The sequence below is a fragment of the Rhodobacter capsulatus genome, assembly GCF_003254295.1.
Taxonomy (GTDB): domain Bacteria; phylum Pseudomonadota; class Alphaproteobacteria; order Rhodobacterales; family Rhodobacteraceae; genus Rhodobacter; species Rhodobacter capsulatus.
This window is the reverse complement of record NZ_QKZO01000004.1, coordinates 287,622-341,206: the sequence shown is the minus strand read 5'-3', so window position 1 is coordinate 341,206 and position 53,585 is coordinate 287,622. Positions and strand designations below refer to the sequence as shown.

59 protein-coding genes and 1 pseudogene (2 of these 60 cut by a window edge) are annotated in these 53,585 nt (G+C 67.0%); 23 read left to right on the top strand and 37 right to left on the bottom strand.

The window, feature by feature from the left end; all coding sequences use genetic code 11:
- Window positions 1-732, bottom strand: the beginning of a protein-coding gene (locus LY44_RS08130; RefSeq protein ID WP_055213366.1) for an acyl-CoA carboxylase subunit beta. 801 nt of this gene lie to the left of the window's left edge; only the first 732 of its 1,533 coding nucleotides appear in the window; the start codon lies at window positions 730-732; its stop codon lies off the left edge, out of view.
- A gap of 176 nt (window positions 733-908) precedes the next feature.
- Between LY44_RS08130 and LY44_RS08125 the strand changes: the two genes are divergently transcribed.
- Both LY44_RS08125 and LY44_RS08115 read left to right on the top strand, forming a co-directional pair.
- The gene (locus LY44_RS08125) at window positions 909-1,259 is read left to right on the top strand and encodes a DMT family protein (protein WP_013066649.1); all 351 of its coding nucleotides are present in this window, start codon (window positions 909-911) and stop codon (window positions 1,257-1,259) included.
- A 290-nt stretch (window positions 1,260-1,549) separates the two neighbouring features.
- Window positions 1,550-2,734, top strand: coding sequence for a multidrug effflux MFS transporter (locus tag LY44_RS08115; RefSeq protein ID WP_055213368.1), 1,185 nt, complete (start codon window positions 1,550-1,552; stop codon window positions 2,732-2,734).
- Here LY44_RS08115 and LY44_RS08110 read toward each other — a convergent pair.
- Window positions 2,728-3,288, bottom strand: coding sequence for a hypothetical protein (locus LY44_RS08110; RefSeq protein WP_055213369.1), 561 nt, complete (start codon window positions 3,286-3,288; stop codon window positions 2,728-2,730). The genes LY44_RS08115 and LY44_RS08110 overlap by 7 nt on opposite strands.
- A 113-nt stretch (window positions 3,289-3,401) precedes the next feature.
- Between LY44_RS08110 and LY44_RS08105 the strand changes: the two genes are divergently transcribed.
- Window positions 3,402-4,799 (top strand): helix-turn-helix domain-containing protein, encoded by a 1,398-nt coding sequence (locus LY44_RS08105; protein ID WP_055213370.1) that lies wholly within the window; start codon window positions 3,402-3,404, stop codon window positions 4,797-4,799.
- 75 nt (window positions 4,800-4,874) lie between these two features.
- Here the strand turns inward: LY44_RS08105 and LY44_RS08100 are convergent, their stop codons facing one another.
- From LY44_RS08100 to betI, 6 genes are all read right to left on the bottom strand, one after another.
- Window positions 4,875-5,114: a YdcH family protein gene (locus LY44_RS08100; RefSeq protein ID WP_055213372.1), complete on the bottom strand. Its 240-nt coding sequence runs from the start codon at window positions 5,112-5,114 to the stop codon at window positions 4,875-4,877.
- A gap of 76 nt (window positions 5,115-5,190) precedes the next feature.
- The gene (locus tag LY44_RS08095; protein WP_055213373.1) at window positions 5,191-5,745 is read right to left on the bottom strand and encodes a DUF1003 domain-containing protein; all 555 of its coding nucleotides are present in this window, start codon (window positions 5,743-5,745) and stop codon (window positions 5,191-5,193) included.
- An 80-nt stretch (window positions 5,746-5,825) separates the two neighbouring features.
- Entirely contained in the window at window positions 5,826-6,461 is a 636-nt protein-coding gene (locus tag LY44_RS08090; protein ID WP_055213374.1) for a thermonuclease family protein, read from the bottom strand.
- A gap of 53 nt (window positions 6,462-6,514) precedes the next feature.
- Entirely contained in the window at window positions 6,515-8,170 is a 1,656-nt protein-coding gene (gene betA / locus LY44_RS08085) for a choline dehydrogenase (RefSeq protein WP_055213375.1), read from the bottom strand.
- Window positions 8,171-8,251: 81 nt separating this feature from the next.
- Entirely contained in the window at window positions 8,252-9,703 is a 1,452-nt protein-coding gene (gene betB / locus LY44_RS08080; RefSeq protein WP_055256478.1) for a betaine-aldehyde dehydrogenase, read from the bottom strand.
- The gene (gene betI, locus LY44_RS08075; RefSeq protein WP_055213378.1) at window positions 9,700-10,284 is read right to left on the bottom strand and encodes a transcriptional regulator BetI; all 585 of its coding nucleotides are present in this window, start codon (window positions 10,282-10,284) and stop codon (window positions 9,700-9,702) included. Before betI ends, betB begins: the two co-directional genes overlap by 4 nt.
- Before the next feature lie 116 nt (window positions 10,285-10,400).
- Between betI and choX the strand changes: the two genes are divergently transcribed.
- The 3 genes from choX to choV all read left to right on the top strand — a co-directional run bounded on the left by choX (window position 10,401) and on the right by choV (window position 13,491).
- Window positions 10,401-11,327 (top strand): choline ABC transporter substrate-binding protein, encoded by a 927-nt coding sequence (gene choX, locus LY44_RS08070; protein ID WP_055213380.1) that lies wholly within the window; start codon window positions 10,401-10,403, stop codon window positions 11,325-11,327.
- A 74-nt stretch (window positions 11,328-11,401) separates the two neighbouring features.
- Entirely contained in the window at window positions 11,402-12,433 is a 1,032-nt protein-coding gene (choW, locus tag LY44_RS08065) for a choline ABC transporter permease subunit (RefSeq protein WP_223230734.1), read from the top strand.
- On the top strand, window positions 12,430-13,491 hold the full coding sequence (choV, locus tag LY44_RS08060; RefSeq protein ID WP_055213382.1) for a choline ABC transporter ATP-binding protein: 1,062 nt from the start codon (window positions 12,430-12,432) through the stop codon (window positions 13,489-13,491). Before choW ends, choV begins: the two co-directional genes overlap by 4 nt.
- A 65-nt stretch (window positions 13,492-13,556) precedes the next feature.
- Here the strand turns inward: choV and LY44_RS08055 are convergent.
- A pseudogene (locus LY44_RS08055) lies at window positions 13,557-14,445 on the bottom strand (DMT family transporter).
- On the opposite strand from LY44_RS08055, the gene LY44_RS17895 reads away from it, so the two are divergent.
- From LY44_RS17895 to LY44_RS08020, 8 genes are all read left to right on the top strand, one after another.
- Window positions 14,357-14,566 carry a hypothetical protein gene (locus LY44_RS17895; RefSeq protein ID WP_162491422.1) on the top strand — a complete coding sequence of 70 codons (210 nt, stop codon included), beginning with the start codon at window positions 14,357-14,359 and terminating at the stop codon, window positions 14,564-14,566. The pseudogene LY44_RS08055 and the gene LY44_RS17895 sit on opposite strands and share 89 nt — an antisense overlap.
- 95 nt (window positions 14,567-14,661) lie before the next feature.
- Window positions 14,662-15,093 carry a hypothetical protein gene (locus tag LY44_RS08050; RefSeq protein ID WP_055213384.1) on the top strand — a complete coding sequence of 144 codons (432 nt, stop codon included), beginning with the start codon at window positions 14,662-14,664 and terminating at the stop codon, window positions 15,091-15,093.
- Between the two features lie 96 nt (window positions 15,094-15,189).
- Window positions 15,190-15,837 carry a nitrous oxide reductase accessory protein NosL gene (locus LY44_RS08045; RefSeq protein ID WP_055213385.1) on the top strand — a complete coding sequence of 216 codons (648 nt, stop codon included), beginning with the start codon at window positions 15,190-15,192 and terminating at the stop codon, window positions 15,835-15,837.
- 55 nt (window positions 15,838-15,892) lie between these two features.
- Window positions 15,893-16,414 (top strand): nitrous oxide reductase accessory protein NosL, encoded by a 522-nt coding sequence (locus LY44_RS08040; protein WP_055213587.1) that lies wholly within the window; start codon window positions 15,893-15,895, stop codon window positions 16,412-16,414.
- Window positions 16,411-16,740, top strand: coding sequence for a hypothetical protein (locus tag LY44_RS08035; RefSeq protein WP_055213387.1), 330 nt, complete (start codon window positions 16,411-16,413; stop codon window positions 16,738-16,740). Before LY44_RS08040 ends, LY44_RS08035 begins: the two co-directional genes overlap by 4 nt.
- A complete protein-coding gene (locus LY44_RS08030) occupies window positions 16,737-17,876 on the top strand; it encodes an ABC transporter permease (protein ID WP_055213389.1) in 1,140 nt (379 codons plus the stop codon). Before LY44_RS08035 ends, LY44_RS08030 begins: the two co-directional genes overlap by 4 nt.
- On the top strand, window positions 17,873-18,550 hold the full coding sequence (locus LY44_RS08025) for an ABC transporter ATP-binding protein (RefSeq protein ID WP_055213391.1): 678 nt from the start codon (window positions 17,873-17,875) through the stop codon (window positions 18,548-18,550). Before LY44_RS08030 ends, LY44_RS08025 begins: the two co-directional genes overlap by 4 nt.
- Window positions 18,547-19,545: a hypothetical protein gene (locus tag LY44_RS08020; RefSeq protein ID WP_055213393.1), complete on the top strand. Its 999-nt coding sequence runs from the start codon at window positions 18,547-18,549 to the stop codon at window positions 19,543-19,545. The genes LY44_RS08025 and LY44_RS08020 overlap by 4 nt, the downstream gene beginning before the upstream one ends.
- Before the next feature lie 284 nt (window positions 19,546-19,829).
- Here LY44_RS08020 and LY44_RS08015 read toward each other — a convergent pair whose 3' ends face one another.
- From LY44_RS08015 to LY44_RS08000, 4 genes are all read right to left on the bottom strand, one after another.
- Window positions 19,830-20,570 (bottom strand): YebC/PmpR family DNA-binding transcriptional regulator, encoded by a 741-nt coding sequence (locus LY44_RS08015; RefSeq protein WP_055213395.1) that lies wholly within the window; start codon window positions 20,568-20,570, stop codon window positions 19,830-19,832.
- A 98-nt stretch (window positions 20,571-20,668) separates the two neighbouring features.
- Window positions 20,669-21,061 carry a hypothetical protein gene (locus LY44_RS08010; protein ID WP_055213397.1) on the bottom strand — a complete coding sequence of 131 codons (393 nt, stop codon included), beginning with the start codon at window positions 21,059-21,061 and terminating at the stop codon, window positions 20,669-20,671.
- Between the two features lie 7 nt (window positions 21,062-21,068).
- Window positions 21,069-22,856 (bottom strand): SLC13 family permease, encoded by a 1,788-nt coding sequence (locus LY44_RS08005; RefSeq protein ID WP_055213399.1) that lies wholly within the window; start codon window positions 22,854-22,856, stop codon window positions 21,069-21,071.
- Between the two features lie 131 nt (window positions 22,857-22,987).
- Window positions 22,988-23,803 (bottom strand): TIGR00282 family metallophosphoesterase, encoded by an 816-nt coding sequence (locus tag LY44_RS08000; protein ID WP_055213401.1) that lies wholly within the window; start codon window positions 23,801-23,803, stop codon window positions 22,988-22,990.
- A gap of 313 nt (window positions 23,804-24,116) precedes the next feature.
- Between LY44_RS08000 and LY44_RS07995 the strand changes: the two genes are divergently transcribed.
- Window positions 24,117-24,716, top strand: coding sequence for a CHAP domain-containing protein (locus LY44_RS07995; protein WP_055213403.1), 600 nt, complete (start codon window positions 24,117-24,119; stop codon window positions 24,714-24,716).
- A 65-nt stretch (window positions 24,717-24,781) separates the two neighbouring features.
- Here the strand turns inward: LY44_RS07995 and LY44_RS07990 are convergent, their stop codons facing one another.
- From LY44_RS07990 to mgtE, 3 genes are read right to left on the bottom strand one after another with little or no spacing between them, the layout of a single operon-like run.
- The gene (locus LY44_RS07990) at window positions 24,782-25,126 is read right to left on the bottom strand and encodes a zinc ribbon domain-containing protein YjdM (protein ID WP_055213405.1); all 345 of its coding nucleotides are present in this window, start codon (window positions 25,124-25,126) and stop codon (window positions 24,782-24,784) included.
- A 46-nt stretch (window positions 25,127-25,172) separates the two neighbouring features.
- Entirely contained in the window at window positions 25,173-25,760 is a 588-nt protein-coding gene (locus LY44_RS07985) for a 5-formyltetrahydrofolate cyclo-ligase (RefSeq protein WP_055213407.1), read from the bottom strand.
- Window positions 25,757-27,139 carry a magnesium transporter gene (gene mgtE, locus LY44_RS07980; protein WP_055213409.1) on the bottom strand — a complete coding sequence of 461 codons (1,383 nt, stop codon included), beginning with the start codon at window positions 27,137-27,139 and terminating at the stop codon, window positions 25,757-25,759. Before mgtE ends, LY44_RS07985 begins: the two co-directional genes overlap by 4 nt.
- A 128-nt stretch (window positions 27,140-27,267) precedes the next feature.
- Between mgtE and guaD the strand changes: the two genes are divergently transcribed.
- Window positions 27,268-28,551 carry a guanine deaminase gene (gene guaD, locus LY44_RS07975; protein ID WP_223230733.1) on the top strand — a complete coding sequence of 428 codons (1,284 nt, stop codon included), beginning with the start codon at window positions 27,268-27,270 and terminating at the stop codon, window positions 28,549-28,551.
- 89 nt (window positions 28,552-28,640) lie between these two features.
- On the opposite strand, the gene LY44_RS07970 is transcribed toward guaD, so the two are convergent.
- From LY44_RS07970 to LY44_RS07960, 3 genes are all read right to left on the bottom strand, one after another.
- Complete coding sequence (locus LY44_RS07970; RefSeq protein ID WP_055213413.1) at window positions 28,641-29,978, bottom strand: 8-oxoguanine deaminase; 1,338 nt, start codon at window positions 29,976-29,978, stop codon at window positions 28,641-28,643.
- 102 nt (window positions 29,979-30,080) lie between these two features.
- Window positions 30,081-30,902, bottom strand: a complete 822-nt coding sequence (locus LY44_RS07965) for an inositol monophosphatase family protein (protein ID WP_055213415.1) — start codon at window positions 30,900-30,902, stop codon at window positions 30,081-30,083.
- A gap of 72 nt (window positions 30,903-30,974) precedes the next feature.
- Complete coding sequence (locus LY44_RS07960) at window positions 30,975-31,337, bottom strand: helix-turn-helix domain-containing protein (protein WP_055213417.1); 363 nt, start codon at window positions 31,335-31,337, stop codon at window positions 30,975-30,977.
- Between the two features lie 345 nt (window positions 31,338-31,682).
- Here LY44_RS07960 and LY44_RS07955 point away from each other — a divergent pair, with 345 nt between their 5' ends.
- Together LY44_RS07955 and LY44_RS07950 are read left to right on the top strand one after the other, a co-directional pair.
- Entirely contained in the window at window positions 31,683-32,642 is a 960-nt protein-coding gene (locus LY44_RS07955; protein WP_055213419.1) for an NADPH:quinone oxidoreductase family protein, read from the top strand.
- 120 nt (window positions 32,643-32,762) lie between these two features.
- Window positions 32,763-33,479, top strand: coding sequence for a Bax inhibitor-1/YccA family protein (locus LY44_RS07950; protein ID WP_055213421.1), 717 nt, complete (start codon window positions 32,763-32,765; stop codon window positions 33,477-33,479).
- An 83-nt stretch (window positions 33,480-33,562) separates the two neighbouring features.
- Here LY44_RS07950 and fghA read toward each other — a convergent pair whose 3' ends face one another.
- The 4 genes from fghA to LY44_RS07930 are packed head-to-tail and all read right to left on the bottom strand — an operon-like array spanning window position 33,563 to window position 36,761.
- A complete protein-coding gene (fghA, locus tag LY44_RS07945) occupies window positions 33,563-34,393 on the bottom strand; it encodes an S-formylglutathione hydrolase (protein ID WP_055213423.1) in 831 nt (276 codons plus the stop codon).
- 7 nt (window positions 34,394-34,400) lie between these two features.
- Complete coding sequence (locus tag LY44_RS07940; protein ID WP_055213425.1) at window positions 34,401-35,510, bottom strand: S-(hydroxymethyl)glutathione dehydrogenase/class III alcohol dehydrogenase; 1,110 nt, start codon at window positions 35,508-35,510, stop codon at window positions 34,401-34,403.
- Window positions 35,511-35,528: 18 nt separating this feature from the next.
- Entirely contained in the window at window positions 35,529-35,795 is a 267-nt protein-coding gene (locus tag LY44_RS07935) for a metal/formaldehyde-sensitive transcriptional repressor (protein WP_013066612.1), read from the bottom strand.
- Window positions 35,796-35,837: 42 nt separating this feature from the next.
- Entirely contained in the window at window positions 35,838-36,761 is a 924-nt protein-coding gene (locus LY44_RS07930; protein WP_055213427.1) for a LysR family transcriptional regulator ArgP, read from the bottom strand.
- A 71-nt stretch (window positions 36,762-36,832) separates the two neighbouring features.
- On the opposite strand from LY44_RS07930, the gene LY44_RS07925 reads away from it, so the two are divergent.
- Complete coding sequence (locus LY44_RS07925; protein WP_055213429.1) at window positions 36,833-37,462, top strand: LysE/ArgO family amino acid transporter; 630 nt, start codon at window positions 36,833-36,835, stop codon at window positions 37,460-37,462.
- A 57-nt stretch (window positions 37,463-37,519) separates the two neighbouring features.
- Here the strand turns inward: LY44_RS07925 and LY44_RS18425 are convergent, their stop codons facing one another.
- From LY44_RS18425 to rplM, 3 genes are all read right to left on the bottom strand, one after another.
- A complete protein-coding gene (locus LY44_RS18425) occupies window positions 37,520-38,593 on the bottom strand; it encodes a calcium-binding protein (protein WP_081024533.1) in 1,074 nt (357 codons plus the stop codon).
- Window positions 38,594-38,708: 115 nt separating this feature from the next.
- Complete coding sequence (gene rpsI / locus LY44_RS07915; protein WP_055213433.1) at window positions 38,709-39,197, bottom strand: 30S ribosomal protein S9; 489 nt, start codon at window positions 39,195-39,197, stop codon at window positions 38,709-38,711.
- Between the two features lie 2 nt (window positions 39,198-39,199).
- A complete protein-coding gene (gene rplM / locus LY44_RS07910) occupies window positions 39,200-39,664 on the bottom strand; it encodes a 50S ribosomal protein L13 (RefSeq protein ID WP_013066607.1) in 465 nt (154 codons plus the stop codon).
- 239 nt (window positions 39,665-39,903) lie between these two features.
- On the opposite strand from rplM, the gene LY44_RS07905 reads away from it, so the two are divergent.
- Window positions 39,904-41,391 (top strand): SLC13 family permease, encoded by a 1,488-nt coding sequence (locus LY44_RS07905; RefSeq protein ID WP_081024534.1) that lies wholly within the window; start codon window positions 39,904-39,906, stop codon window positions 41,389-41,391.
- On the opposite strand, the gene LY44_RS07900 is transcribed toward LY44_RS07905, so the two are convergent.
- Window positions 41,370-41,786: a PaaI family thioesterase gene (locus LY44_RS07900; protein WP_055213436.1), complete on the bottom strand. Its 417-nt coding sequence runs from the start codon at window positions 41,784-41,786 to the stop codon at window positions 41,370-41,372. The two genes, LY44_RS07905 and LY44_RS07900, sit on opposite strands and share 22 nt — an antisense overlap.
- A gap of 54 nt (window positions 41,787-41,840) precedes the next feature.
- Here LY44_RS07900 and LY44_RS07895 point away from each other — a divergent pair, with 54 nt between their 5' ends.
- On the top strand, window positions 41,841-42,626 hold the full coding sequence (locus tag LY44_RS07895; RefSeq protein ID WP_055213438.1) for an enoyl-CoA hydratase: 786 nt from the start codon (window positions 41,841-41,843) through the stop codon (window positions 42,624-42,626).
- A gap of 5 nt (window positions 42,627-42,631) precedes the next feature.
- Here LY44_RS07895 and LY44_RS07890 read toward each other — a convergent pair whose 3' ends face one another.
- Genes LY44_RS07890 through argS form a run of 6 tightly spaced genes read right to left on the bottom strand, consistent with a single transcriptional unit; the run spans window position 42,632 to window position 48,082 of the window.
- Window positions 42,632-42,841: a hypothetical protein gene (locus LY44_RS07890; protein WP_055213440.1), complete on the bottom strand. Its 210-nt coding sequence runs from the start codon at window positions 42,839-42,841 to the stop codon at window positions 42,632-42,634.
- A gap of 1 nt (window position 42,842) precedes the next feature.
- Window positions 42,843-43,484: an SMC-Scp complex subunit ScpB gene (gene scpB / locus LY44_RS07885; protein ID WP_055213442.1), complete on the bottom strand. Its 642-nt coding sequence runs from the start codon at window positions 43,482-43,484 to the stop codon at window positions 42,843-42,845.
- Window positions 43,481-44,284 (bottom strand): segregation and condensation protein A, encoded by an 804-nt coding sequence (locus tag LY44_RS07880; RefSeq protein ID WP_055213444.1) that lies wholly within the window; start codon window positions 44,282-44,284, stop codon window positions 43,481-43,483. Before LY44_RS07880 ends, scpB begins: the two co-directional genes overlap by 4 nt.
- A complete protein-coding gene (locus LY44_RS07875; RefSeq protein ID WP_055213445.1) occupies window positions 44,277-45,293 on the bottom strand; it encodes a glycoside hydrolase family 3 N-terminal domain-containing protein in 1,017 nt (338 codons plus the stop codon). The genes LY44_RS07880 and LY44_RS07875 overlap by 8 nt, the downstream gene beginning before the upstream one ends.
- Window positions 45,269-46,282 carry an SPOR domain-containing protein gene (locus LY44_RS07870; protein ID WP_055213447.1) on the bottom strand — a complete coding sequence of 338 codons (1,014 nt, stop codon included), beginning with the start codon at window positions 46,280-46,282 and terminating at the stop codon, window positions 45,269-45,271. The genes LY44_RS07875 and LY44_RS07870 overlap by 25 nt, the downstream gene beginning before the upstream one ends.
- Window positions 46,283-46,336: 54 nt before the next feature.
- A complete protein-coding gene (gene argS, locus LY44_RS07865; RefSeq protein WP_055213448.1) occupies window positions 46,337-48,082 on the bottom strand; it encodes an arginine--tRNA ligase in 1,746 nt (581 codons plus the stop codon).
- A 126-nt stretch (window positions 48,083-48,208) separates the two neighbouring features.
- Between argS and LY44_RS07860 the strand changes: the two genes are divergently transcribed.
- Window positions 48,209-49,018, top strand: coding sequence for a hypothetical protein (locus LY44_RS07860; RefSeq protein ID WP_055213450.1), 810 nt, complete (start codon window positions 48,209-48,211; stop codon window positions 49,016-49,018).
- Between the two features lie 121 nt (window positions 49,019-49,139).
- Complete coding sequence (locus tag LY44_RS07855; RefSeq protein WP_055213452.1) at window positions 49,140-50,771, top strand: DEAD/DEAH box helicase; 1,632 nt, start codon at window positions 49,140-49,142, stop codon at window positions 50,769-50,771.
- A gap of 51 nt (window positions 50,772-50,822) precedes the next feature.
- Here LY44_RS07855 and LY44_RS07850 read toward each other — a convergent pair whose 3' ends face one another.
- The 4 genes in view from LY44_RS07850 to nikC are tightly spaced (each overlapping or abutting the next) and all read right to left on the bottom strand, a layout consistent with a single transcriptional unit that may run on beyond the window.
- On the bottom strand, window positions 50,823-51,881 hold the full coding sequence (locus tag LY44_RS07850; RefSeq protein WP_055213454.1) for a dipeptidase: 1,059 nt from the start codon (window positions 51,879-51,881) through the stop codon (window positions 50,823-50,825).
- The gene (locus LY44_RS07845; RefSeq protein ID WP_055213456.1) at window positions 51,878-52,657 is read right to left on the bottom strand and encodes an ABC transporter ATP-binding protein; all 780 of its coding nucleotides are present in this window, start codon (window positions 52,655-52,657) and stop codon (window positions 51,878-51,880) included. Before LY44_RS07845 ends, LY44_RS07850 begins: the two co-directional genes overlap by 4 nt.
- A complete protein-coding gene (locus tag LY44_RS07840) occupies window positions 52,650-53,483 on the bottom strand; it encodes an ABC transporter ATP-binding protein (RefSeq protein ID WP_055213458.1) in 834 nt (277 codons plus the stop codon). The genes LY44_RS07845 and LY44_RS07840 overlap by 8 nt, the downstream gene beginning before the upstream one ends.
- On the bottom strand, window positions 53,480-53,585 hold the 3' end of the coding sequence (gene nikC / locus LY44_RS07835; RefSeq protein WP_055213460.1) for a nickel transporter permease. Its footprint extends 800 nt past the window's final position; the window shows 106 of its 906 coding nt (coding positions 801-906); the start codon falls outside the window, past its right edge; the stop codon is at window positions 53,480-53,482. Before nikC ends, LY44_RS07840 begins: the two co-directional genes overlap by 4 nt.

The window sequence follows — 53,585 nt, the reverse complement described above, 5'->3', positions numbered from 1 at the left end:
GAAGTCGATCAGGCGGCGGGTTTCCGCGATGGCTTCCACGTCGTTCTCATAGGCGCCGTCCGCGACCGAGGATTTTTTCGTGTGGGTCGAAGCGCCGCCCAGTTCCTCGGCGGTGACGATCTCGTTCGTCACGGTTTTGACCACGTCGGGGCCGGTCACGAACATGTAGGAGCTGTCCTTCACCATGAAGATGAAGTCGGTCATCGCGGGCGAATAGACCGCGCCCCCGGCACAGGGCCCCATGATCAGGCTGATCTGCGGCACCACGCCCGAGGCCATGATGTTGCGTTGGAACACCTCGGCATAACCGGCGAGCGAGGCGACGCCCTCCTGGATCCGCGCGCCGCCCGAATCGTTCATCCCGATCACCGGGGCGCCGTTCTGCATCGCCATGTCCATGATCTTGCAGATCTTCTCGGCATGGGTTTCAGAGAGCGAACCGCCGAAGACGGTGAAATCCTGGCTGAACACATAGACCATGCGGCCGTTCACCGTGCCCCAGCCGGTGACGACGCCATCGCCCGAGATATGCTCCGCTTCCATGCCGAAATCGACGCAGCGATGCGCCTTGAACATGTCGAATTCCTCGAACGAGCCCTCGTCCAGAAGCAGTTCGATGCGTTCGCGCGCCGTCAGCTTGCCCTTCTTGTGCTGGGCCTCGATGCGCCGCTCGCCGCCGCCAAGCCGCGCCGCCGCACGCCGGCTTTCCAGCTCGCTCAGGATGTCTTTCATGGGGTCCCCTCCGAGAATTTCCGCGCAACCTATCGGAGCGAAAGATTGTTACCAAGCGGATTCGGGAAAATTTGCAAATAATTCTCAGGCCACCAATTGCGAATTGCGATATTGCAAATAGACTGGAGTCGACGGACCCGGCGCGCTAGGAGGGCACAGCCGTTTCGGAGCCGATCATGACCCTGCCCGCGCCCCTCGTCACCTTTCTTTTGCTGACCGCCTCGAATGTCTTCATGACCTTCGCCTGGTACGGGCATCTGCGCTTCAAATCGGCGCCGATGCTGGTGGCGATCGGGATTTCCTGGGGCATCGCGTTTTTCGAATATTGCCTGATGGTGCCCGCCAACCGCATCGGCTACGGCACGATGTCGGCGGCGCAACTGAAAGTGATGCAGGAGGTGATCTCGCTCACCGTCTTTGTCGGCTTCAACACCTGGTGGCTGGGCGAGCCGCCGACCTGGCGGACCCTGGGCGGATTCGCCCTGATCATCGCCGGGGCGGCGCTGATCTTTTCGAACAAGGGCTGAGGGGTTTGACCGAGGCCATCGCCGAGGTCCCCCGGAACGGCGGCCCCAAGACGACCGAGGGCCCAAAGGCCCTCGGGCAGCGCCCGCCCCGCCCCTGGCGGGCGCTTCTCGCCCGCCGGGGCAGGCGCCGCCCTCTGTCGCACCCAGATCAGGCGGTCTTGCAAAATGCGGAATCGCAACGGGCGGGGAAACGCGGATCGCGTTTCCTGTTCCGCCCGACCCGCCCCGATCTTGTGACGCATACATTTTACCCGATGGACAAAATGACGCGCGCGGCCTAGCGGCCTCGCATGGCTTTCCTGAACCGCAACACGCCCCCGCATATCGTCACCCTCGTGCTCGCCACCGGCGTGGCGGCGCTCAGCCTCAACATCTTCCTGCCCTCGCTGCCCGGGATGGCGCGGCATTTCGGCGTCGATTACGGGCTGATGCAGCTGGCGGTTTCCGCCTATCTGGCGGCTTCCGCCGTCGCGCAATTCGTCATCGGGCCGATTTCCGACCGCTACGGCCGCCGCCCGGTGCTGCTTTGGGTGGTGGCGATCTTCACCCTCGCCTCGGTCGTGGCGCTGTTTGCGCCCAATGCCGAGGCCTTCCTGGCCGCGCGCTTCGTGCAGGCGGTCGTCGCCACCGCCTTCGTGCTGGCCCGCGCCGCCGTGCGCGACATGGTGCCCGGCCCCGGTGCCGCCTCGATGATCGGCTATGTCACCATGGGGATGTCGCTGGTGCCGATGATCGGGCCTGCGGTGGGCGGGGTGCTGGACGGGCTTTTCGGCTGGCAGGCGAACCTGGCCGTGCTGGCCGCCTCCGGGGCGCTTCTCTTCGCGCTGGTCTGGGCCGACATGGGCGAGACCGTCTCGGGTGGCGGGCTTGGCTTTGGAGCGCAGATGCGGGCCTATCCGATCCTGCTGCGCTCGCCCCGGTTCTGGGGCTATGCGCTGTCGGCCGCCGCCTCCGCCGGGCTGTTCTACGCCTATCTGGGCGGCGCGGCGCTGGTGGGCGAGCAGGCCTTTGGCCTGTCCCCGGTCGAGGTCGGCTATTTCTTCGCCCTGCCGTCCCTTGGCTATCTGATCGGCAACTGGATCTCGGGGCGGTTTTCGCTGCATCTAGGCATGGATCGGATGGTGCTTTGGGGCACGACCCTCGCCACCGCCGCCATCGCCGTGGCGCTGATCGCCAAGGCCGCGGGCGTGCTGGGCCCGATCACCTTTTTCACCATCGTCGGCGTGACCGGGATCGGCAACGGCCTCAGCCTGCCCTCGGCCAATGCCGGGCTGATGTCGGTGCGGGCCGATCTGGCGGGCACCGCCTCGGGGCTTGGGGCAACGATGACGATCGGCACCGGTGCGGTTCTGGCCAGCCTGACCGCGACCTTCCTTGGCGCCGAGGTCGAGGTGGCCCGGCTTCTGTGGGTGATGTTCGGCTCTTCGGCGCTCTCGGTCGCGGCGATCCTTTGGGTGATGCGGCGGCCTCAATAGCCATAGGCGGGCGATGTCGCGACGGTGTTGCCCCGCGCGATCGCCTCGCGCTCGATCGGGATCAGATTGCCCGGCAAGACCAGCACCTCGGTCAGCGTGCGGCGCAGCATCGGCCCCGCCCCCAGCCGCTCGTATTGCGCCACATGCACCAGCTCATGCGCCAAAAGCCAGTCGGGCACCGGCTGCTGCGTCACGGTGATGCCGTAGCCCGTCGTCAGCCCCCAGGCGCGCTCGACCCGGAACAGCCGCGCCAGCGCCGGGTCGGCCATCGGCGGGATCTTCGGCAGCGCCAGAAGCCGCACCTTTTCCGGCTGTTGCACACCAACCCTGCGGGCGATCTCCTGCTCGGCCGGGCTCAGCCCCCGCCCCTCGGCCAGCGCCCGGGCATCGCGCGCCCGTTCCTCGGCGCGCAAGGCGGGCAGCAACCGGGCGATCTGCGCCGCCAGCGCCGGGTCGGGCGCCGCGATCCGCGCCGCCTCGGCCGCGGTGATGTCGGGCGGCACCGGGGCGCAGCCAAGCAAAGCCAGCACGATCACCCCCCGCAAAACGCGCATATCCCCTCCGACACGGCCCGACACCAGCTAAGACGCTTTGTCGCCGCGATGCAACCTCCCCTTGCACCCACCCTTTGCAAAGGATACGAGACCTTTGCAAAGCGGAGGACGCCATGGCCACGCAGAAACTTTATGCCGGTGTGAAGCTGCGCGAGACCCGGGCGCGTCTGGGTCTGACGCAAAAGGCCTTTGCCGACCGGCTCGGCGTCTCGCTGCCCTATCTGAACCAGATGGAGAACAACCATCGTCCGGTTTCGGCGGCGGTGGTGCTGGCGCTGGCGGGCGAGTTCGGGCTCGATGTGACCGAGCTTTCGGCGGGCGATGCGGAACGGCTGGTCTCCGACATGCGCGAGGCGATGGCGGATCCGGTCTTTGCCGATGGCGGCACGCCGCCACTCGCCGATCTGCGGCTGGCGGCCTCGAATGCCCCCGCGCTGGCGCGGGCGTTTCTGGAACTGCACCGCGCCTACAGACAGGCGCATGAACGGCTGGCCTCGCTCGACGAGGCTCTGGGCCGCGAAGGCGCGCAGACGGTGGTTTCGCCCTGGGAAGAGGTCCGCGACTTCTTTCACTATTGCGACAATTACATCGACGCCGTCGATCGCGCCGCCGAGCGGTTTTCCTGCCCGGATGGCAAGAGGTTGGACCCGATCACAAGGGCCACCGACGCCCTGCGCGCCCGTGGCGTCGACGTGCAGTTTTCGAACATTTCCGAGCTGCGCGCCCGCGAGGGCGACCGCATCCTGATCTCCGCCCATGCCAGCCGCTCGACGCAGGCGTTTCAACTGCTGCATCAGGTCGCGCTGATCACCCAGAACGAGCTTCTGGAAGCCACGCTCGATCTGGCGCGGTTTCAATCCGAGACCTCGCGGGCGATCGCGAAAATCGGTCTGGCGAATTACTTCGCGGGCGCCGCGCTGCTTCCCTATCGCGCCTTTCTGGATGCAGCGCAGGAAACCCGCCACGATCTGGAGCGGCTCGCCGATGCTTTCGGCGCCAGCATCGAGCAGGTGGCGCATCGGCTCTCGACGCTGCAACGCCCGGGCGCCAAGGGCATCCCCTTCTTCTTCGTCCGCGTCGATCAGGCCGGCACGATCACCAAGCGCCATTCCGCGACGCGGCTGCAATTCGCCCGCTTCGGCGGCGCCTGCCCGCTGTGGAACGTGCATCAGGCCTTTGAAACGCCGACGAAATTCCTGCGCCAACTGGCCGAGACGCCGGATGGGGTGCGCTATCTGTGCCTCGCCCGCGACGTGTCGAAAACCGGCGGCAGCTTCACCGCCCCGGTGCGGCGCTATGCGATCTGTCTGGGCTGCGAGGTCAGCCATGCCCGCGGTCTGGTCTATGCCGACGACATGGAACTGGGCAATCCGCGCGCCTATCAGCCGATCGGGATTTCCTGCCGGATCTGCGAGCGCAAGGACTGCCACCAGCGCTCGGTGCCGCCGCTGGAACGGCGGCTGCGCGTCGATCCGAACCGCCGCGGCATGCTGCCCTACGACATCGCCTGAGCCGCCCCCGACCTGCCCCGCAAACATCGAAAAGCCCCGGAAAACCGAGGCTTGTCGATCAGTCTGTGGAGGTCGTCAGGAATGGTGCAGCATATGGGCGATTTCGTCCTTGATATGCGCGCGTTGCTTGCGCAGATCCACTTCGGCGAAATGTTCGACCGGTTCGACATTGGTTTCGGCCCGGTGAACCTTGTCGTTCACCGCGTCGTATTCTTCCAGAAGCCTGGCAAAATGGGCGTTGGAGACCTTCAAAGCATGCAGCTTTTCCATCTCGAACGGGAATTCCTCGGACAGGGTATGCGGGGTGTTCGACATGGGGCTTTTCCTTTTTGATCTTCATTTCTCACGACTCAAGCCTAGCCCCGAAGCGCTTGCGCCACCTTGACCCGTGTCAAGTCGCCGCCCGGTCCGCGCCCTTCTCGGCCCCCACCGCCGCCGCAATCGCGTCAAGCTGCGCGTCCAGCGCCGCGAACCGCCCCTCCAGCGCCACCATCCGCAAGTCATCCAGCTTTTCATGCAGCCGCATGATCTCGATTTCCGCCTTCAGGTTCACCTCGTAATCATGCGCGGCCGCCAGCCGGTCCTTTTCCGCCTGCCGGTTCTGGCTCATCATGATCACGGGGGCCTGCACCGCCGCCAGCATCGACAGGATCAGGTTCAGGAAAACAAAGGGATAGGGGTCGACGGCGGTGACCAGAATCACCGTGTTCAGCGCCACCCAGCCCAGCAGGACCAGCGCGAAAATCCCGATGAAGGCCCAGGATCCGCCAAAGGCCGCGACCCGGTCGGCGACACGCGCGCCCAGACCGGCCTCGGGCTGGCTCAGATCGCGCGCCACCGTGCCATGTTCGGCGACATGGCGCAGCACGCGCCGGTCGCGTTCGTTCAACTCCTCGAATTTCTTGCACAAAAGCCGTTCGGAAAGGATGCGAAGCTTGGCGTCCATATGTCTCCCCTGCCGTTTTGGCGATGCTGCGACGGGGCGGGCCGGATGTCCACCGACGAGCACGTGAGAGGGGGGCGCGATCAGCTGCCCATCGGCCGCCAGCCCGCCGCCAGCGCCTCGGCCTCGGTGCAAAACCAGCGCTCGCCCTTTGTCGGGTCGATCCGGGTGCGGTCGTAATCACGCGAACCGGGCAGATGGAAGATCTGCCCCTTTTTCGAGATGTTGCCCTTGATCCGGCAGGCCCCGGGCGGGTTTTGCACCGGGCCGCGCCGCGCCGCCTCGGGCGCCAGATGCGGCCCGGCCCAGATGCCGCGACGCGACGCGCGCGCCTGCGTCTCCTCGGGAATGTAGTCGCGGGCATATTTGCGGTAGGCCTCGGCCATCCCCTCGGCCACCAGCACCGCGTTCAGATCGCGCCCGCCCGCGCTGCAGACCGCCAGAAGCCGGTCGTAGCGGTCACGATCCCCGCCCGCGCAGCGCACGGTGCCCGCGGCCAGCACGGCAAGCCGATCCCGCGCCGCCTGCCCGCAGGGCCAGTCCTGCCCCTGCGCATCCTTGCACAGCTGATCATGTTCTGGCGCGTCGATCCCGAACAAACGCACCTTTTGCGCGCCGATCGCCAGCGTATCGCCATCGACCACCCGCGCCCGCCCCTGCAGCATTTCGGCCTGCGCCGGCAGCGCCAGCACAAGCCCGATCAGAACCCACTTCACCACGCGCGGACGTTAGCAGAACGTAACGCGAACGCAAGCCCGCGTGCCGGTCATGCTTACCGCTGTGACCTGCGCCAGTTCGGGTTGATCCAGGGCGCCGCATTCTCGGCGGGCAGACGGCGGCCCAGGATATGGTCGGCCACCTTCTCGCCGGTCATGATCGAGGGGCCGTTCAGGTTGCCGTTCGTCACCCGCGGGAAGATCGAGCTGTCGGCGACGCGCAGCCCCTCGACCCCGATCACCCGCGCATCCGGGTCGACCACCGCCATCGGATCATCGGCCCGCCCCATCCGCGAAGTGCCGCAGGGGTGATAGGCGCTTTCGGCGTGATCGCGGATGAAGGCGTCGATTTCGGCATCGCTTTGCACCGCGGCGCCGGGCTGGATCTCGTGCTTCACATGCTGCGCCATCGGCGCCTGGGCGAAAATCTCGCGCGTCAGACGCACGACCTTGCGGAACTCCTCCCAATCGTCGGGATGCGACATGTAGTTGAAGCGGATCTCCGGGTTTTCGCGCGGGTCCGAAGACCGCAGCCGCACCGTGCCGCGCGATTTCGACCGCATCGGCCCGGTGTGGACCTGAAAGCCATGCCCCTCGGCGGCGGCCTTGCCGTCATAGCGCACGGCGATCGGCAGGAAGTGATACTGGATGTCGGGATATTCCACGCCCTTGTCGGAGCGGATGAAACCGCAGGCCTCGAACTGGTTTGACGCGCCAAGCCCCCGCTTGGTCAGCACCCATTGCGCGCCGACCGTCAGCTTGCCCCAAAGGTTCCAGTATTTATACAGCGTCACCGGTTCCTTCGACGCGAATTGCATATAGATTTCAAGGTGATCTTGCAGGTTCGAGCCCACGCCGGGGCGATGCGCCAGAACCTCGATCCCCTGCGCTTGCAGATGCGCGCCATCGCCGATGCCCGAGAGCATCAAAAGCTTCGGCGTATTGAGCGCCGAGGCCGCCAGCACCACCTCGGCCTTGGCCTTCAGAACCTTGATCTCGCCGCCCTTTTCATATTCGACGCCGACGGCGCGGCCATTCTCGATCACCACCTTGCGGGCCAGACCGCGGACGATCTTCAGCCGCCCGGTCTTGATCGCGGGCCGCAGATAGGCCGAGGCCACCGACCAGCGCCGCCCCTGCCAGATCGTCGCCTCCATCGGGCCGAAGCCCTCCTGCTGTTCGCCGTTGTAATCCATCGTCACCGGATAGCCCGCCGCCGCGCCCGCCTCGATGAAATGCTGGAAAAGCGGGTTCTTGCGGGGCCCGCGCGTCACATGCAGCGGGCCTTTCGATCCGCGCCAGGTCGCGTCGGCGCCGTCATGGCCGCCGTGCCAATGTTCCTGCCGCTTGAAATAGGGCAGCACATCGGCATAGCCCCAGCCCGCCGCGCCCTGCTCGGCCCAATGGTCGAAATCGCAGGCGTGGCCCCGCACATAAACCATGCCGTTGATCGAGGACGACCCCCCGATCACCTTGCCGCGCGGCGTCACCAGACGGCGGTTGCCCAGGAACGGCTCGGGTTCGGTGCCCATGCCCCAGTCATAGCGCCCCATGTTCATCGGGTAGGACAGCGCCGCCGGCATCTCGATGAAGGGGCCCCAGTCGGTGCCGCCGAATTCGATGATCGCCACCCGATGCCCGGCCTCGGCCAGCCGATAGCCCAAGGCCGAGCCGCCCGAGCCTGCCCCAACGATCACATAATCCGCATCCATCGCGCGACCCTCTGCCTGAACCCTGTTTCATCTTGCCCGAAATACCTCGGGGGTCCGGGGGCAGAGCCCCCGGCCTGTTTCTCAATAGGGGCTCTCGACCGGCCCCATGCCGACATAGACCGCCTTCACCTGGGTATAATGCTCGATCGCGGCCTTGGAATTTTCCCGCCCGACGCCCGAGGCTTTCACCGCGCCAAAGGGCATCTCCACGGGCGTCAGGTTATAGGCGTTGATCCAGCACGTCCCCGCCTGCAGCTGCGCGATGACCCGATGCCCGCGCGCCAGATCGGCGGTGAAGACCCCGGCGGCCAGACCGAAGTCGGTGCCATTCGCCCGCGCGATCACCTCCTCCTCGGTCTCGAAATCGAGCACCGCCATGACCGGACCAAAGACCTCCTCGCGCGCCAGCGTCATCGTGTCGGTGACATCGGCAAAGACCGTCGGTTGCACGAACAACGCCCCTTCGTTGCCCGCCTGCCCGCCACAGACCAGCCGCGCGCCCTCGGCCTTGGCCGTGGCGATATAGCCCAGCACCTTGGCATGCTGCGCCGCGCTGACAAGCGGGCCGAATTGCGTGGCTTCGTCCAGCGGATCGCCCGCCTTGATCAACGCCGTGCGCTCGGCCAGCCGGGTCAGGAAGCGCTCCTTGATCGATCTGTGCACGAAGACCCGCGTGCCGTTCGAGCAGACCTGCCCCGAGGAATAGAAGTTGCCCAGCATCGCCGCGCCGATCGCGCTTTCCAGATCGGCATCTTCAAAGACGATCAGCGGCGATTTGCCCCCCAGCTCCATCGTCACATGTTTCATCCCCGCGCCCGCCGCCGCATAGACCCGCGCGCCGGTCGTGACCGAGCCGGTCAGCGAAACCTTGGCCACCCGCGAATCAGTGGTCAGCGCGGCGCCCACCGCGCCGCGGCCCTGCACGACGTTGAAAACCCCCGCGGGCATCCCCGCCTGAATGAAGATCTCGGCCAGCTGCAGCGCCCCAAGGGGGGTGAGTTCCGAGGGCTTGAACACCATCGCATTGCCGGTCGAAAGCGCCGGGGCCGCCTTCCAGCAGGCGATCTGGCTGGGGTAATTCCACGCCCCGATGCCGACGCAGACCCCCAACGGCTCGCGAATCGTATAGGCGAAATCACCGCCCAGGGGGATCGTCTCGCCGGTCAGCGTCGGCGCGAGCCCGGCGAAATATTCCAGACTGTCCGCGCCCGAGGGCCAGTCGGCGACCAGCGTTTCCTGAAGCGGCTTGCCGGTGTCGAGGGTTTCCAGAAGCGCCAGCTCCGCCCCGCGGTCGCGAATCAGATCGGCGGCGCGGCGCAGGATCCGCGCGCGCTCAATGGGCTTCAGCGCGCCCCAGGCGCGTTGCGCCGCGACAGCCCCCGCAAGGGCCGCCTCGATCACCGCGGGCGTCGCCGCGTGAAGCACCGCAATCACCTCGCCGGTGCCGGGAAAGATCACCTCGATCGTCTCGCCCGCGGCATCTTCAAGCCATGCGCCATTGACGAAATGGCTGGCCTTCGGTTGCGCCCTCATGACCGCACCTCCAGTTCCCGGTTCAGATATTCATACACGATCTCAAGCGCATAAGCGCGATCCGGCGCATGTTCGGCCAAGGCCGCCCGGATGTAGACGCCGTCGATCATCGCCCCCAGACCGCGCGCCACCGCCTCGGCCCGCGGCCCCACCAGCGGGCGCAGCTCATGCTGCAGGTTCGAGCGCAACCGGCGCTGATAGACCCGCAAAAGCCGCATCGCCTCGCGGTTCGTCTGCGCCAGCACGTAGAAATTCAGCCAGGCCGAGATCGCCTCGCGCCGGAACGACCCCTGCGAGAACGACCCCGCGATGATCGCCCGCAGCCGCGATTCGGGCCCGCGTTCGGCCGCGGCCAGCGCGCCGCGCACCTCGGCGCCGTAAAGCGTCAGGATCGCCCGCATCGCGGCCAGAAAGATCTGCTCCTTCGAGCCAAAATAATGATGCGCCAAGGCCGAGGACATGCCCGCACGCCGCGCAATCTGTGCTACAGTGACCTCAAGCGATCCCGCCTCGCCCACCGTTTCGATCGTGGCTTTCACCAAGGCCGCCCGTCGAATAGGCTCTGCTCCAAGCTTCGGCATTTCTTTTGCGACTCCGCTCAAAAAAGATCTTGCTTTTAGGAGCTACAGGCAAGTTTATTGACTCGTCAATCAACAAAAAGCCTGACCGTAAACCGGGCAACCAACGGGAGACCCTGATGACGCTTCGTTCCTTCCTTCTTGCCGGGGCTGCGACAGTTTCGCTCGCCCTTCCGGCCGCTGCCGATTGCAACAAGGTGACCTTCTCGGATGTGGGCTGGACCGACATCACCGCGACGACGGCGGTGACGACGACGGTGCTGCAGGCGCTGGGCTATGAAACCGACATCAAGCTTCTGTCGGTGCCGGTGACCTATTCGGCGCTGTCCTCGGGGGATGTGGACGTGTTCCTCGGCAACTGGATGCCCTCGATGGAGGCCGATCTGGCGCCCTATCGCGATGACGGCACAGTCGAGACTTTGCGCACCAATCTGGTGGGGGCGAAATACACGCTGGCCACCAATGCCGCGGGCACGGCGCTTGGCCTCAAGGATTTCGCCGATATCGCGACACACAAGGACGCGCTGGAGGGCAAGATCTACGGGATCGAGCCCGGCAATGACGGCAACCGTCTGGTGCTTGACATGATCACCGCGGGCAAGTTCGACCTGACCGGCTTCGAGGTTGTCGAAAGCTCGGAACAGGGGATGCTGGCCGCCGTCGCCAAGGGCGAAAAGAACAACACGCCGGTGGTGTTCCTCGGCTGGGAACCGCATCCGATGAACGCGAATTTCAAGATGAGCTACCTGACCGGCGGCGATGATGTCTTTGGCCCGAATTTCGGCGGCGCCGAGGTGCGCACCAACGTCCGCAAGGGCTATGTCGCGGAATGCCCGAACACCGGCAAGCTGCTCTCCAATCTCGAATTCAGCCTGGCGATGGAAAACGAGATCATGGGCAAGATCCTTGATGACGGCATCGACCCGCCGAGTGCCGCGCGCGACTGGCTGGCCGCCCATCCCGAAGTTCTGGCGCCCTGGCTGGCGGGTGTGACCACCAAGGACGGCGGCGACGGCCTTGCGGCCGTGACCGCGGCGCTGAAATAAGCCTTGCGCTGACCTGACGATCCCGGCAGGCGGGCCCCGCCTGTCGGTCTTCCGAACCACGCAAGGCAAGCGACATGCTACAGCAAACGATGCGCCTGATCGGCACCATCGCCGCGTCGATTTTCGGCGCCATCCTGCTCAAGACGGTGCTGGAGAAACTGGCGGGGCTGCTGATCGGCACCGGGCTGATCACCGGTCACAGCGGCACCGATCTCTTTACCGGCAAATGGAAAATCCCCGTCGGCCCCTGGGCCAAGCACGTCTTCGAATGGATGCGCGACAGTTTCTCGATCGTCTTCGATCATCTGGCCGCGATCTTCGAAACGCTGATCGACGGGATCATGGCGATCTTTGCGACGCCCTTGGACATTTCCTGGATCACCGGGGCGGCAGACTACACGCCCCTTTACCCGGCCGAATACCAGCCCTTCGTCCTGACGGGCTTTTTCCTTGGCATCTCGTGGTTCCTGCAACGGCGCGTGTCGATCCTGCTGACCGTGCTTCTGGGGCTGCTTTACGTCTTCAACCAGGGCTACTGGAAACCGACGACGGAAAGCCTGACGCTTGTCATCTCGGCCTGTGTCGTGTGCATGTCGGTCGGCGTGCCGATCGGCATCGCCGCCGCACACCGGCCGCGGCTTTATCTGGCGATGCAGCCGATCCTTGACCTGATGCAGACGCTGCCGACCTTCGTCTATCTGATCCCGGCGATCGTGTTTTTCGGCATCGGCATGGTGCCGGGGCTCATTGCCACGGTGATCTTCGTGCTGCCCGCGCCGATCCGGCTGACGCATCTGGGTGTCTCGACCACGCCGCAACCGCTCCTGGAAGCCGCCCGCGCCTTTGGCGCCACGCCGCGGCAGGTGCTGTGGAAGGTGGAACTGCCCTATGCGCTGCCGCAGATCATGGCGGGGCTGAACCAGACGATCATGCTGTCGCTTTCCATGGTGGTGATCGCGGCGCTTGTGGGCGCGAACGGGCTTGGCGTGCCGGTGGTGCGGGCGCTCAACTCTGTCAACACCGCGCTGGGCTTTGAATCGGGGATGATCATCGTCGTCGTCGCCATCGTGCTCGACCGGATGATGCGCTTCGGGGGATCGAAATGAGACATGCCAATCTGATCACCGATTCGAAGCTGACCGCGGGCGTCGCGGTGCGCTTCGACAATGTCTCGATCGTCTTTGGCGATCACCCCGACCGCGCCCTGCCGCTGATGGACGAGGGGATGAGCCGCGCCGAAATCCAGGCCCGCACCGGCCAGGTTCTGGGGGTGCATGACTGCTCGCTTTCCGTGGCCGAGGGCGAAATCCTTGTGCTGATGGGCTTGTCAGGCTCCGGCAAGTCAACGCTTCTGCGCGCGGTGAACGGGCTCAATCCGGTCTGCCGCGGCAAGGTCGAGGTCTGCGATGGCAACGGTCTTGTCGATGTCACCCATGCCGATCCGCAGACCCTGCGCCGGATCCGGCAGACCCGCGTCGCGATGGTGTTTCAGCAATTCGGCCTGCTGCCCTGGCGCACGGTGCGCGAGAATGTCGGGCTGGGTCTGGAACTGAGCGGCATGGGCAAGGCGGAACGGCGCGACCGCGTCGATGCGCAGCTGAAGCTCGTGAACCTGACCGACTGGGCCGAGCGCAAGGTGGGCGAATTGTCGGGCGGCATGCAGCAGCGCGTGGGGCTGGCGCGCGCCTTTGCCACCGAAGCGCCGATCCTCTTGATGGACGAGCCCTTTTCGGCGCTGGATCCGCTCATTCGGGCGAAGCTGCAGGACGAACTTCTGGACCTGCAATCGACGCTCAAGCGCACCATCGTCTTCGTCAGCCATGATCTGGACGAGGCCTTCAAGCTGGGCAACCGCATCGCGCTGATGGAAGGCGGGCGGCTGGTGCAGATGGGCACGGCGCGGGAAATCATCGCCAATCCGGTCGATGAGTATGTCGCCGAATTCGTCGCGCACATGAACCCGCTTGGGGTGCTCACGGCCGAGGACATGGCCGAACCGGGCGCGGCCGAGGGCACGCTGATTGCGCCCGAAACCCCGGTGATCAAGGTGATGGAACTGCTGAAGACCGTCCCCGCCGTGGCGCTGACCGACGGGCGGCGCATCACCCGCGAAGGCGTGATCGCCCGGCTGATCGACCCGCGCGGCACCGCCGCCAAGGCGTAAAGAGGCGTATTTGCGCCAAGAAAAAGCAAAGCCCGGGGCCCTTCGACCTCGGGCTTTTTCTTGGTTCAAATACGCCCTTTCGCCCTCTCCCCACGCGCCTCGCGCCAGGTCAGGAAGACCACCGCAGCCAGGATGATGGCGCCGCCCAGAATGACCCAAGGGTCGACCGCCTCGCCGAAGACCGACCAGCCGAGAGCGGTCGCCCAGACCAGCTGCAGGAAGGTCACCGGCTGCGTCACCGTCATTGGCGCGCAGGCAAAGGCGCGGGTCATGCAGTAATGCCCCGCCGTCGCAAAGACCGCGACCGCCCCAAGCCAAAGCAGCTGCGAAAGGCTGACCGGCTGCCAGACAGCCAGCGCAAAGGGCGCAAGGCCGATCGTCACCGAAAGCGCCATCACCGCCACCACGGTCGAGGCAGGCGCAAGCTGCGTCAGCCGCTTCATCACCAGGTAGGACAGGCCGAACCCGAAGGCCGCGCCAAGCTGCGCCAGATGGCCGGGGGACAGCTCGCGCAGGCCCGGGCGCAGCACCACCAGCGCGCCCAGAATCGCCACGCCGATCGCCGCCATCCGCGCCGGGCGGAAGCCCTCGCCGAAGAAAAGCCCCGCGCCCAGGGTGACGATGATCGGGTTGAGATAGCCGATGGCCGTGACCTCGGAAATCGTGATCCGCGCCATGGCGTAAAACCACAGCATCACGGCGATGGTATGCAGCGCGCCGCGCAGCGCGAAAAGCTTGAAAAGCGGGGGCGAAATGCCCGAGCGCAGCAGGGGGCATCAGCGAGGGGGCCAGAAACAGCAACCCCCAGGCGAAGCGGATGAAGGCGGATTCGGCGGCGGGCAGCGCCGTGCCCAGATAGCGCACGATGCCGTTGACGAAGACGAAGGCGATGCCGGTGGCCAGCATCCACAGCACGCCCTCGACGGGATGGTTTTTCGCGGAGATCGACGTCATGCCCCTTGCTGCCCCGCCCCGCGCGGGGGCGCAAGCGGCCGATTGTGCCGGATACAGGGCGCCGCCGATCGGCCTGCCACACTTGACCTCGGTCAAGGCGCATGGCGCCCGTGCCGGGTAGCCACAAAGGACGGCAGCCCGACACAGCGGCGAAAGGACGTTGCTTTCCCCCCGGACTGCCGCAATCCTGTGCCAACCCCGCGACCGCGAGCCTCGATGATCCGCCCTGCCCGCCCCCAGCTGTCCCTCCGCACCGGCGTTTTCGCCCGGTGGCTGGCGGTGCTGGCCGTCGCGCTGCAAAGCCTGCTTTTCGCCGAGCACCTCAGCGCCGCGGCGTTGCAGGATCTGGCGGGGCTTCCCCCCGGCGCGCGGGCAGGCTTCCTGCAGCTTTGCACCGGCGAGGGCGTGGCGCTTTACGACCCCGCCTCGGGCCGGGTGGTGCAGATGGCAGAGGGCCACGCGCCCTGTGCGATCTGCGCCAGCGCCGCGGTCTGCGCCTTTGCCATGCCCGCGCAGCCGGATCTGCCGCCGCCGCAGCTGCATCTTCTGACCGCACTTGATCCCGCGGCCCTGATCCCCTTCGCCTTCATCGCGCCTGTACCCCGCAGCGGCCTGATCCGCGCACCGCCGGTTGTCGCGACCCTGTGACGGGGGCGCGAGGGGGGCAGCGTCCCGCCCTCCCCGTCCCCGCGGGGTCCCCGTCGTGCCCTGATCCCAGCCATGCTTTCCGTTTTGGAGACAGCGATGAAACGTCGTGATTTTCTTGCCGCCACCGCCTCTGCCACCGCGCTTGTGCCGCTGGCCGCCCTGCCCGCCCACGCCGAAATGGCGATGTCCCCCGCCGAAAAGCCGGTCAACCCGATGCAATGGACCGATGAAAACGGCCTGACCCGGTTTCTCAAGGTCGACACCGATCCCATGGCCGACGATCTGGGCAAATATCCGCGCTGCCCCTATTGCGGCATGATGCGGGCGATGTTCTCGGCCTCGCGCCATCTGATCGTCTATGAAAACGACACCGTGGACGGCACCTGCTCGATCCATTGCGCGGCGATTTCGCTGGCGCTGAACATGGACGCCGGGCCGAAAGCGATTTACGCGGGCGATGCCGGGGCCAAGGGCGAGACGAAGCCGCTCGCCGATACCGACGCGATGACCTATGTGATCGATCCCGCGAAACCGGGCACGATGTCGGCGGTCTCGAAACTGGCCTTTGCCGACCGCGCCAAGGCCGAGGCGGCCGTGGCGGGCAGCGCCGGGGCAACGCTGGCCGATTTCGACGCGGCGCTGATGGCCGCCTATGTCGAAATGGCCAAGGACACCGCGATGATCCGCAAGCGCCGGGCCGAAAAACGACATGAAACGGGCATGAAGATGCCTGCCTCGCATTGACCTTTTGCAACATTCCGGCCGTGCCCAGGCGGCATGGCCGGGGATGGAGTTGATCATGTGCAACCTTTCCCGCCGCAACGCGCTTGGCCTTCTGGCGGGCGTCCCGGCGCTTGCCCTTTGCCTTCCGCAGGCCACCCGCGCGGAGGCGACGCCCGTCAATCTGCCCAAACCCGGACCACGCGACACCTGCCCGGTCTGCGGCATGTTCGTCGCGCGCTATCCCGACTGGATCGCGACGCTGGTCTTTGCCGATGGTGTGGCCTTCCATTTCGACGGCCCGAAGGACTGCTTCAAATTCCTAAACGACATGCCGCGCTATGCCGCCGGACGCCGCCGCGATCAGATCACCGCGATGGGGGTGACCGACTATTACGGCCTGCGCCCGATCGCGGCCGAGACGGCGCTTTACGCGATCGGTTCGGATGTGTTGGGGCCGATGGGGCATGACTTCGTGCCCTTGGCCAGTGACGCCGAGGCGGCCGACTTCATGCGCGATCATGCGGGCAAGCGCCTTTTGCGCTTTGCCGATGTCCCTGCGGACCTGCCCGCGAAGCTGGACGAAGGCCGGTTCGAATGAGCCTGCGCCCCGCGACCCCGGTGCTGGCGGCCTTTGGCGCGCTTCTCGCGCTGGCGGGGGGCGAGGCCGCGCATGCCGTTCTGACCGCCCCGCGCGAGGCCGCGCGCCTGCAGGCCGAGGCGCGTCTGGTGCGTGACCTTGGCCTGACCGATCTCGCGCTGTTCACCGAGGCGCGCTACACCCGCCACCCGTCTTTGGCCGATCTGGCCACCGCCTTTCAGGACAACCCCTTGTCTTTCGACCATTTTCCCTCGGGCAGTCTGATCGCGCCGCCGGAGCATTTCGGGCCGACGGCGCTTTCCTTCTCGGCCGGGGATCTGCGATGACCGCGCTGAACCGACATCGCGCGCTTCTGGATTTCACCGTTGCGGCGCTGGCGCGGCGGCGGGTCAAGACGCTCGCCCTCGTCGCGGTCTTTGCCGCGGTCGTCTTCCTGCTCGCCTCGGCGATGTTCTTTGCCGCCAGCCTGCGCCGCGAGGCCGAAGCGACGCTGGCAGGCGCCCCGGATCTGATCGTGCAAAGCCTCAGCCTCGGCCGTCAGACGATGATCGGTGCCGAGGCGGTGCCGCAGCTTGCCGCGATCCGCGGCGTCACCGGGGTCGAGGGGCGGCTTTGGGGTTATTTTTACGACCGGATCAACGGCGCGAATTACACGGTGATGGTGCCGGACACCGCCGCGATGATGCCGCCGCCGGGGCAGGTGATCCTGGGCGAGGCGGTGCCGCGGCTGCGCGATTTCAAATGGCAGGGCACGCCGCTCTTTCTGTCGCGCCGCGAGGGGGATCTGGTCCGCTTCGACATCGCCCGCACGCTTGGCACCGAAACCGCGCTTCTCAGCGCCGATCTGATCTTGATGAACGAGGCCGATTTCCGCAGCTTTTTCAACGTGCCTGCGGGCCAGTTCACCGATCTGGCGGTCAGCGTGCGCAACCCGCGCGAGCTGTCGACCGTGGTCGCAAAGGCGACAATCCGGCTGCCCGAGGCGCGGTTCGTCACCCGCGCGGACATCGCCCGCACCTATCAGAAGCTCTTCGACTGGCGCGAGGGCGTGATGGTGGCGCTGGCTTTCGTGGCGCTGCTGGCTTTCGCGATCTTTGCCGCCGACAAGGCCAGCGGGCTTTCCGCCGAGGAGGCGCGCGAAATCGGTATTCTGAAGGCGATCGGCTGGGACACGCGCGATGTGATCGCGATGAAGCTCTGGGAGGGGGGGCTGATCTCGGGCGGGGCATTTCTGCTGGGCACGGTGCTGGCCTATGCGCATGTGTTCTGGGCGGGGGCACCGCTTTTTGCCCCCCTGCTGAAGGGCTGGGCGGTGATCTATCCCGAGTTCCGGCTGACGCCCGCCATTGATGCCTTGCAGCTGGGCACGCTCTTCCTTCTGACCACCCTGCCTTATGCCGCCGCGACCGTGGTTCCGGTCTGGCGCTCCGCGGCGGCCGATCCGGATGCGGTGATGCGATGATCACTTTGCATGGTGTTTCTAAGACTTACAACGAGGGCCGCCCGAACGAAGTCACCGCCCTGCGCGGCATCGATCTGGCGATCGCGCCGGGGGTGACGGTGCTCATGGGGCCTTCGGGCTCGGGCAAGACGACGCTTTTAAGCCTTGTCGGCTGCATGGCGCGGCCGACGACGGGGCGGATCACATTGGCGGGCGAGGTGATCTCCTCCCTGCCCGAGCGTTTCCTGACCGATCTACGGCGGCGCCGCTTCGGTTTCGTGTTTCAGCGCTTCAACCTGATCCGGGGCCTGTCGGTGCTGGAAAACGTGGTGCTGCCCGCGGCGCCCCTGGGCGCGCCCCGCGCCGAGGTCGAGGCCCGGGCGCTTTCGCGGCTCGAGGCGCTTGGCCTTGCGGGCAAGGCGCGGATGCCGGTCGAGGTGCTCTCGGGCGGCGAGACGCAACGGGCGGCGATTGCCCGCGCGCTGGTCAATGACGCGCCGGTGCTGATTGCCGACGAGCCCACGGCCAATCTGGATACCGCGCTGGCGCATCGTTTCCTCGACATCGTCGCCGGGCTGCGGGCCGAGGGGAAAACAGTGATCCTGACCAGCCATGATCCGCGCATCATTTCGGCCGCGCCGGTGACCGCCGTGGTCGAGCTGCGGGACGGTGCCATCCTGCAGGTGCGGTCATGATCTTTCACACGCCGATCCTGACGCTGCTGCTGGTCTCGGCGCTGGCCGCGCTGGTGGCGGTCTGGTCGGCGGGCTTCGGGATTTCCGTGCTGCGGCACTGGGATCTGAGCAGCGGAGCGCGCGGGCAGCTGCTGCTGGAGCGACGGACCGAACTGGTCTCGACGCTTTTCGCGCTGGTGATGGCAGCCGAGGCGGCGGCGCTGTTTCTGTTCGTTTTCAATGCAGACCGGATGGCGGCGCTGTTCGTCGGCGCGATGTGCGCGGTGGGCACGCTGAATGCGAACGGCTACGGCTTTCCCGCGCTTTACGGCCAGATCGCCAGCTTCTTTGCGGCAGCGGTCTGGCTGGTGCTGGATCATGTCGACCGGCTGGGGCGCGATTATCCGCTGACGCGGGTGAAATATGCCGCCGTGCTGGTGATCGCGCCGCTGGTTCTGCTGACGGGCGCCCTGCAGCTGGCCTATTTCCTGAACCTGCGCAGCGATATCATCACCTCGTGCTGCTCGAAGCTCTTCACCCCGGCGAATGCGGGGATTTCCGACGAGATGGCGGCGGTCGATCCGGCGCTGGCGCTTGCGGCACTGGCGCTTGCGGGGGGGCTGGTGCTGGCAAGCGGGGTTCAGGCGCTGCGCACAGGGCGCGGGCACGGACTTTTCGCGCTGGCGGGCGCGGGCTATTTCGGCGCGGCATTGCTGGCGATGGTCTCGACGATCGCGCTTTATGTCTATGAGAACCCGAACCACCACTGCCCCTTCTGCATCCTGAAGCCGGACTATGGCTACATCGGCTATGCGTTTTACCTGCCGCTCTTCGGGGCGACGGCGCTGGCGCTGGGGCTGGGCGCGGTGAGCCCCTTTACCGCGCGCAACAGCTTGCGCACGCCCCTGCCCGCGGTGATGCGCCGCCTGACACTCTGGGCGCTGGCGGGCTTTGCGGCCTATGGCGCGGTGACGGTCTGGGTGATTGCGCGCTCGAACCTGATCCTGTTTGGCTGAAAACCTGCCGCCGCAAGCAGAGTATGTCGCCCCGGCTGTCGCCGGGGCGACCCGCCGGGGCGACCCGCCGGGGGCTCCGCCCCCGGACCCCCGGGATATTTGGACCAAGGTGAACCAAGCCGCTTGCAAATGACCTGCCCCGATCTCCCCCTCCTGCTTTTTCTTGGTGCAAATACGCTGGGGGGTCCGGGGGGCGAAGCCCCCCGGCGGGTCGCCACGCGCCAGCGTGGCGAAAACAAAAGGCGCCCCGCGGGGCGCCTTTTGAAAAAACCTCCGCGCGGCGATCAGAGCTGCGCGGCAACATCCTCGGGGACGTCGAAGTTGTGCGTCACCGTCTGCACGTCGTCATCCTCTTCCAGCGCATCGATCAGCTTCATCAGCTTCTGCGCGGTTTCCAGATCGACCTCGGTCGTGGTCTGCGGCTTCCAGATCAGCTTCGATTCGGTCGATTCGCCCAAGGCTTTCTCCAGCGCCTCGGAAACCTCCGACAGCGCCTCGACCGAGCAATAGATCCAGTGCCCCTCTTCGTCGCTCTCGACGTCATCGGCGCCAGCCTCCAGCGCCGCCATCATCACCGCATCGGCATCACCCACCGAGGCGGGATAGGAAATCTCGCCCACCCGGTCGAAGCCGTGGCTGACCGAGCCGGTCTGCCCCATGTTGCCGCCCGATTTGGTGAAATAGCTGCGCACGTTCGACGCGGTGCGGTTCAGGTTGTCGGTCATCGCCTCGACGATGATCGCGATGCCGTTCGGGCCATAGCCCTCGTAGCGGATCTCGGTGTAATCCGCCGCATCGCCCATCTGCGATTTCTTGATCGCGCGGTCGATCACGTCCTTCGGCATCGATTGCGCCTTGGCGGCCTTGACCGCCAGCCGCAGGCGCGGGTTCTTGTCGGGATCGGGGTCGCCCATCTTCGCGGCGACGGTGATTTCCTTCGCCAGCTTCGAGAACATCTTCGAGCGGATCGCATCCTGCTTGCCCTTGCGGTGCTGGATGTTCGCCCATTTGGAATGGCCTGCCATGCCCCTACTCCGTCGAATTGGTGTGCTGGCGGCCGCTATAGCCAAAGCCCGGCCTTACCGCAAGCCGCGCCAATGAAACCGGCCCGTCGGACCGCCCGTCAGCCGGGTTGATGACCGTAATTCACCGGCCGGTGCCCGTCGCCGCCCTCGGGGGTCACCCAGTCGAAGACGCGCCCGTCAGAGATCCGGGTGAGCCGGACCGTCGCATAGGGCTCGATCAGCCCCGCGGCGGCCGGAACATGGATCTTGCGGCGGATCTCGACCGCATAGGTCATCGGCACGGCGCAGCCCGAAAGCCGCCCCTCGGGCACGGCGGCGATATCGGCGCTGCAGCGGCTGCCATCGGTGAAATGCACCGTCAGCCGGTCGGCGAGCAGATCGATCCGCGCGGGGTTCGGCGTCGGCGCGGCCCCCGGCGGGGTCAGCGCCGCGCAGCCAGCCAGAAACAGGGGGGCGGCGAGCAGAAGCGGAGCGGTCAGGGACAGGCGCATGGGAACCTCAGGGAACGAGCGGCCAGACAAGCGGGATCACCAGCACCGCGACGGTGCCGGTCAGGATATCAAGCGGAATGCCGAGCCGCAGGAAATCCGAGAATTTGTAACCGCCCGGCCCATAGACCATCATATGGGTCTGATAGCCGATCGGCGTGGCAAAGGCGACCGAGGCCGAGAACATCACGGCGACGGCAAAGGGGCGCGGATCGAGGCCAAGCGTATGCGCCAGCTGGATCGCGATCCGCGTGAAGATCACCGCCACGGCGTTGTTCGACAAAAGCTCGGTCATCGCAAGGCCGAGGAAATAGACCGCCGCCAGCGCCGCGATCGGCGGCAGATCCTGCATCAGGGGCGCCACCGCATCGACGATCAGCGTGACCGCCCCCGAGGCGTCCAGCCCCTCGCCCACCACCAGCATGGCGAAGATCATCGCCAGAAGCCGGCCATCGACATAGGAAAACGCCTCGTCGGCGTCGATGCAGCGGGTCAGCAGGATCACCGCCACCGCCACCATCGCCAGCGCCATGATCGGCGCCACATCCAGCGCCGAAAGCCCGACCACGGCGAGCAGGGCCAGCACCGCGATCGGCATCTTCCCGCGGCGGAACGCCCGCGCCGTCGGGCGCGAGACATCGACCAGATCCATGTCCTGCGCCAGCCGGGCGATATCCTCGGGCGCGCCCTCGAGCAGCAGCGTATCGCCCACGACCACCACCAGATCATCAAGCTTGCGGCCGATGTTCTGGTTGCGCCGATGCGCCGCCAGAACATAGACGCCATAGCGCCGCCGCAGCCGCAGATCGCCCAAAGACCGCCCGATCATCCGGCAGCCGGGCGAGATCAGCACCTCGACCGTCTCGGTGGCGACGGAGGAGAGCTTGTCCACCACCCGCACATCCTTGTTGGCCTGCATGCCGAGCAATTCCGAAACCTCGGTGCGCAGCACCACCCGGTCGCCCGCTTCCAGAACCGCCACCGTCAGATCGCGCCGCAAGCTGGCATCGCCGCGCAGAACGTCGATCACCCGGACGCCGGTGCGCTTGAAGATGTCGATCTCCAGCACGCCCTTGCCGATCAGGTTCGACTCCTCGGGGATCGCCACTTCGGTGAAATATTTCATCTTCGGGCGCCCGCCGCCCAGCGTCGCCGCCATCGAGACCCGGTCCGGCACCAGATGGCGCGACAGCAGCGCCATGAAGATCGACCCCGCCAGACAGATCGCCACCCCGACGGGCGCGATCTCGAAGATCGAGAACGGCTCCATCCCGTCCTTGCGCACCACCCCGTCGACAAGGATGTTGGTCGAGGTGCCGATCAGCGTGAGCATCCCCCCCATGACGGTGAAATACGAAAGCGGCATCAAAAGCCGCGAGGGCGGCACGTTCAGCTTGCGCGCCGCCTGCATGAAGATCGGGATCATCACCGCCACGACGGGGGTGTTGTTCATGAAGGCCGAAGCGCCCATGACGATGGCGAAAAGCAGCGCCGTCGTCATCGCGGGGCTGTCGTCGATACGGCTTTCGACGGCACGGGTGGCGCGGTCAAGCGCGCCGGTGCGCACCAGCGCCCCCATGATCAGGAACATGAAGGCGATGGTCCAGGGCGCCGAATTCGACAGCGCTCCGACCGCTTCCTTGTAGGGCACAAGGCCCAGCACCAGCATCAGCGCCGCCCCGCCGATGGCGATGACTTCGGGCGGGTCCTTTTCGCGCACGAACAGAACGAACATGCCCAGCACGATGGCGATGGACAGCCATGCCTGCGCCGTGGCGCTCAGTCCAAGATCGATCATCTCAGGCCCCTCTGCTTCGCCGCGATACTAGCCGCCCAAGCCATGCGGGCAAGCTTTCATCGCCGCTTTCCGTGCCAGCTTCGGCTCTCGGCGGGAAAATGCTGTTTTTGCGGACATGTGGCGGCGGATGTTCAGACCGGCAGCGCCTCGGGCAGCCGCCCCCCCAACCGCACCGGGGCGATGCGCGTGGCCTTGCCCGAGCGGTCGTCGGTCTCGACATAGACCCCCGAGAGCGTCACCGGCCCCTCGGCCGGGGTGAAGCGGTCGCGCGTCATCCCGGTCAGGAAGCGGCGCATCGGCTCGGCCTTTTCCATGCCGATGATGCTGTCGTAATCGCCGCACATGCCCGCGTCGCTCAGATAGGCGGTGCCGCCCTTCAGGATCACCGCATCGGCGGTCGGCACATGGGTATGGGTGCCGACGACAAGGCTGGCGCGGCCGTCGCAATACTGCCCCATCGCCATCTTTTCCGACGTCGCCTCGCAATGCACGTCAACGACGATCGCCTGCGCCAGCCCGCCCAGCGGATGCGTGCGCAAGGCGGTGTCGATCGCCGAGAAAGGATCGTCGAAGGGGCGCTTCATGAAGACCTGCCCCAGCACCTGCGCCACCAGCACCTTGCGACCACGCCGGTCCTCGAACAGGCGCGCGCCCTTGCCGGGCGCCTCCTTCGCGTAATTCAGCGGCCGGATCACCCGCGGCTCGGTCTCGATGAAGCGCAGCATGTCCTTCTGATCGAAGGCATGATCGCCCAGCGTCACCACATCGGCCCCCGCGGCCAGCAGCAGTTTCGCATGCTCGCCCGTCAAGCCCATGCCGCCCGAGGCGTTTTCGCCGTTCACCACGACGAAATCGAGCCCCCAGTCCGCGCGCAGCTTCGGCAGCCGTTCCGCCACCCCGGCACGTCCCGCGCGCCCCATCACATCGCCAAGAAACAAGATCTTCATGGGCTTCCTTAGGCCGAAGCCCCGCCGAAAAGCAACCGTTGCCTTGCGCAAAACGCCATTTCCGCCGCGTTCCAAGACAGGTTTCGGGCCGGGACTCGGGGGCGGAGGGGGGCTGCAAAGCGCCACGGACCCATCGGGCGACCCAGGGAAAAATTTCAGCCTCGGCGGAAATCCGCCGCCCCACAAGCCGCCGGATGGCGAGATTCCGCCCGTTTTCCGCGCCGGGCATTCAGAGACCTTTAACCCTGATGCCATTCCCGGTTAGGAGGTCACCTCGACGAAGCCACGCACTCACATTTCGTTACAAGGTCCAATGAACATCACGCTGACATCCTCCGGGCGCCTTGCCCGGCTTCCCCTCGCTCTTGCCGTTCTGGCCGCTCTCTCGGCCTGCGGCGGCGGCGGCGGCGGAACCGAACAGGCCACGCGGATGAGCTTCGCCTCGGCACAGGAACGCCCCGAGGGCGTCGATCCGGCAGGCGTTGACCCGGCGCGGCGCGACAGCGCGGTGTCGCTGGCGCGGGAACTGCGGGCGCGCGGCGGCCGGGTCTGGTGCGTGCCCTTCGCGCGCAATGTCTCGGGGATCGATCTGCAGGGCAATGCGGGCACCTGGTGGTCGAAGGCCTCGGGCCGCTACGCCCGCAGCCACCGCCCCGCACCGGGCGCCGTCATGGCCTTTTCGCCCACCCGCAAGATGCCGATGGGCCATGTCGCGGTGGTGTCGGCGGTCGTCTCGCCGCGCGAGATCAAGATCGATCATGCGAACTGGCAGCGCAACCGGGTGTCGCTCGGCATGACCGTGCATGACGTGTCGAAGAACAACGACTGGAGCCAGGTCCGGGTGATGAGCCAGGAAAGCGCCGCGGGCCGGGTCTATCCGGTCTCGGGCTTCATCCTCAAGGACCGGGGCTGAAAGACCGGGGCTGAGCCCCCCCCTCCCCGGAAGTTGCAAAGGGCGCCCCGCGGCGCCCTTTTTCGTCAGTCCTGAACCTTTTTCACGAATTGCGACTTCAGCCCGATCTGGCCGACGCCGGGCAGCTTGCAATCGATGTCGTGATCGCCCGGCACCAGCCGGATGCCGCGGACCTTGGTGCCGACCTTGACCACCTGCGAGCTGCCCTTGAGCTTGAGATCCTTGATCACCGTCACCGTGTCGCCATCAGAGAGCACATTGCCGACGGCATCGCGAATCACGCCGCTTTCGGCGGCATCGCCGCCGGGGGCCCATTCATGGCCGCATTCGGGACAGGTGAAAAGCGCATCCACCTGATAGGTGAAGGTGCTGGCACATTCGGGGCACGGCGGCAGGGTGTCATCGGTCATGCCCCGCTTTAGCCCGCGCGGGCGGGCTTGACCAGAGCGCGCGGCCTCAGCCCCGGCCGGGATCGCGGAGAGAATCGCGCGGCGGCGGCAAGATCGGCCCGGTCTCGGTCACGATCAGATCGAGCGGCTGATCGGTGGGCTCGACCGGCACGGCGTCGAGTTCCTGCGCCGCAAAGGCGAAGCCGATCGCCGTCACCGGCCCGGCGGCGCGCAGCCGTTCCAGCGTGCGGTCATAAAAACCGCCGCCATAGCCCAGCCGATAGCCGCGCCGGTCAAAGGCGACAAGCGGCACGATCAGCACCCGCGGCGTGATCTCGGCGCCGGTTTCGGGGACAAAGGCGCCGAAGGGGCCGGGGATCAGCGGCGCCTCCGGCGTCCAGGCGCGGAATGTCAGCGGCTGACCCGCGTCCGCAATCACCGGCACGCCAACCGTGCCGCGATGCGCCGCCATCGCCGGGCGCGGGTCGATCTCGGTGCGGATCGGCAGATAACCCGCCAAGGGCGCGCCCGAAAACCGCATCAGCGCCGCCAAAAGATGGTCGCAGGCCTCGCCCTGCCCCGCGGCAAAGGCGGATTTGCGCGCCGCAAAGGCGGTCTTGCGCGCCGAAGCCTTGCGCGCCGCCAGATCGGTCACACCAGAACCCAGGTCGCAAGGCCGAGGAAGGCGAAGAAGCCCATCACATCGGTCAGCGTGGTGACAAAGGTGCCCGAGGCCAGCGCCGGGTCAAGCCCCATCCGTTCCAGCGTCAGCGGCACCATCACCCCGCCCAGCGCCGCGACCAGCTGATTGACGATCATCGCAAGGCCCAGCACCACGCCCAGCTCGACATGGCCAAAGATCAGCCCGCCCGCGACGCCCAGAAGCAGCGCCAGGCTCAGCCCGTTCACCAGCCCCGCACCAATCTCGCGCAGCACCACCCGGCGCGCGTTCGAGACGGTCAGATCGCGCGTCGCCAGCGCCCGCACCGCGACGGCCAGCGATTGCGTCCCCGCGATCCCCCCGGTCGAGGCGACGATCGGCATCAGCGCGGCCAGCGCCACCAGCGAGGAGATCGTCGCCTGAAACTGCGAAATCACGATGGCCGAAAGCGAGGCCGTGAACAGGTTCGCGACAAGCCAGGGCAGACGCTGCCGCACGGTTTCCAGCACCGAATCGGAGATCGAGCTTTCCTCGCCCACCCCCGCCAGTCGCAGGATGTCTTCCTCGTGTTCCTCGTCCAGAACGTTCATCGCGTCGTCGATGGTGATCACGCCGACCAGACGGCCGTCGTCATCCACCACCGGCGCGGAAATCAGGTGATACTGGTTGAAGGCATAGGCGACATCGCCCTCTTCCTGGCGGGCGGAAATGGTGCGGAAACTGTCCTCGGTGATCGCGCTCAGCGCGGTCTCGGGCTTTGACGACAGGATCTTGCCCAGGGTCACATAGCCCACCGGATGATGCGCCGGATCGACCAGAATCACGTGATAGAACTGGTCGGGCAGCCAGTCCTCGCGCTGCAGAAAGCCGATCGCCTCGGCCACGGTCCAATGCAGGGGGGCCACGACGACCTCGCGCTGCATCAGACGGCCGGCGGAATTTTCGGGCCAGGTCAGCGATTGCTCGACCGCGGCGCGGTCGGTTTCATCCAGCGCCTCAAGGATGGCTTCCTGCTGGACCTCTTCCAGATCCTCGATCAGATCGACGACGTCGTCGGAATCAAGCTCGCGGACCGCCTCGGCCAGAACATCGGCCGGGATCTGCTCGATCACCTCCTCGCGGATCGATTCGTCGATCTCGGTCAGGATCTCGCCGTCCATCTCGCGGCCGTAAAGCCGCAGGATCTCGCGCCGCTCGGCGGTGGTGACCTGTTCCAGAAGGTCGGCGATATCGGCGCCATGCAGCGGTTCCAGCAGCTCGGCCAAAAGCACGGCATCGCTGGCCTCGGTCGCGGCAAGGACACGTTCGACCAGATCACCGGTCAGCGCGGGCAGGTCTTCGGCTTCGTGCTCATCCGCCCGCTCTTGTGCCATGCCGCCCCCTGTTTCGTCTGCTTATGATTTGCGCCACCTTATCGCAGCCGGCTGCGACAAAAAAGCCGTGATTGCCGAAGCCTGGTCGCGGCCCTAGCATGGGGGCACACGGGAAAGGAAGGTGGCGCGTGGAGATTTTGCTGGGTCAGGTGCTGCGATACGCGGGCGATCCGATGGTCGAGGGGCCCGGAGCGGCCCGTCACGACCGGCACGGCGCGGTGGCGATCGAGGCGGGGCGGATCGTCGATCTGGGCCCGGCCGAGACGGTTCTGGCACGCTTCCCGCAGGCGCGGCGCACCGATCTGGGCGACAAGCTGATCTCGGCGGGCTTCGTCGATGCGCATGTGCATTATCCGCAGACCGCGATCATCGCCAGCTGGGGCAAGCGGCTGATCGACTGGCTCAATACCTACACCTTCCCCGAGGAGATGCGCTTTGCCGATCCCGCCTATGCGGCCGAGATCGCCTCGCGCTATCTCGACCTCGCGCTGGCGCATGGCACGACCTCGATGTGTTCCTATGCGACGATCCATTCCTCCTCGGTCGATGCCTTCATGGGCGAGGCGGCACGGCGCGGCATGCGGGCGATGGCCGGGCGGACCTGCATGGACCGCGACACCGCGCCCGCCGGGCTGCGCGACAGCGCGCAGGCGGCCTATGACGAAAGCAAGTCGCTCTTGACGCGCTGGCACGGGCGGGACCGGCTGGGCTATGTGATCACGCCGCGGTTCTCGCCCACCTCGACGCCCGATCAGCTGCTGGCCTTGGGAAGCCTCTGGGCCGAGCATCCCGACTGCCTGATGCAGACGCATCTGAGCGAGCAGGTCGACGAGATCGCCTGGGTCAAAAGCCTGTATCCGGCGGCGCGGGATTATCTGGACACTTACGAAACCTTTGGCCTGCTGGGCGAAAACGGCGTTTACGGCCATGCGATCCATCTGGAGCCGCGCGAGATCGCCCGGCTGCGCGATGTCGGCGCGGGGCTGGCGCATTGCCCGACCTCGAACAGCTTCATCGGCTCGGGGCTCTTTGATGCGGCGGGGCTTTCAGCGGCGGGGCTGCGGATCGGGCTGGCCACCGACACCGGCGGCGGATCAAGCTTCTCGATGCTGCGCACGATGGCGGCGGCCTATGAGATCGGGCAGCTCAGGCGCGGCGCGCTGCACCCGGCGGCGCTCTGGTATCTGGCGACCCTCGGCGCGGCGCGGGTTTTGCGCATCGACCCGATGGTCGGCAATATCGCGGTGGGGATGGAGGCGGATCTGATCGCGGTCGATCTGGCCTCGACCCCCGCCATTGCCCAGCGCGCCGAGCGGGCGGGCGATTTCTGGGAGGCGCTGTTCCCGACGATCATGATGGGGGATGACCGCGCCATCGCCGGGGTCTGGGTGGCCGGGCGGCGGATGAAGTAGCGGGGCTCTGCCCGTTCGACGGGGCGACCAACTGCAACGACGGCGCGGGGCTCTGCCCCGCACCCCGAGGTATTTCCAGCAAGATGAAATCAGCGGGCAAGGGCTTTGGCGAGCGCGTTTGCGCGTTCGATGACGCGCGGCAGATCCAGCGTGGTGATCTGGCCATCGCGGACGACCGGGCGGCCCTCGACGAAGAGATGCTTCACCCGCGTCGGCCCGGAGAGAAGCAGCGCCGCGACCGGATCCCAGGCGCCCGCGGCCTCGAGCCCCGAGACATCCCAGATCGCCAGATCGGCGCGTTTGCCGGGTTCCAGACTGCCCAGCTCCGGGCGGCCCAGAACCTGCGCGCCGCCGAGCGTCGCGATCTCCAGCGCCTCGCGCACGGACATCGCCTCGGCGCCGTTTTGCACCCGTTGCAACAGCAGCGCCTGGCGCGCCTCGGCGATCAGATTGCCCGCGTCATTGCTGGCCGATCCATCGACGCCCAAGGCCACCTTCACCCCCGCATCGCGCATCGCCCGGATCGGCGCAATGCCCGAGCCAAGGCGACAATTCGAACAGGGACAATGGGAAACCCCGGTGTTTGACCGGGCAAAAAGATCAATTTCCGAACCTGAAAGCTTCACGCAATGGGCATGCCAGACATCGGCGCCGGTCCAGCCCAGATCCTCGGCATATTGGCCGGGACGGCAGCCGAACCGGTGCAGCGAATAAGCGATATCCTCGTCATTCTCGGCCAGATGGGTGTGAAGCATCACCCCCTTGTCGCGGGCCAGAAGCGCGGCGTCACGCATCAGCTCGCGCGAAACCGAGAAGGGCGAACAGGGGGCCACGCCCACCCGCAGCATCGACCCGGGGCGGGGATCGTGATGGGCGTCGATGACGCGGATGCAATCTTTCAGGATCGCCTCTTCGCGCTCGACCAGGGCGTCAGGCGGCAGCCCGCCCGCGCTTTCGCCAATCGACATCGCGCCGCGGGTCGGATGAAAGCGCAGCCCCAGCTCGGCCGCCGCCGCGATCGTGTCATCCAGCCGCGCGCCGTTCGGGAACAGATAGAGGTGATCCGAGGACAGCGTGCAGCCCGAGAGCGCCAGCTCCGCCAGCCCGATCTGCGCCGAGGTGAAGATCTCCTCGGGCCCCATCCGCGCCCAGATCGGGTAAAGTGTCTTCAGCCAGCCAAACAGCAGCGCATCCTGCCCGCCCGGCACCGCCCGCGTCAGCGTCTGATACAGGTGATGGTGGGTGTTGATCAGCCCCGGCGTGACGACGCAGCCCGCGGCCGACACCACCTCGCCCGTGCTCGCCAGCCCCTGCCCCACGGCGACGATCTCGCCGCCCCGGATCAGCAGATCGGCGCCACGCAATTCCCGCCGCGCCGAATCCATGGTGACGACGACTTCGGCCCCCCGGATCAGAATCTCCCGCATCAGATGCCTCCCGCCAACGCAATCCCCTCGGGGAAGTCCGAAGGGGCCCGAGGGCCCCTTCGGGCGGGGGGTTCGGGGGGCGGCAGCCCCCCGACTTCCCCCTCAGCCCTGCAAGACCGCCATCGCCGCCGCATGCACCTCGGCATTCGCCGCCGCCAGCACCCGCCCGCCACGAAAGGCCGGGCCGCCCGTCCAGTCGGTCACGATCCCGCCCGCCGCCTCGATCACCGCGATCGGCCCGCCGACGTCATAGGGCTGCAGCCCGGCCTCGACCACCAGATCGATCTGCCCTGCCGCGATCAGCCCATAGGCATAGCAATCCGTGCCATAGCGCGTCAGCTTGACCTGAGCCGCCAGCCGCGCGAAGGCTGCGCCCTCCTCGGGCGTGCCGACCTCGGGGAAGGTGGAATAGAGGATCGCCTCGGAGAGCGGCCGCGGCGCGCGCGTGCGCAGATCGGCCCGGCCCAGCGGCCCCGTCACCCGCGCCTGACCGAAGCCGCCGAAAAACCGCTCGCCGATATAGGGCTGGTCGATCAGCCCCATCAGCGGCGCCCCGGGGGTGTCGTCGCCTTCTTCCGACAGCGCGATCAGCACCCCCCAGGTCGGCGTCCCCGACAGATAGCCCCGCGTGCCGTCGATCGGATCGAGCACCCAGGTCAGCCCCGATGTCCCCCGCGTCACCCCGAATTCCTCGCCCCAGATCCCGTCGGCGGGCCGCCGCCAGGCCAGGATCTCGCGCATCGCCTGTTCCGCGGCCCGGTCGGCCACGGTCACCGGATCGAAGCGCACCGCCTCCTTGGTTTCGGCGGCAATCCCGCCCGGGGTGCGGAAATGCACCAGCGTCACCGCCCGCGCGGCATCGGCCAGGGCTTCGGCGGTGGCGATCAGATCGGCCTTGTCGGCCTCGCTCAGATGGGGCGGCATGGGGAGAGCTCCGGAAAAAAGACGGGGAGCGTCACCGCTCCCCGTCTTTTCAACCCCGATTGTGCGGCCATATCAAGCCACGTCGGAGAGAACCTTCGCCAGTTCGAACAGACGGCGCCGCTGCGCCTCGGGGATCGCGTAGTACGAACGCACCAGGGCCAGCGCTTCCTTGTCGGAGAAAAGATCCCCTTCCAGCGCGGCCGTGTTCGGGTCTTCGCCCGACAATCCTTCGAAGAAGAACGACACCGGCACGTCAAGCGCATCGGCAATGTCCCAAAGCCGCGAGGCCGAGACACGGTTCATCCCCGTTTCGTATTTCTGAATCTGCTGGAACTTGATGCCGACCTTGTCGGCCAGCTGTTGTTGCGTAACCCCCACCAGCCAGCGGCGGTGACGGATACGCTTGCCCACATGGACATCGACCGGATGCTTCATTCATTCTTCCCCGGAACTCTTCGGATGGATGAAGCTAACACAGTGCGGGGCGCCGTTTCGGTTGCAAAATCTGGAACCTATCCAAAAAGACAGGTAAATTCAGAGACTAACCGCTACGTAATGTCGCACATCCTGTAATTGTTAACCATGCTCCGTCAAGATCGGCATTCCGGGCCATGGCGGACCATGTCGCAATTCGCAAATTGCATCGCAAATTGCATTTTTCGCGACCGAAAAATCAGCTTCGCGCTCTGGTTGATTCGGCAGTCAACAACCATCCCGGGACTGGCCGCCCCGCGCCCTCCGCGCTAGGCTGACCGTTCCGATCCCAGCCCGGAGACCCAGATGCGCGCCTTCCTTCACACCGATCCGACGACGCCGCCGACGCCTGCCGATCTGCCGCTGCCCGCCCCCGGCCCGGGCGAGGTGGCGGTGCGGATCGCCGCCTGCGGGCTGAATTTCGCCGACCTGCTGATGCTCGAGGGGACCTATCAGGCCACCCCGCCACTGCCCTTCGTGCCGGGGCTCGAGGCCGCGGGCACGATCACCGCCGCCGGGCCGGGCACGCGGCTTGCTCCCGGCACCCGCGTCGCCATCCATGCCGGTCACGGCGGTCTGGCCGAGGCCGGGGTCTTTGCCGAGGACCGCTGCACCCCCCTGCCCGACAGCCTGGATTTCGAGACCGCCGCCGCCTTCCAGATCGCCTATGGCACCTCGCATCTGGCGCTGACCCTGCGCGGACGGCTGCGCGCGGGCGAGACGCTGGTGGTGCTGGGCGCGGCGGGGGGCGTGGGGCTGACCGCGGTCGAGATCGGCGCGCGGCTGGGCGCGCGGGTGATCGCCGTCGCGCGCGGGGCCGAAAAATGCGCCATAGCCGCGCAGGCGGGCGCGGCCGAGACGCTGGATGCCGAGACCCCCGACCTGAAAGCCGCGCTCAAGGCGCTGGGCGGCGCCGATGTCGTTTATGACGCGGTGGGCGGTGCCTTGGGCGAGGCCGGTTTCGCCGCGCTGAAACCGGGCGGGCGGTTTCTGCTGATCGGCTTTGCCGCGGGGGCACCGCCTGCGCTCAAGCTCAATCATGCTTTGGTGAAGAACCTTGAAATCCATGGGCTTTACTGGGGCGGCTATCTGGAACTCGACCCGGCGGCGCTGCGCCGCTCGATGACCGAGCTTTTCGCCCTTGCCGCCGATGGCCAGCTGCATCCGCATATCTCGGCCCGCTTCCCCCTGTCGCAGACCGCCGCGGCGCTGGAGATGTTGCGCGCCCGCCGCTCCACCGGCAAGATCGTCGTCACGATGGGGTGACCCACCCCGCCGGCGGCCGATTTTCTGCCGCCGGGTTCTTGAAACCCCCCCGGTCCTTTCCAATATCGGACCCGACGGCGCACGCTCGCGCGGGACGCCGCACAGACTGGAGACAACCACATGGCTAATTACAACACGATGCACAGCACCGCGGCTGGCCGTGCGAGTTACATCGACGAGGGTCTGCGGACCCATATGAACAAGGTCTATGGCCTGATGTCGGTGGCGATGATCGTCACCGGGGCGGTCGCTTTCGGCGTCAGCATGAACGACCAGCTTCTGGCCGCGATCTTCGGCACGCCGCTGAAATGGGTGGTGATGTTCGCGCCGCTCGTCGTCGTCTTCGCCTTCTCGGCGATGATCCACAAGATGCAGACCTCGACCGCGCAGATGGTCTTTTTCGGCTATTCGGCGCTGATGGGCCTGTCGCTCGCCTCGATCTTCAAGGTCTATACCGGCGTGTCGATCGCCCAGACCTTCCTGATCACCGCCATCGCCTTTGCGGCGCTGTCGCTTTACGGCTACACGACGAAGCGCAACCTCTCGGCCTTCGGCTCGTTCCTGATGATGGGCGTGATCGGTCTGATCGTGGCCTCGATCCTGAACATCTTCATCGCGTCGTCGGCGCTGCAATTCGCGATCTCGGTGATCGGCGTGCTGCTGTTCTCGGGGCTGACCGCCTATGACACGCAGAACATCAAGAACACCTATCTGCAACTGGCGCAGTCGGATGCGGATTTCCTTGGCAAGGCCGCGATCCTGGGCGCGCTGCAGCTCTATCTCGACTTCCTGAACCTGTTCATGTTCCTGCTGCAGTTCCTCGGCAACCGCGAATGATCTGAACGACCCGAACCAACCTCCGGGAAAGGCCCCGCGGTCCGCCGCGGGGTTTTTTCCGTTTTGGGCCCCGGGTTTCGGGCTCAGTCCCGCAGCGCCGCGGCGTGATGGGCAAAGTGATCGCCCAGAAAGCTGGCGATGAAGTAATAGCTGTGATCGTAGCCCGGATGGCGACGCAGCGTCACCGGATGGCCAAGCCGCGCCGCTTCCTCGGCAAAGATCCAGGGCTTCAGCTGGCCCTCCAGGAAGCTGTCCGCCTCGCCCTGATCGATCAGGATCGGCAACCGTTCCGCCGCCCCCGCCAAAAGCGCCGTCGCATCCCACGCGGCCCAGGCCGCCCGGTCGGGCCCCAGATAGGCGGAAAACGCCTTTTCCCCCCAGGGCACCTGCGCCGGCGCAGCGATCGGCGCAAAGGCCGAAACGGCCCGATAGCGCCCCGGATGGCGCAAAGCCGCCACCAGGGCACCATGACCGCCCATCGAATGCCCCATCACCGAGCGCCGGTCAGAGGCCGGGAAAGCGGCTTCGATCAGCGCGGGAAGTTCGGTCACGACATAGTCGTGCATCCGGTAATGGGCCGCCCAAGGCGCCTGGCTGGCGTTCAGGTAAAACCCCGCCCCCTGCCCCAGATCATAGGCCGGATCGTCGGCCACGCCGTCGCCGCGGGGGCTGGTATCGGGGGCGACGACGATCACCCGATGCCGGGCCGCATGGGCCTGCGCCCCCGCCTTGGTGATGAAATTCTGCTCGGTGCAGGTCAGGCCGGACAGCCAATAGACCACCGGCAGCCGCTCGCCCGGATCATGCGCCGGGGTGAACAGGCCAAAGCGCATCTCGCAGCCCAGCGTGGCGGAGGCGTGTTTCCACACCTCCTGCGTGCCGCCGAAACACCCGTGCGTTTCAAGACAGTCCATCGCGGCCTCAGAACTTGATCACGGAACGGATCGACTTGCCTTCATGCATCAGATCGAAGGCCTCGTTGATCTGATCCAGCCCCATCGTGTGGGTGACAAAGGGCTCGAGTTCGATTTCGCCCGCCATCGCCTGTTCGACCATGCCCGGCAGTTGCGACCGCCCCTTCACCCCGCCAAAGGCCGTGCCCATCCATTTGCGCCCGGTCACCAGCTGGAACGGCCGGGTCGAGATCTCCTGCCCCGCCCCCGCCACGCCGATGATCACCGACTGCCCCCAGCCGCGATGCGCGCATTCCAGCGCCGCCCGCATCACGTTGACATTGCCGATGCATTCGAAACTGTGATCGACGCCCCAGCCGGTCATCTCGACGATCACCTGTTGAATGGGCTTGTCGTGATCCTTCGGGTTGACGCAATCAGTGGCGCCGAACTGCCGCGCCAGATCGAATTTCGCCGGGTTGGTGTCGATGGCGATGATCCGGCCCGCCTTGGCCTGCCGCGCGCCCTGAATGACCGCCAGCCCGATCCCGCCCAGACCGAAGACGGCAACGCTGTCGCCTTCCTGCACCTTGGCGGTGTTGTGCACCGCGCCGATGCCCGTGGTCACGCCGCAGCCCAGAAGACAGACATGTTCGTGATTGGCGTGCTCGTTGATCTTGGCCAGCGAGACCTCGGCCACCACGGTATATTCCGAAAAGGTCGAGCAGCCCATGTAATGATAGATCGGCTCACCGTTGTAGGAAAAGCGCGAGGTGCCGTCGGGCATCACGCCCTTGCCCTGCGTCGCGCGGACCGCGGTGCAGAGGTTCGTCTTCCCCGATTTGCAGAACAGGCATTCGCCGCATTCGGCGGTGTAAAGCGGAATGACATGGTCGCCCGGGCGAACCGAGGTGACGCCGGGGCCGACCTCGACCACGACGCCCGCGCCCTCATGGCCCAGCACGACCGGAAACAGCCCCTCCGGGTCATCGCCCGACAGGGTGAAGGCGTCGGTGTGGCACACGCCGGTATCGGTGATGCGGATCAGAACTTCGCCCGCTTTCGGCGGCGCGACGTCGATTTCAACGATTTCAAGGGGTTTGCCCGGCGCAAAGGCCACGGCGGCACGCGATTTCATGGTAGTCTCCCTGTTGGTCTATTTGAGATAGCTGCGCACCAGCGCCAGCAATTCCCCGGTTCTGGCACCGCCCTCTCCCTCGGGCGGGCCGAATTCGTCGCGGATATGGGCCTCCAGCACCTCGGCCATCAGCCCGTTCACGGCGCCGCGCACGGCGGCGATCTGCTGCAGGATCGGGCCACAGTCCGACCCGCTTTCCAGCGCACGTGACAGCGCCTCGCACTGGCCGGTGATCCGCTTCACCCGCGCCAGAATGCGCTTCTTGTCCTCGGGGTTGTTCGGCATCGGGGGTCCCTCCCCGCAGGGCGTATACTCTGGGGGAGTATATCAGCCTTTCCCCGCAAGACCAGCGATTCCAGCGTCGGGCGGGATCAGGCAACGGCGGGCCTCGGCCGCAACCTCGCGCGTCAACGCCTCCAGCAGCCGTGCTCCCAGCCGCACATGCTGCCAGTGCAACGGCACCTCCAGCGCCGCGCCGGGCAAAAGCTCGACCAGCCGCCCTTCCGCCAGCGGTGCCGCGGCCAGAGGCAAAGGGTTGAGCGCCCAGCCCAGCCCCAGCAGGCAGGCGTCCAGAAACCCCTGCGTCGAGGGCAGCTGATGCGTCGGCGCCGCCAGCGGCAGGTCCAGATGACGGCGCAGCCAGCGCGCCTGCAGCCCGTCCTTGCGGTCGAATTGCAGCACCGGCGCCCGGGCCAGCGCCGCGGCCGTGACACCTTGCGGGAAATGCCGCGCCATGAAGGCGGGGCTGGCGCAGGCGACATAGCGCAGCGCGCCGAGCGGCCGGGTCCGGCAACCGGGCACCGCCGCCGGGTCCGCCGTCACCGCCGCCAGCACCTCGCCCGAGCGCAGCCTTGCCGCGGTGTGCTCCTCGTCATCCAAGAGCAGATGCAAAAGCGCCCCCGTCGCTTCGGAAAACCGCGCCGCGGCGGGCAGAAACCAGCTGCCCAGCGAATCCGCATTCACCGCCACGGGCAGCGCGGGTGGCCCCTGCCCCGCCAGCCCCGGAAGATCGGCCGCCAGCTCCCCCTCCAGCAGCCGCACCCGCTCGACATGGGCGCAAAGCCGCGCCCCCGTCTCGGTCGGCACCGGCGGCTGGCTGCGCACCACCAGCGCCGCCCCCACCCGGTCCTCGAGCGCGCGGATGCGCTGCGACACCGCCGAGGGCGTGACGCCCAGCACCGCAGCCGCCCGGTCAAACCCGCCTTCGCGGATCACCGCGGCCAGCGCCGCCAGCAAGGGATAATCGAGCATGTTAAGCTCCCCTTCATCAGCTTTAGCATCCTGAATTTGACTACACCCGCAGGCCCGGGCAAGGAAGTCCGATGACCCAGATTGCCCCCCTCCTCACCGGCTTCGCCCTCTCCCTTGGCCTCATCGTCGCGATCGGCGCGCAGAATGCCTTTGTTCTGCGGCAGGGGCTGCGGCGCGAACATGTGGCGCTTGTCGTCGGCTTTTGCGCCGCTTGCGATCTGGCGCTGATCGCCGCCGGGGTGGCGGGCTTGGGCGCGGTGCTGGGCACGGCGCCGCGGCTGGTCACGGTGCTGTCGCTGGGCGGGGCGGGGTTTCTGGGCTGGTACGGGGTCTCGGCCCTGCGTCGCGCGCTGCGGCCCGAGCGGCTGGAGGCCGGACCCGGCGGCGCGGCGCTGACGCGCGCGGGGGCGCTGGCGCGGGTGGCGGGGTTCACGCTGTTGAACCCGCATGTCTATCTGGATACGGTGCTGCTGGTGGGCTCGGTCGGCGCGGCGCAGCCCGCGGCGGCGCATCTGCCCTTTGTCCTTGGCGCGGGGCTGGCCAGCGCGGTCTGGTTCGTCTCGCTGGGCTTCGGCGCCCGGTTTCTGGCGCCGCTCTTCGCGCGGCCGCTGGCCTGGCGGGTGCTGGATCTGCTGATCGGTGCGATGATGCTGACGCTGGCGGCGGGGCTTTTGCGCCAGGTCTGGGCCATGACCACCTGAGCGGGCGAAAAAGCAAACCCGCCCCTTGCGGGACGGGCGCCCTCCGGCCGCGGCGGCTCAGATCAGATCGTAAAGCAGATAGGCATCCACCAGCTGATCCAGCGCGGCGGTCACGCCGATCAGCGTCACCGCATCATGGCTGGCGCCCTCGGCATCGGTGACGACGATGATCGTATTCCTCCCCGCATGGCGCACCGACAGGCTCAGCGCATCGTCAACGCCGCCATCCGACAGGTCGAACTGAAAGGAATCGGTCCCGACAAGGAAATCGGTCACCGTCACCGCCGCGCTGGTGGCGAGCGCCGTGTCGCCCGCCGCCCCGATCACGATCACATCCGCCCCCGCGCCGGTGGTGATCGTATCCGCGCCCGAGGCGAAGATCGTGTCATCGCCCTCCCCGGCATCGATCCGCGCCGCATCATCGGCCACCAGAAGCCCCGAGGCATCGCGCACCCAGGTATCGCGGATCACGTCGTTGCCGCTGCCGCCGTAAAGCGAATCCGCGCCATTGCCGCCCACGAGCGTATCGTTCCCGGCATCGCCGCAGATCCGGTCGGCATCCGCATCGGTGCCGTCATCGCTCAGCAGGTCGTTGCCCTCGCCGCCCCGGGCCCGGTCGTTGCCCGCCCCCCCGGTCAGGCTGTCGGCGCCATTTCCTCCGAGCAGAAGATCGTCGCCCTCGCCGCCCAGCAGCACGTCATGGCCTTCGCCCCCCGTCAACTGATCCGCCTGCGCCCCGCCATCCAGCGTGTCATTGCCGAAATCGCCGAACAGCCGATCGGCGCCGCAGCCGCCATGCAACATGTCGTTGCCGGTGCCGCCCGCCAGAGTGTCGGCCCCGAGATCCCCCCAAAGCACATCCGCCCCGGTGTCGCCAGACAACAGGTCATCGCCGTCGCCGCCGCGCAGCAGATCATTGCCCGCGCCCGCAAAGATCGAATCCGCCCCGCCCCGGCCATAGATGTGGTCACCCAGCTTGGTCCCGATGATCCGGTCCGCCGCGGCGCTGCCCCATGTCGGAGCCACGGCCGCCGCAAGGACCGATTGCGCCGCCGCCTTGATCGCGTCCATCCGCGCGTCAAAGGCTTCGGCCCCCGCAAGCTGCATCGGCAAAAGAAAGGAATTACGCATGACCACCCCGGATATGTTTAAAAAACGTTAACTGTGTAGCACGGGGCGGCAGGGGGCGGAAACGAAAAGGCGGCCCCGGATCGGGGCCGCCTGAAAACGGAGTGTTTCGAAACGATCAGCGTTTCGAGAACTGGAACGACCGACGGGCCTTGGCCTTGCCGTATTTCTTCCGTTCGACAACGCGGCTATCGCGGGTCAGGAAGCCCGCGGCTTTCAGCGCGGCGCGCAGCGACGGCTCGTGCAGTTGCAGGGCTTTCGAGATGCCGTGCTTGACCGCACCGGCCTGCCCCGAAAGACCGCCGCCGACGACCGTCGCCATCACGTCATACTGGCCTTCGACGCCCGCGACGCCGAACGGCTGGTTGACGATCAGCTGCAGCACCGGACGCGCGAAATAGACCGGCATTTCCTTGCCGTTCACGGTGATCTTGCCGGTGCCGGGCTTGATCCAGACCCGCGCCACGGCGTTCTTGCGCTTGCCCGTCGCATAGGCACGGCCCAGCGCGTCACGCACCGGGGTGCGCTCCACCGCAGCGGCCACGGCCGCCGCCGGGGTGCCCGAAACGGCCGACTTCAGATCGTCGAGGGATTTGATATCGGACATGATCAGGCGCTCCGGGTGTTCTTCTTGTTCAGGACCTTGACGTCCAGAACTTCGGGCTGTTGGGCTTCATGCGGATGGGCGGCCCCGGCATAGACGCGCAGGTTCGACATCTGCGCGCGGCCCAGACGGTTGCGCGAGATCATGCGTTCGACGGCCTTGATCACCACGCGCTCGGGATGCGCGCCTTCCAGAACCTGACGCGCGGTGCGGAACTTGATCCCGCCCGGGTGGTTCGTGTGCCAGTAGTAGCGCTTGTCTTCGCGCTTGGCACCGGTCATCTGCACCTTGTCGGCGTTGATGATGATGACGTTGTCACCCATGTCCATGTGGGGGGTGAAGGTCGGCTTGTGCTTGCCACGCAGGCGCATGGCAACGATCGTGGCGAGGCGGCCCAGAACGACGCCTTCGGCGTCGATCAGGATCCACTTCTTCTCGATCTCCGCCGGTTTCGCGGTATAGGTTTTCATTGTCGATCGCCCTTTGAAGGGTTGGGAAACTTGATGCGGGCTTATCCGCGCTTTCCAGACACAAATCAAGCACGTTGACGCGATTTATTTCGTTTATAATCAGTGCCTTGCAAAATAGGTATTTAAATACCCCACGCAAGGCGCGAAAACGGGCCGGTCCCGGCCGCGCGATCGGTCGCGCCCCCGGCGACGCCGCCCCATGCTAGGCTGAGGCGCGGCAACCAGAAGACGGGGATGGCATGACGGACGAGCAGGCGAGCGGATCGACACCGGGCAAGCCGCTGTCGGCGGGACGGCGCATCGGGCTTCTGGCCGGGCCGCTCTGCCTCGTGCCGGTGCTGGCCCTGCCCGCGCCTGCGGAGCTCTCGCCCGAGGCCTGGCGTCTGGGGGGGCTGACGCTGTGGATGGTGATCTGGTGGCTGAGCGAGGCGGTGCCGCTGGCCGCCACCGCGCTCCTGCCCGTCGCGCTGATGCCGGTTCTGGGCATCCTGCCCATCGCCTCGGTGAGCGCGCATTACGGCAATCCGTTGATTTTCCTGTTCCTTGGCGGCTTCCTTCTGGCCGCCGCGATGGAGCGCCACGGGCTGCACCGGCGCATCGCGCTCTTCATCGTGGCCCGTGCCGGGCAGTCCGCGCGCAGCCTGATCTCGGGCTTCGCGCTGGCCACCGCCTTTTTGTCGATGTGGATCTCGAACACCGCGGCGGCGATGATGATGGTCACCGTCGCCACCTCGGTCGTGATCTTCGTCGAGACCCACGCCGACAGGGAACGGGCACGGGCCTTCGGCGTGGCGCTGATGCTGGGCATCGCCTGGTCCGCCTCGATCGGCGGCGTGGGCACGCTGATCGGCACGCCGCCGAATGCGCTTTTGGCCAGCATTCTGGCCGAAAGCCACGGGATCGAGATCGGCTTCTTTCAATGGATGCTGTTTGGCGTGCCGGTGGTGGCGGTGATGCTGCCGATCATGCTTTTGCTGCTGACCCGCTGGATGTTCGACCTTGGCGGGCTGGATCTGAGCGCGGCGCGGGCGCTGATCGCCACCGAGGCCCGGGCGCTTGGCCCGCTCGGCCGGGCCGAGGCGATCGTGGCCGCGGTCTTCGTGCTGACCGCGCTGGCCTGGGTGCTGCGCGCGCCGCTCGGCCTGCCGATCTCGGACAGCGGCATTGCGATCACCGCGGCGCTGGTGCTTTTTGCCTGCCCGCTCGGGCGGGGCCGCGGCTTCGTGCTGGACTGGAGCGTCGCCCCCGCCCTGCCCTGGGGCATCCTGCTGCTTTTCGGCGGCGGGCTGGCGCTGGCGGCGGGGTTCGAAAGCTCGGGTCTGGCGGCGGCGGTGGGGGGGCTTGCGCGCGGTCTGGCGGCGCTGCCGCTGTGGCTTCTGGTGCTGATCGTCGCGGCGGGGATCGTGTTTCTGAGCGAGCTGACCTCGAACACCGCCGCCGCCGCGACTTTCCTGCCGGTGACGGCGGCGGTGGCGACGGGGCTTGGCCTGGCCGTGCCGTGGCTGATGCTGCCGGTGGCGGTTGGCGCCTCGATGGCCTTCACCCTGCCCACCGCCACGCCGCCCAATGCGATCGCCTTTTCCTGGAAGGGGTTGCGGCTTGCCGACATGGCCCGGGCGGGGGCGCGGATGGACCTGATCGCCGTCGTGGTGATCTTTGCCGCGGTGATGCTGCTGGCGCCGGTGGTCTTCGACCTTGCGCCGCCTCAGCGCGGCGGGACCGAATAGGTCATCGAGGCCCGCGCCACCGGCTCCGCCTCGCCTTCGGAAAAGATCAGGCAATCGCCCACCGCCAGGCTGCGCCCCAGTTTCAGCACCCGCACCCGCGCCAAAAGATCGATCCCGGCCAGCGGCTTGCGCAGAAAGTCGATCGTCGCGCTCGTCGTCACCGACAGCGCCACCGGGCCGATGCGGCTCAGGATCGCCAGATAGATCCCCACATCGGCCAGCGCGAACATGCTCGGCCCCGAGACCGTGCCGCCCGGGCGCAGGTGGCTTTGATCGACGCGCAGCCGGATCACCGTTTCCGCCCCCGCTTCGATCACCTCGAACATATCGGCGACCTGCGCAAACTCGCGGCGCAAAAAGGCGTTCAGCGCCGCCACGTCCATCTTCAGTTCCATCTTCCCTCCCGGCCTCTCCTGCGCCTAAGCTTCCGGTCACGGGGAGGAATTGCAATGAACGAGCTTGTCGAGATCGAAAAACGTGGCGTCATCGCGCATCTGACGTTGAACAGCCCGGGGACGCTGAATGCGCTCTCGGATGCGATGCTGGCGGCGCTTGCGGCGCGGCTGGCCGCGCTGGCCGGGGATGCGAGCGTGAAAGTCGTGGTGCTGAAGGGCGCGGGCAAGGCCTTTTGCGCGGGCCATGACCTGCGCGAAATGCAGGCGGGGCGGGCGGCAGCGGATGGCGGGCGGGCGTATTTCGCCGATCTTTTCGCGCGCTGCGCCGCGGTGATGCAGAGGATCCCCGCCCTGCCGCAACCGGTGATCGCCGAAGTCCACGGCATCGCCACCGCCGCGGGCTGCCAGCTTGTCGCCAGCTGCGATCTGGCCGTCGCGGCCGAGGGCACGCGCTTTGGCGTCAACGGGGTGAACATCGGGCTTTTCTGCTCGACGCCGATGGTGGCGCTGAGCCGTGTCGTGCCGCGCAAGGTCGCCTTCGAGATGCTGACGACGGGGGACTTCATCGACGCCGCCCGCGCGCGCGAGGTCGGGCTGGTCAACCGCGTCGTGGCCCATGGCGATCTCGAGGCGGCAACGACAGCGCTGGCCGAGACCATAGCTGCGAAACTGGGCGCGGCGGTCAGGATCGGCAAGCGGGCGTTTTACGAGCAGATCGAGATGGAGACGGCCGCAGCCTATGAACATGCCGGGGCGGTGATGGTGGAAAACATGCTTTACCGCGACACCGCCGAGGGGGTGCAAGCGTTTCTCGACAAGCGCAAACCGGATTGGGCGTAACCGCCTCAGCGCATCCGCCGGGTGATCGCCGCCGCCTGGCGCGCGCGCTTTGCCGCCTGACGCGCCGATTTCGCCGCCTTGCGCTCGGCCTTGGTCATCTGCGCGGCGGGCTTGCCCTTGCCCGCAGCCAGCTCGATCCCCTTCGTCACGCCCACCCGCAGCAGACGGCGCAGGATCATGCTCCAGACCATCTGCAACAGCTTCATCGGGTCCATCTCACTCCTCCTCGAAAAGCTCGCTTTGGCCCACCATGTCGGCCTCCTCGTCCTCGGCCCCCGGCATCGGCCGGTTGTCGAGCAAGCCCGCCGCGCGAAGCTCCTTGATCCCCGGCAGATCGCGCGCCGATTCAAGGCCGAAATGATCGAGGAACGTCTCGGTCACGATGAAGGTCACCGGACGGCCGGGCGTCATCCGCCGCCGCCCAAGCCGGATCCATTCCAGCTCCAGAAGCTGGTCGATGGTGCCGCGAGAAACCGCAACGCCCCGGATTTCCTCGATTTCCGCCCGCGTCACCGGCTGGTGATAGGCGATGATCGCCAAGGTCTCGATCGCGGCGCGGGACAGTTTGCGCAGCTCCACCGTTTCCTTCTGCATCAGAAAGCCCAGATCGGGCGCGGTGCGAAAGGCCCATGCGTCACCGATCTTCACCAGATGCACGCCGCGCCCCTCGTAGCGGCGGCGCAGATAGGCCAGCGCCTCGGCGGCATCACAGCCATGCGGCATCCGGTCCTGCATCTCGCGCAGGCTCACCGGCTCGGCCGCGGCGAACAGGATCGCCTCGATCATCCGCTCCTGCTCAGCGAGCGGCGGCGCGTCGAAGAGCGATTTTTCGTTCGGATCGTAACGGCTGTCGCTCATGTGCTGGTCCGCGGCGTGGTTCGGGCGCGAATGGTGATCGGCGCGAAGGTTTCGGTCTGGTGGATCTCGATCTGGCCCTGTTTCGCCAGTTCGAGCGAGGCCGCAAAGGTCGCCGCGGTGGCAGAGCGGCGCCGCTTCGGGTCCGCCCCCCAGCCCTCGGGCAGATAATCGGTCAGATCGGTCCAGCTGCCTGCATAGCCGATCAGGGGTCGCATCCGTTCCAGCGCCTCTTCCATGGTGAAGATGTTCTTGCGATCAAAGGCATAGGGGCGGAATTCGTCGCGGGTGCGAATCCGCGCATAGGCCTGCATCAGCTCCAGCAGCGTCGCGGAATAGGTCACCTTGCGCACCCGCTCGACCGTCTCGCTGTAGCCGCGGGCAAAGAAGTTGCGCCCCAGCTGATCGCGCGCCATCAAGGTTGCCGCCGCCTCGCGCATCGCCGAAAGCCGTTCCAGCTGGAAGGCCAGATGCGCGGCAAGGTCTTCCGCCGAGGGGCCATCCTCGCCCGGTTCGGGCGGCAGCAGCAGACGTGATTTGAGAAACGCCAGCCAGGCCGCCATCACCAGATAATCGGCCGCCAGTTCAATGCGCAGCGCCTTGGCCTCGTTGACGAATTTCAGATATTGCTCGGCCAGCGCCAGAACCGAAATGCGCCGCAGATCGACCTTTTGCGTGCGCGAGAGCGTCAACAACAGGTCAAGCGGCCCCTCGAAGCCGTCGACATCGACAATCAGCGCCTCGGCCGCAAGCCGTTCGCTGACACTCGTGCTTTCAAAAAGGCTTGCCGTTTCCTCAGCCATCCGACCCGCCACCGACGGCGTCAAATTCCGCCGCCAGCGCCGCCAGATCAACCGCGCCGGGGGCATGGCGGAAGCGCAGCGCCGCCGCGGCGCGCAGGCTGGCCGCGGGCGAAAGCCGCCCCGCCGCCGCCACGGTCTCGGCCAATTCGGCGCGGCTGCCGTTGCAATGCAGGATCACGTCACAGCCGGCGGCCAGCGAGGCCGCGGCGCGGTCGGCAAAGCTGCCCGAAAGCGCCTGCATCCCGATGTCATCGGTCATCAAAAGCCCGGCAAAACCGATCTCGTGGCGGATCAGATCGATCATCTTCGCGCTTTGCGTGGCAGGCGCGTTGTCAAAGGCGGTGAAGCGGATATGCGCGGTCATGCCGAGCGGCAGATCGGAAAGCGCCGCGAAGGGGGCGAAATCTTGGGCCCGCAGATCCTCGGCCGCGGCACTGACCACGGGCAGATCCTTGTGGCTGTCAGCCTCGGCCCGGCCGTGCCCCGGCATGTGCTTGAGCACCGGCAACACCCCGCCCGCCAGCAGGCCATCGGCCGTCGCGCGGGCGCTTTTCACCACCGCATCAACGGTTTCGCCAAGGCAGCGGTTGCGCAAAAACGGATGCGTCTGCCCGCCCGCAATGTCACAGGTCGGCGCGCAATTGCCGTCGATGCCGACCGCGCGCAGCTCGGCCGCCTGCAGCCGGGCGCGCAGCCACATGCCCCGCGGACCGCGCAGCAGCGCATCCTCGAGCGGCGGCGCCCAGTCGCGCCAATGGGGCGGCCGCAGCCGTTGCACCCGCCCGCCCTCCTGATCGACGAAGATCGGCGCCTCGCGGCCCAGGGCCGCGCGCAGATCAGACGTCAGGCGGCAAAGCTGCGCCGGATCCGCGACGTTGCGGGCAAACAGGATCAGCCCCCAGGGGTCAGCCTCGCGCAAAAACGCGGCTTCATCGGCGCCCAGCACCGTCCCCTCGACGCCCAGAATCGTGGCGCCACAGGGGGTTACTTGATCACGGTCGGAATGCAATTCGCCCCCTCGGCCACCAGCGCGGCGCAGAACTGGCGCGCTTCCTCGACCCCCTTGAAGCCAGAGACGCGCAGCCGCCAGAAGCTGCGCCCGCCCGAGGCGGCCTCTTGCACGATGCGTTTCTTGCCCGCCATCAGCGCCTCGAACCGGCCCGAGATCCGGCCCCATTCGGCCCGGGCCTCCTCGGGGCTGTCAAAGGCGCCCAGTTGCACGACCCGCGTGCCCGAGGGCAGATCGGCCGCCTTGAGCTCGACCGTTTCGGGGCCCGCCAGCGCCGCCGCCACCGCCTGCGCGGCAGCTTCGGCCTCGATGTCAAGATCGGGCCGGGCCAGCGGGCGGGGCGATTTCACCACGCCGGGCACGTCGGCGGGAATGACCGGCTCGGCAGGCGGCGGTTCGACGGCCGTTTCGGCGGGCGCGGTTTCGGTGAGGGCCGTTTCTGCGGGCGGCTCGGGATCGGTCGGCAGCTCCGCGGCCGGATCGGCAACGGGCGCGGCCAGCGCGGGTTTCGGCGGCAAGGCGCTGTCGGGCACCGGCACCGGCGGGCCTTCCATCGCCAGATCCTCCGCGTCGGCGGGGCGATCCACCTGCGGCAGCGGCTTGAGTTCGGACATCGGCGCATCATCGGGCGAAAGACCCGTGGGCGGCGGGGCCAGCACGACGCGGCTTGGCCCCGGCGCGGCCAGGCCCGAGCCCGCCACCTCGTTCACCGCCAGCCCGACATGGGCCGCCAGATCGCCGCCCGGGTCCGAAGGCGCCATCCGCGCCGGACCCTCAAGCGCGCGGATCACCGGTACGCCCGACACGTCGCGCACGGCGAGCCGATAGCCCCAGACGATCACGCCCAAAATCAGCGCGCCGGAAACGGCCGCCCCCGCCAACTGCACCCAGCGCGCGGACTGGGGCGCAGGCATGTCAAGGCCGGGGCCATAGTCGCCCCCGCCCTGCCTGCCAAAACCCCCGCCATTGCGGGTGTCGGGATCGGTCATGCTCGCCCCATCTCCGGTTTTCGGGCCGGTCCGGCCCTGCCCCCCGGTGGTGCCTTAGCGCATCTCTTCGGCCGGGGTGACGCCAAGAATACCAAGACCGGCCGAAATCACAACGGCCGAGGCCCGGGCAAGGGCGATTTTCGCCGACGAGGCGGCCAGATCGCCTTCCTGAAGGAACCGCAGCGCGGGCTCGTCATTGCCGCGATTCCACAAAGCATGCAGGTCCGAGGCGATCTCATAAAGGAAGAAGGCGATGCGATGCGGCTCGTTCGCGCGGGCGGCGATTTCGACCTGACGCGGCCATTCGGCGATCTTCTTGGCCAGCGCGCGTTCGGCCTCGTGGGTGTTGCGGTCCAGATCGGCGGCGGCCAGCGCGGCATCGGTGACGTCGATGCCCAGATCAACCGCCTTGCGCAGCACCGAGGCGACCCGGGCATGGGCATATTGCACATAAAAGACCGGGTTGTCCTTGGATTGCTCCAGCACCTTGTCGAAGTCGAAATCCAAGGGCGCATCATTCTTGCGCGTCAGCATGTGAAAGCGCGTCACCCCCGCCCCCGCCTGCTCGACCACGTCGCGCAGGGTGACAAAGGTGCCCGCACGCTTGCTCATCTTGAAGGGCTCGCCATTCTTGAACAGCTTCACCAGCTGGATGAGCTTGATGTCCAAGGGCACCCGGTTTTCCGAAAGCGCCGCCACCGCCGCCTTCATCCGCTTGACATAGCCGCCATGATCGGCGCCGAAAACGTCGATCAACTGATCGAAGCCGCGCTCGATCTTCGTCCAGTGATAGGCGATGTCGGGGGCGAAATAGGTCCAGGCGCCGTCCGATTTCTTCACCGGCCGGTCGACGTCATCGCCATAGCTGGTCGAGCGGAACAGCGTCTGTTCGCGTTCCTCCCAATCCTCGGGGAGTTTCCCCTTCGGCGGCTCCAGCACGCCTTCGTAGATCAGGCCCAGATCCTGCAGCCGTTGCAGCGCCGCCTCGATCCGGCCGGTGCCGTAAAGCGACTTTTCGGAGTAGAAGACATCCATCTTCACGCCCAAAAGCGCCAGATCCTCGCGGATCATCGCCATCATCGCCTCGGTCGCGAACCCCCGCACCTCGGCCAGCCAGTCGCTTTCGGGCTTGTCGATCAGGCTGGCGCCGTATTTTTCCTTCAGCGCTTCGCCCACCGGGATCAGGTAATCGCCGGGGTAAAGCCCCTCGCGGATCTCGGGCTCGAGCCCGTTCGCCTCGCGGTAGCGCTCATAGGCCGAGCGCGCCAGCACATCGACCTGCGCGCCGCCGTCGTTGATGTAATATTCGCGCGTCACATCGTAGCCCGCGAAATCGAGCAGCGAGGCCAGCGCATCGCCGAAAACCGCGCCGCGGGTATGGCCCACATGCATCGGCCCGGTCGGGTTCGCCGAGACATATTCGACATTGACCTTGATGCCGCGGCCCAGATCCGAGCGGCCGAAATCGGCGCCCGATTGCAGCGCCGCGCGCACGACATCGGCCCAAAGCCCGGGCGCCAGCCGCAGATTGATGAAGCCCGGCCCCGCGACTTCGGCCGATGCGATCCGCGCATCGGCAGCCAGCTTCGTCACCAGCCCCTCGGCCAGCGCGCGCGGATTGGTTCCGGCGGGTTTCGCCAGCACCATCGCGGCATTCGTCGCCATGTCGCCATGGGCGGCATCGCGCGGCGGCTCGACCGCCACGGCCTGGGCGTCAAGGCCCGCGGGCAGCGCGCCTTCGGCCACCATCGCATCCAGCGCGGCAAGCACGACCGCGCGCACATCAGCAAAGAGGTTCATGATCTGATCGCTTCCTTCGTTGCCTCACCCCTGCCAGAGCGGCGCCCTGCCGTCAACTCTTGCCCCGCCTCGGCGCTTGCACTTGGCTTTCGAAGCCGGTTCAATGCTGTCCGAAGGGGACCAGCCATGACCGAACCCGAAGACAGGCACCGCCCGACACGGGCGGCGCGGGGCGAATTCGACGCGGGCGAAAGCGGCCTTGGTCTGGGTCTGGGCATGGCCTGGGAACGGCTCGTGGCGCGCGAGCAGCCCTTCGAGCTTGCGCCCGGCGACCTGCCGCCCGCCGATCTGGACCTGAACGCGCTCTGCGACAGGCCGCTGATTCCCCCGCCCGGCGCGGTGGAACCGGAAACTTTTACCGATTTCTCCGCCCGCGCGCGCAATCTTGCGCGCAAGATGGCGGCCGAAGACCCGGCCACGACCGAGCTTGAATTCCTGCATGCGCAGCTTGTCATGGTCTTGCGCCGCGCCGCGGTGCCCGAGGCGGCGCGGCGCCTCTATTTCCGGATCTGGGACGAACACGGCGCGCGCCTGGCGCGGGACATGCCGACGCGCTGGCGGGTGTCGGCGGCGCAATGCTTTGCCGATCACGGCCGGACCGAGGCCGAGCGCAGCCTTGGCGCGCAGATGGCGCTGATGTTCGGGCTGGTGAAGCTTTACGAAACCGAGCGGCGCTTTTCCGGCCTTGCCGCCTGGGAGCCGTTCCCGAACCGCCGCCCGCACCGGGGGCCGCTGATGATGGGGCTTTCGGCCTATGACCTGCGCGGCGGCGATCTGCCGCGCAATCTGCTGGCGCGGATCTGGCGGCAAAGCCACGATGCCGGGCCGATGGGGCAGCTGGCCGAGGCGCTGATCTCCGATTTCGAGATCTCGAACCGGGGGCTTTTGATCCGTTTGCGCAAGATGGGAAAGCGCGTCGCACCCCGTTCAGATTGACGGATCGCGATTTTTCCGCTAACGCGACCTCACCCGCAATCCGGCGGGCAGACGGGACGCCCGGTTTCAACGCGTCCCCCCACCCCGCGCGCGGGGCTTCCCCACGGGCCACAGGACGCCCATGACGAAGTTTATCGATCTCAACCTTGACCCTGCCGTTTTGCGTGCCATCGCGGATTCGGGCTATGAAACGCCCACCCCGATCCAGGCGGGCGCCATTCCCCCCGCGCTCGAAGGCCGCGACGTGCTCGGCATCGCCCAGACCGGCACCGGCAAGACCGCCTCCTTCACCCTGCCGATGGTCACCATGCTGTCCTCGGGCCGCGCCCGGGCGCGGATGCCGCGCTCGCTCGTGCTCTGTCCGACGCGGGAACTGGCGGCGCAGGTGGCCGAGAATTTCGACACCTACGCGAAATACACCAAGCTGACCAAGGCGCTCTTGATCGGCGGCGTCAGCTTTGGCGAACAGGACAAGCTGATCGACCGCGGCGTCGACGTGCTGATTGCGACGCCGGGCCGCCTGCTCGACCATTTCGAGCGCGGCAAGCTTCTGCTCACCGGCGTGCAGATCATGGTGGTCGATGAAGCCGACCGGATGCTCGACATGGGCTTCATCCCGGATATCGAGCGGATCTTCCAGCTGACCCCCTTCACCCGGCAGACCCTGTTCTTTTCCGCCACGATGGCGCCGGAAATCGAGCGCATCACCAACACCTTCCTGCATGCGCCCGCCCGCATCGAGGTGGCGCGTCAGGCGACGGCCTCGGAAACGATCACGCAAAAGCTGATCCAGATCACGCCGCCGCGCCGCGACCAGTCGGCCAAGGCGAAACGCGAACTGCTGCGCGCGATCATCAAGTCCGAGGGCGAGGCCTGCACCAACGCCATCATCTTCTGCAACCGCAAGACGGATGTGGACATCGTGGCGAAGTCGCTGAAAACGCACGGCTTCAACGCCGCGCCGATCCATGGCGATCTGGACCAGAGCCTGCGCACGAAAACGCTCGACGCGTTCCGCGATGGCACGCTGCAACTTCTGATCGCTTCGGATGTCGCCGCGCGCGGCCTTGACATTCCGGCCGTCAGCCATGTCTTCAACTACGATCTGCCCAGCCATGCCGAGGATTACGTCCACCGCACCGGCCGCGCCGGGCGTCTGGGGGCCGCCTTCTCGATCGCGACGCCCGCCGATGACAAATATCTGACCGCGATCGAAGCGCTGGTGAAGATGGCGATCCCGCGCGCCGATCCGCCCGAGGGCTTTTCGCTGTCGGATGCGGCGCATCGCGAGCCGCGCAAATACGACGACGACAAGGGGCCGAAATCGGGCGCGCGGTCCTCGCGCACGCGCTCGGGTCGGGGTCGGGATGAAAAACGTCCGCCGCGCGAAGACCGCGCCCCGGTGATCGTCGCCGTCGAGGAAGACAGCTCGCTGATCGTCGACGTGCCCGAGGCGAAACGCTCCGAGGGGCGGCGCTCCGAGCCGCGCCGCAACGACAGCCCGCGGTCGGAGAGCCATCGCCCCGATCCGATCCGCCCCGATGGTCCCCGCGAAGACCGCCGGTCGGAACCCTATCGTGACAGCCGTCGTGGCCGCGATGGCGGGCCTGCCGTCGTCGGCATGGGCGATCACGTGCCGGATTTCCTGCTGCGCTCGTTCCGCACCACGAAGCCGGTGATCGAGGACAAGGACAGCGACGAGGCCCCCGAGGCCGAGGTGGAAACCCCGGTCAGCGAAACCTCGGAAGGCTGATCCGCCGCGAAGAAACGCAAAGCCCCGGTGTCCCGGGGCTTTTCTTTTGGCTCAGGCGCCGAAGGTGCGTTCCAGAACGCCGAGCCAGTTTTCATGCGCGATCTTGCGGATCAGCGGCTCCCCCCAGCCATGATCGCGCATCGCCTGGATGAAGCCCGGCAGCCCCGCGACATCGCCCAGCACTTCGGGAATTTCCGCGCCATCGAAATCCGAGCCCAGCCCCACGTGATCCTCGCCCAGACGCGCGATCAGATGATCCAGATGGCGCAGCATCGGCTCCCAGCCGCAGCCGGAGTCCTTGCGGCCATCGGGCGTCAGGAAGCTGACGGCATAGTTCAGCCCGACCATGCCGCGGCTTTCGCGGATGATGTTCAATTGCCGGTCCGTCAGATTGCGCGAAGACGGACACAACGCATGGGCGTTCGAATGGGTGGCGACGAGCGGCGCATCCGACAGCGCCGCCACATCGTCAAAGCCCTTTTCGTTCAAGTGGCTGAGGTCGATCATGATCTTGAGCCGGTTGCATTCCCTGACCAACCGCTTGCCCGCCGCGGTCAGGCCCGGCCCGGTGTCGGGGCTGGAGGGGAAGGCAAAGGGAACGCCATGGCCAAAGATCGTCGGGCGCGACCAGACGGGCCCAAGCGAGCGCAGCCCGAGCGCGTGAAAGGCGTAAAGCGCGTCCAGATCGGCGTCGATCGCCTCGGCGCCCTCCATATGCAGGATGCCGGCGATGACGCCTTCGGCCATCGCGGCGCGGATCTCGCCCGCGGCGCGGCAGATGCGGAAGGCGCCCCCCGACGCGCGCCCCATCCACAGCATCAGGCTTGCGGCGCGCAGCGCCGGATCGGCGGCCTCGGCGGCGTCCATCAGCGCGGGCAGCGGCAGACGATAGGGCGGATCGGCCATCTGCGCCATCAGATCGGCGTCATCATGCGCGACCGGGGACGGCAGATAGATCGCGAAAAAGCCGCCCGCAAAGCCGCCCGCGCGCATACGCGGCAGATCGAGCTGCCCCCGGCCCTCGCCCGTCAGCCAGATTTCGCGTCGCTTTTCAGGCGCTTCCAGAAGCCGCAACAACAGATCGTTGTGGCCGTCAAAGACCGGGATCATCGGGTTTCCTTTCCGGCGGGGTCCAGCATCCGGTCCGCGGAGGCCGCGAACAGGCTTTGCGCGTAAGCAGTCTTCATCCGGGCCTGGGCCAGGTCGTCGCGCGCCAGTTCCTCGACCGCGCGGCCGTTCTGCATCACCAGAACGCGGTCGCACATGTGGTCGATCACGGCGAGATCGTGGCTGACCATCAGGAAGGTCAGCCCGCGTTCCGTCCGCAGCCGGTTGAGCAGGTTCAGAACCTCGGCCTGCACCGAGGCATCGAGCGCCGAGGTGGGTTCGTCCAGCAGCAGGATTTCCGGTTCCAGCATCAGCGCGCGGGCGATGGCGACGCGCTGGCGCTGCCCGCCCGACAGCTGATGCGGATAGCGAAAGCGGAACGAGGTCGGCAGGCCGACATCGGTCAGCGCCCGCACCACCCGCGCATCGGTCTCGCCGATGCCATGGATGGCCAGCGGTTCCGACAGCGTGTGGTCGATGGTGTGGCGCGGATGCAGGCTGGCATAGGGATCCTGAAACACCATCTGCACGCGGGCGGCAAAGGCCTTGTCGCGCGGCGATCTCAGCGGTTGCCCGCCAATGCGGATCGCGCCGCCCGAGACCGGCGCCAGCCCGCAGATCGCGCGCAGGATGGTCGATTTGCCCGAGCCACTTTCGCCGACCAGCCCGAAGCTTGCCTGCGCGGGCACGCGCAGGCTGACGCTTTGGACCGCGCGGACGGTGCGGCCATGCGCGCGGAAGGTGACCGAGAGATCCTCGATTTCGATCAGATCAGACATGCGCCCAGTCCCCCGTGCGGTCGAGCCCCGGCAACGGCGCCCGCGGGCCGCCGATCCGCGGCAGGCAGTTCAAAAGCCCCTGCGTATAGGGATGTTTCGCCGCCATCAGATCGTGGGCCGCCAGCTCCTCGACGATGCGGCCGCGATACATCACCAGCACCCGGTCGCAAAACCGCGCCACCAGCCGCAGATCGTGGCTGATGAAAATCAGCCCCATGCCGCGGCTTTTCACCAGATCATCCAGAATCGACAGCACCTCGGCCTGCACCGTCACGTCCAAGGCCGAAGTCGGCTCATCGGCGATCAGCAGGTCGGGCTCGGGGATCAGCATCATCGCGATCATCACCCGCTGCCCCATGCCGCCCGAAAGCTCATGCGGCCAGGCTTCCATCACCCGCTCGGGGTCGCGGATCTGCACCGCTTCGAGCGCCGCGATGGCGCGCTGCCGCGCCTCGGCCCGGCTGATGCGGTCGCGGCGCAAGAGCCCCTCGGTCAGTTGCGCGCCGATCCGCATCACCGGATTGAGCGAATATTTCGGGTCCTGCATCACCATCGCCAGACGCGGGCCGCGCAGGGCGCGCATCTGTTTTTCCGAGACTTTCAGCAGGTCGATGCCGTCGAAGGTCATCCGATCCGCCTCGATCCGCCCTGGCGGCCGGATCAGCCGCAAGACCGAGCGCCCGGTGATGGTCTTGCCCGAGCCGCTTTCGCCGACGATCCCCAGCCGTTCCCGGCCCAGCGAAAAGCTGACACCGCGCACGGCCTCGACCGGGCCGGTCTCGGTGGCAAAGGTGACGCGCAGGTTTTCGATCTGCAACAGGCTCATCGGGATGCACTCCGCGGGTCGAGGACATCGCGCAGACCATCCCCCAGAAGGTTGAAGCCGAGCGAGACGGTAAAGATCGCCAGACCGGGCATGGTGGCAACC

What these genes read in the sequence shown, in the direction of transcription:
- betB (WP_055256478.1), bottom strand. Translation starts at nt 9,703, where the DNA reads ATGAGGGCGCAACCGAAGGCCAGCCATTTCGTCAATGGCGCATGGCTT.
- fghA (WP_055213423.1), bottom strand. Translation starts at nt 34,393, where the DNA reads ATGGACTGTCTTGAAACGCACGGGTGTTTCGGCGGCACGCAGGAGGTG.
- LY44_RS08125 (WP_013066649.1), top strand. Translation starts at nt 909, where the DNA reads ATGACCCTGCCCGCGCCCCTCGTCACCTTTCTTTTGCTGACCGCCTCG.
- LY44_RS07940 (WP_055213425.1), bottom strand. Translation starts at nt 35,510, where the DNA reads ATGAAATCGCGTGCCGCCGTGGCCTTTGCGCCGGGCAAACCCCTTGAA.
- LY44_RS08115 (WP_055213368.1), top strand. Translation starts at nt 1,550, where the DNA reads ATGGCTTTCCTGAACCGCAACACGCCCCCGCATATCGTCACCCTCGTG.
- argS (WP_055213448.1), bottom strand. Translation starts at nt 48,082, where the DNA reads ATGAACCTCTTTGCTGATGTGCGCGCGGTCGTGCTTGCCGCGCTGGAT.
- LY44_RS07990 (WP_055213405.1), bottom strand. Translation starts at nt 25,126, where the DNA reads ATGACCGATGACACCCTGCCGCCGTGCCCCGAATGTGCCAGCACCTTC.
- scpB (WP_055213442.1), bottom strand. Translation starts at nt 43,484, where the DNA reads ATGAGCGACAGCCGTTACGATCCGAACGAAAAATCGCTCTTCGACGCG.
- LY44_RS08015 (WP_055213395.1), bottom strand. Translation starts at nt 20,570, where the DNA reads ATGGCAGGCCATTCCAAATGGGCGAACATCCAGCACCGCAAGGGCAAG.
- LY44_RS08095 (WP_055213373.1), bottom strand. Translation starts at nt 5,745, where the DNA reads ATGGACGCCAAGCTTCGCATCCTTTCCGAACGGCTTTTGTGCAAGAAA.
- choW (WP_223230734.1), top strand. Translation starts at nt 11,402, where the DNA reads ATGCTACAGCAAACGATGCGCCTGATCGGCACCATCGCCGCGTCGATT.
- LY44_RS07905 (WP_081024534.1), top strand. Translation starts at nt 39,904, where the DNA reads ATGACGGACGAGCAGGCGAGCGGATCGACACCGGGCAAGCCGCTGTCG.
- LY44_RS07995 (WP_055213403.1), top strand. Translation starts at nt 24,117, where the DNA reads ATGAACATCACGCTGACATCCTCCGGGCGCCTTGCCCGGCTTCCCCTC.
- LY44_RS07935 (WP_013066612.1), bottom strand. Translation starts at nt 35,795, where the DNA reads ATGCCGAACAACCCCGAGGACAAGAAGCGCATTCTGGCGCGGGTGAAG.
- LY44_RS18425 (WP_081024533.1), bottom strand. Translation starts at nt 38,593, where the DNA reads ATGCGTAATTCCTTTCTTTTGCCGATGCAGCTTGCGGGGGCCGAAGCC.
- rplM (WP_013066607.1), bottom strand. Translation starts at nt 39,664, where the DNA reads ATGAAAACCTATACCGCGAAACCGGCGGAGATCGAGAAGAAGTGGATC.
- choV (WP_055213382.1), top strand. Translation starts at nt 12,430, where the DNA reads ATGAGACATGCCAATCTGATCACCGATTCGAAGCTGACCGCGGGCGTC.
- LY44_RS07930 (WP_055213427.1), bottom strand. Translation starts at nt 36,761, where the DNA reads ATGCTCGATTATCCCTTGCTGGCGGCGCTGGCCGCGGTGATCCGCGAA.
- LY44_RS07845 (WP_055213456.1), bottom strand. Translation starts at nt 52,657, where the DNA reads ATGTCTGATCTGATCGAAATCGAGGATCTCTCGGTCACCTTCCGCGCG.
- LY44_RS07950 (WP_055213421.1), top strand. Translation starts at nt 32,763, where the DNA reads ATGGCTAATTACAACACGATGCACAGCACCGCGGCTGGCCGTGCGAGT.
- LY44_RS07860 (WP_055213450.1), top strand. Translation starts at nt 48,209, where the DNA reads ATGACCGAACCCGAAGACAGGCACCGCCCGACACGGGCGGCGCGGGGC.
- LY44_RS17895 (WP_162491422.1), top strand. Translation starts at nt 14,357, where the DNA reads ATGCCGTTGACGAAGACGAAGGCGATGCCGGTGGCCAGCATCCACAGC.
- LY44_RS08045 (WP_055213385.1), top strand. Translation starts at nt 15,190, where the DNA reads ATGAAACGTCGTGATTTTCTTGCCGCCACCGCCTCTGCCACCGCGCTT.
- LY44_RS08110 (WP_055213369.1), bottom strand. Translation starts at nt 3,288, where the DNA reads ATGCGCGTTTTGCGGGGGGTGATCGTGCTGGCTTTGCTTGGCTGCGCC.
- rpsI (WP_055213433.1), bottom strand. Translation starts at nt 39,197, where the DNA reads ATGTCCGATATCAAATCCCTCGACGATCTGAAGTCGGCCGTTTCGGGC.
- LY44_RS08025 (WP_055213391.1), top strand. Translation starts at nt 17,873, where the DNA reads ATGATCACTTTGCATGGTGTTTCTAAGACTTACAACGAGGGCCGCCCG.
- betA (WP_055213375.1), bottom strand. Translation starts at nt 8,170, where the DNA reads ATGGATGCGGATTATGTGATCGTTGGGGCAGGCTCGGGCGGCTCGGCC.
- LY44_RS07970 (WP_055213413.1), bottom strand. Translation starts at nt 29,978, where the DNA reads ATGCGGGAGATTCTGATCCGGGGGGCCGAAGTCGTCGTCACCATGGAT.
- LY44_RS07880 (WP_055213444.1), bottom strand. Translation starts at nt 44,284, where the DNA reads ATGGCTGAGGAAACGGCAAGCCTTTTTGAAAGCACGAGTGTCAGCGAA.
- LY44_RS07850 (WP_055213454.1), bottom strand. Translation starts at nt 51,881, where the DNA reads ATGATCCCGGTCTTTGACGGCCACAACGATCTGTTGTTGCGGCTTCTG.
- LY44_RS07925 (WP_055213429.1), top strand. Translation starts at nt 36,833, where the DNA reads ATGACCCAGATTGCCCCCCTCCTCACCGGCTTCGCCCTCTCCCTTGGC.
- LY44_RS07870 (WP_055213447.1), bottom strand. Translation starts at nt 46,282, where the DNA reads ATGACCGATCCCGACACCCGCAATGGCGGGGGTTTTGGCAGGCAGGGC.
- LY44_RS08040 (WP_055213587.1), top strand. Translation starts at nt 15,893, where the DNA reads ATGTGCAACCTTTCCCGCCGCAACGCGCTTGGCCTTCTGGCGGGCGTC.
- LY44_RS07955 (WP_055213419.1), top strand. Translation starts at nt 31,683, where the DNA reads ATGCGCGCCTTCCTTCACACCGATCCGACGACGCCGCCGACGCCTGCC.
- LY44_RS08050 (WP_055213384.1), top strand. Translation starts at nt 14,662, where the DNA reads ATGATCCGCCCTGCCCGCCCCCAGCTGTCCCTCCGCACCGGCGTTTTC.
- LY44_RS08030 (WP_055213389.1), top strand. Translation starts at nt 16,737, where the DNA reads ATGACCGCGCTGAACCGACATCGCGCGCTTCTGGATTTCACCGTTGCG.
- LY44_RS08010 (WP_055213397.1), bottom strand. Translation starts at nt 21,061, where the DNA reads ATGCGCCTGTCCCTGACCGCTCCGCTTCTGCTCGCCGCCCCCCTGTTT.
- LY44_RS07960 (WP_055213417.1), bottom strand. Translation starts at nt 31,337, where the DNA reads ATGAAGCATCCGGTCGATGTCCATGTGGGCAAGCGTATCCGTCACCGC.
- LY44_RS08100 (WP_055213372.1), bottom strand. Translation starts at nt 5,114, where the DNA reads ATGTCGAACACCCCGCATACCCTGTCCGAGGAATTCCCGTTCGAGATG.
- LY44_RS07895 (WP_055213438.1), top strand. Translation starts at nt 41,841, where the DNA reads ATGAACGAGCTTGTCGAGATCGAAAAACGTGGCGTCATCGCGCATCTG.
- LY44_RS07965 (WP_055213415.1), bottom strand. Translation starts at nt 30,902, where the DNA reads ATGCCGCCCCATCTGAGCGAGGCCGACAAGGCCGATCTGATCGCCACC.
- LY44_RS07900 (WP_055213436.1), bottom strand. Translation starts at nt 41,786, where the DNA reads ATGGAACTGAAGATGGACGTGGCGGCGCTGAACGCCTTTTTGCGCCGC.
- LY44_RS08105 (WP_055213370.1), top strand. Translation starts at nt 3,402, where the DNA reads ATGGCCACGCAGAAACTTTATGCCGGTGTGAAGCTGCGCGAGACCCGG.
- LY44_RS08035 (WP_055213387.1), top strand. Translation starts at nt 16,411, where the DNA reads ATGAGCCTGCGCCCCGCGACCCCGGTGCTGGCGGCCTTTGGCGCGCTT.
- LY44_RS08020 (WP_055213393.1), top strand. Translation starts at nt 18,547, where the DNA reads ATGATCTTTCACACGCCGATCCTGACGCTGCTGCTGGTCTCGGCGCTG.
- LY44_RS07855 (WP_055213452.1), top strand. Translation starts at nt 49,140, where the DNA reads ATGACGAAGTTTATCGATCTCAACCTTGACCCTGCCGTTTTGCGTGCC.
- LY44_RS07840 (WP_055213458.1), bottom strand. Translation starts at nt 53,483, where the DNA reads ATGAGCCTGTTGCAGATCGAAAACCTGCGCGTCACCTTTGCCACCGAG.
- LY44_RS08005 (WP_055213399.1), bottom strand. Translation starts at nt 22,856, where the DNA reads ATGATCGATCTTGGACTGAGCGCCACGGCGCAGGCATGGCTGTCCATC.
- choX (WP_055213380.1), top strand. Translation starts at nt 10,401, where the DNA reads ATGACGCTTCGTTCCTTCCTTCTTGCCGGGGCTGCGACAGTTTCGCTC.
- LY44_RS07890 (WP_055213440.1), bottom strand. Translation starts at nt 42,841, where the DNA reads ATGGACCCGATGAAGCTGTTGCAGATGGTCTGGAGCATGATCCTGCGC.
- betI (WP_055213378.1), bottom strand. Translation starts at nt 10,284, where the DNA reads ATGCCGAAGCTTGGAGCAGAGCCTATTCGACGGGCGGCCTTGGTGAAA.
- mgtE (WP_055213409.1), bottom strand. Translation starts at nt 27,139, where the DNA reads ATGGCACAAGAGCGGGCGGATGAGCACGAAGCCGAAGACCTGCCCGCG.
- LY44_RS08000 (WP_055213401.1), bottom strand. Translation starts at nt 23,803, where the DNA reads ATGAAGATCTTGTTTCTTGGCGATGTGATGGGGCGCGCGGGACGTGCC.